Source organism: Auritidibacter sp. NML100628, from assembly GCF_003185985.1.
Taxonomy (GTDB): domain Bacteria; phylum Actinomycetota; class Actinomycetes; order Actinomycetales; family Micrococcaceae; genus Auritidibacter; species Auritidibacter ignavus.
In genome coordinates this window covers 288358-346028 of record NZ_QHLP01000001.1, presented here as the reverse complement: position 1 = coordinate 346028, position 57671 = coordinate 288358, and the positions used below count along the sequence as shown (strand labels likewise).

The following is a 57671-nucleotide window of genomic DNA, read 5'->3' as shown; positions in this document are numbered from 1 at the left end:
AACTCGATCACGCCAAATGGCAGGGTGCTGATCTAAAACATCGCCCCCCGGTAACGCTGGCCTGCTTCGGGGACGGCACCTCCTCGGAAGGTGACGTCCATGCCGGTATGGTCTATGCCGCATCGCAAAACACGCCCACCCTGTTCTTCTGCCAGAACAATCGGTGGGCTATTTCTGTGCCTTTTAACGTCCAATCACGGGTACCGATTTCCACCCGCGCAGCCGGCTACGGCTTCGAAGGCATCAACGTTGACGGTAATGACCCTATCGCGATGTTTGCCGTCACCCAGTGGGCTGCCGAACGCATTCGTTCCGGCAAGGGCCCGGTTTTGATTGAGGCGCACACCTACCGGCGTGGGGCCCACACCACTGCTGATGATCCCACCAAGTACCGGACCAAGGACGAGGAAGATGCCTACGCCCGGTTGGATCCGCTGAGACGCACAGAAGCTTATTTGCGACGGCAATATAAGGTCGACGACGATTTCTTCGAACAGATTGCCACGGATGCCGATGCACAAGCCAATCAATTGCGCGACATGGTCTTGGCGATGGCGCCAGAGAACACGTTGACCCTCGAAGAGTTCATGCAGAACACTTATGCGGAGCCACACCCGTTGATTGATGAAGAACTGGCTGAATACCGTCAGTACCACGCCGGCTTTGCTGACGAACCCGTCGCGAACGGCGGTGAACGATGAGCACTACCGCCGAGACCGCGACGAAGAAACTGACCATTGGTCAAGCCATCAACCAGGCCCTGGCCGAAGAACTCGCCAGCGACGACAAGGTGCTACTGCAAGGCGAAGATATCGGCTCACTCGGTGGGGTCTACCGTGTCACCGAGGGCTTGAAAGCCGAATTTGGTGGCGACCGGGTGGTGGATTCGCCGCTGACCGAATCCGGGATTATTGGCACCTCGATCGGGCTGGCGCTAGCTGGTTACCGTCCTGTGGCCGAAATCCAATTCGATGGGTTCGTCTACCCGGGCTTTGACCAGATCACCTCCCAGCTGGCCAAACTCCATGCCCGTATGGATGGGGCCCAACAGGTTCCGGTCACCATCCGACTACCCTACGGTGGCGGGATCGGGTCTGTGGAACACCACGGTGAATCACCGGAGGCCCTGTTCACTCATACCGCTGGGTTGCGGATCCTGACCTATTCCACGGCCCACGACGCCTACTGGCTGACTCGGGCTGGAATTCGTAGCCACGACCCGGTGATGCTCTTTGAGCCCAAGCGTCGCTACTTCGCCCGCAGTATCGTCGACTTCTCCGATCCCGGTCACGCAGCCGACCCATGGAAGGCCGTGGTGGCCAAAGAAGGCACAGATCTCACCTTGGTGGTTTGGGGCGCGATGACCGCGGTCGGACTGGCCGCTGCCGAAGCCGCCGAAGCTGAAGGAATCAGCATCGAGGTGGTGGATCTGCGCTCGCTATCACCGATCGACTTTGACACTCTGGAAGCCTCCCTGAAGCGCACAACCCGGATGGTGGTAGCCCACGAGGCCTCCGTGTTTGGTGGGCTCGGCGGTGAAATCGCGGCCCGGCTGACCCAACGGTGCTTCTACTACCTGCAAGCACCGATCGCCCGGGTAGGCGGATGGCACATCCCGTATCCGCCCTCGCAGATCGAGCACGACCACATCCCGGATCTCGACCGCATTCTGGATGCGGTCGACACCACACTGGCTTTCTAACCTGAGGGGGTATTCATGGAAATTTTTAAGCTCCCCGATGTGGGAGAAGGCCTGACCGAAGCCGATATTGTCGAATGGCGGGTTGCCGTCGGTGACACCGTTGCCGTCAACGATGTGCTGGTCGAAATTGAGACCGCTAAATCACTGGTTGAACTCCCCAGCCCCTTTGCCGGCACCATCCACAAGCTCTTCGCCGAGGTCGGCGATACCGTGCTGGTCGGTGAAGACCTGATTGGTATTGGCGACTCAGCAACCGCCGGCGACGAATCTGACTCCAGCGGAGACAGTGCAGTAACGGCCGATAAACCCTTGGTGGGTTCTGGGCCGAAAAATGAAGCTACCCGTCGCCGGGCACGGAAAAAAGCCGCCACCTCGGCCCAGCCGAGACCGGCCACCCAGAAGCTTGACCCAGCACCAGAGTCAGCACCGGAGCAAGCACCGAGTCCGACACCGGCTACAACTGTGGTGCTGGCCAAGCCACCGGTGCGATACTTCGCCAAGACCCAGGGCGTCGATCTCGCGCAGGTCACACCAACCGGTCCTCGCGGCGATGTCACCCGCGCGGATGTGGAAGGCTTTCTGAACCAGTCCACTCCCGCTGGTGCCACGGCAACATCGGGTCGAACCCAAGCTCAGGCACAGGCCACCGATCCCCGGGCTATCGTTGCGCGCACCCCGGTTAAAGGTGTGCGCAAAGCCACCGCGAACGCGGTCATGCAGTCGTACTCGCAGGCTCCGCACGTCTCGGTGTTTAAAGACGTCGACATCACTCGTAGCATGGAGTTCTTGGCCCAGCTCAAGGCCTCACCCTCCTGGGAAGGCATCAAAGTTAGCCCGATGATCCTGGCCATCCGAGCCATGGTCCGCGCCGCCACGATCTACCCTCAGTTCAACTCGCTGTGGGAATCGGGGACAGCAGATGGCCAACCCGACGAGATCGTGCAGTACCAGCACGTCAACGTCGCGGTCGCAGCCGCCACGCCTCGCGGGCTGATCGTACCGGTGATCCCGCAGGCGGACTTGTTGAGCCTGAAGGACACCGCGCGAGCGATGATGGAATTGACCTCCCGCGCCAGAGAAGGCAAGACCCAACCGGCCGAACTCGCCGGTGGCACCGTGTCGATCACCAATTTCGGGTCGCTGGGTCTCGATGCCGGAACCCCGATCCTCACCCCGGGCCACACCGCGATCGTGGGCTTGGGTAAAGGGTCGAAGAAGCCGTGGGTCGTGGATGACCAGATCGTGCCACGCACCGTGCTTACCCTCGGGGGTTCCTTCGATCACCGCGTGGTCGACGGAGCAGAGATTGCCGCCTACCTGGGCGAAATCGCTGCCGTGTTGGCTGAACCTGCGGTGCTATTGGACGAATAGTGCAGAGACCTGTCTGCCCATGGACCAGGACAAACCGGGCGAAACGGGGCAGACCAGCATTAAAGAAGCCGACCCGGTTGCTGTCGACAGCAACCAGGTCGGCTCTACTCATCACTCACACCTCGAAGAGGATGTTTAACATCGTAATGACCCCAGATGATTAGACGCTGGAGGAAATATGAACGTTTCCTGTGAATGTGTGTCGCGGAGGATCGGCCTGGTGGCCCTCTGATGTTAAGCCAGTCACGTTACACTGGTGGAACTGAAATGAACTGAAGTGTCGTGAGAGTTCAGGCCGAACCGTGCCTGACAATGTCGTCAGGCGGGGAAGCAACACGATCGGGGCCGACTCACTCAACGACAGACGTCTGCCGAGAATGGAGCCAATCAATGACCGACCAGCTGAAGCACGCGAGCGACGAGCAATCCACCCCGGTGGTCAATACCGTCTCGCTGACCGATTCATCTGCTGCCGACAAAGATGTCCTGGTGGTAGGAGCCGGCATGGGGACCGGGGTGCGTGGGCTGTGGCAGCACGCGGCCAACCACTTGGCAGAGCGCTTCAGGGTCATCGGCTGGGATCTGCCCGGCCACGACACCTCACAGCCCCACCAGGCCAAAGTAGGGATTGAGGACCTGGCGGATGCGGTGGCTGACATCATCACCACCCAGCGGGCTGAGGGAACCATTGGCCCGGAGGCCAAGGTCTACTACGCCGGTGTCTCGATCAGCGGGCAGGTGGGGCTCCAGCTCGGTCTCGACCATGGAGAACTCTTCGACGGAATCGCCATTGTGGCCTCCGCGGCCAAAATCGGCGAGCAGGCGGGTTGGCAAGAGCGCGCCCAACTGGTCGAATCGGCCGGCACCGCAACCCAAGTGATTGGCTCGGTGAGTCGGTGGTTCGCCGAAGGCTTTACCGACCAGCACCCCGACCGGGCTGAATCATTGCAGACGGTGTTAGAAAAAGCCGACCAGGTGTCCTTCGCTCGGCTATGCGAAGCTCTGGGCGCTTTCGATGTGCGCGAAGCGCTGCCGAAGATTTCCGTGCCGATCGTGGCGATCAACGGTGCCGACGATCAGGTGTGCTCCTCCTCGGACGCTCACCTGATTGCCGATCGGGTGCAGCACGGTGCCCAGGCCACCGTCGAGCAGGCCGCCCACCAGATTCCCGTGGAACAACCCGAACGGTTGGCTGAGATTCTGCTCGAGAACTTCTCTTAGATCTCGAGGCCTCCTCCGATTCTCACACAACCCTCGGATTGTTGAACAATTTGAGGGTTGTGTGGCATTCTGGAGATCTACACCACCCGAGATGAGACGGAGGACACGTCGTGAACGCTGAGCACAAACTCACGATCGATATCAACAGTGATGTGGGAGAGTCTTTCGGGAACTACACCATGGGTGATGACGCTGCGATTTTCTCCTCAGTGTCGTCGGCCAATGTGGCCTGTGGGTTTCACGCGGGCGACCCCTCCATTATGCTCAACACCTGCCAGTTGGCAGCTGCGCGCGGGCTCACGGTGGGCGCCCATGTTTCCTACAACGACTTCGCTGGATTCGGACGTCGTTTCTTGGATGAGGATCCTCACCAGCTACGCAACGACGTGCTCTATCAGATCGGGGCCCTCGATGCGATGGCCACAGCAGCTGGTACCCGGGTGGCCTATGTCAAACCCCATGGCGCGCTGTATAACACCATCGTCAACCACCGCGAACACGCCGAAGCTGTGGTCGATGCGCTGGTCACCCACGGTCACGGACTGACACTGTTGCTTCTGCCCGGCTCTATTGCCGCCTCCCTGGCCGAATCAGCGGGACTGCCCGTGGTCTATGAAGCGTTTGCCGATCGGGGTTACACCCCGGAGGGGACGCTGGTCTCCCGCCGACAACCCGGCGCGGTGCTCCACGACGAGCAGGAGGTCGTCCACCGGATGGTGCGTCTGGCCACTGAAGGCATCATTGAAGCCGTTGATGGCACAGAGATACAGGTCAACGCCGGTAGCATCTGCGTTCACAGCGACACACCCGGGGCAGTGTCGATGGCTGCCGCGGTGCGTCGTGGCCTGGAAGAAGCCGGTGTGACGATCGAGTCCTTCGCATGAGCGCCCCGACCATCCGCTGGGCCGGTCGTCGTTGCTTTCTGGTGGAATGCGCCGATATCGATCAGGTCATGGCGCTCCACCAGCGCCTGTCCACCCACCCGGTCGCAGGCCAACGCGAAGTCCTGGCCGCAGCTCGCACCGTGGGGATATTCTTTGACACCGACGCCGAAGCCCGCCACGCCGCCGAAGACATCAGCCAGTGGAACTTATCGGATGCCGCATCGCACGACGGCGCGTTGATCACCGTCGAGGTGGTGTATGACGGTGCAGATCTCTGCGAAGTCGCCACCCAGTTGTCCATGAGTGCCGATGAGCTGATCAACTGGCACACCGGCACCACATGGTTGGGTGCCTTCGGGGGTTTCGCCCCAGGATTCACCTACCTGGTTTCCACCGGCGACAGCTATTCCATTCCTCGTCGGCGAACGCCGCGGACACGGGTACCCGCACAGTCGGTGGCCGTGGCGGGAGAATTCTCCGCCGTCTATCCCCAAGCCTCACCGGGCGGGTGGCAACTTCTGGGTCACACCAACGCGGTGATGTGGGATCTTGACCGGTCCTCTCCAGCGCTGGTTGCCCCCGGTGACCGCGTTCAGTATCAAGCCGTCCGGGAACGGCTGACCACCACCCAGAACTCCACCGATCACCGGTCTGGTGAGCAACCACACGAGAAACTCAGTGCCACCGCAACACCGCAACACGGGCTGGAAATTATCACCACCGGACTCCAGACCTTGGTGCAGGACCTGGGGCGGCCCGGCTACGCCGATCTGGGAGTCAGCCACTCCGGGGTGGCCGATCGGGCCGCGGCTCGGCAAGCCAACCGGCTGGTCGGTAACGACTCCGAGGCCGCCGTCCTTGAAGTGCTCATGGGCGGGCTGACGATCCAAGCCCACGGGCACCACGTGCTGGCACTCACCGGAACCGACACCCCTGCACAGATCTGGGCCCCGGAGACCGCACCGACGGGTTCTCGGCAGGCTCCGGTCAACGCAGCTTTTGCGCTCTTCGACGGTGAACACCTGCACCTTCCCACCCCTGAGGCCGGGCTACGCACCTACCTGGCGGTCCGAGGCGGCCTGGAGGCGACCGACCAGCTTGGCAGTCGCGCTACCGACACGCTGTCGGGCATCGGACCAGAATCGGTGCGGGAAGGCGCCGTTCTTGCGGTCAATAAACCCCAACACCCCCTAGCCGCCACCGGAACTGCCGAACCAGCAGTGCACCCCACTCTGCCGAGAGTCGACGGGCCAGCTACCGTACTGCGGGTGCTCCCCGGGCCACGCGATGACTGGTTCGGTCCCGCCGGACTGGAACAGCTGACTGGCCAACCCTGGCGGGTCTCCGACGACTCCAACCGCATCGGCGTGCGGTTCGAACTTTCCGAGGGTGGCACCGCGCTACAACGGGTTCAGGACGCGGAACTGCCGTCTGAACCAGCCGTGACCGGAGCCCTGCAAGTCCCCCCATCGGGTCTGCCGGTGCTGTTTTTGGCCGACCATCCCGTCACCGGTGGGTATCCGGTGATCGGTGTGGTGACTGAGGACGACCTGGACCTAGCCGCGCAATTGCCACCCGGAGCCACCGTGAGGTTCCAGATTGATGACGAGACAACTGATGACAACCCAGGCAAGGACACCCACCATGACCAACACTGACTCCATCGCCACCACAGTCCAGCAACTCTCCGGGCGGATGTCCAAAGTCCTGATCGCCAACCGTGGCGAAATCGCGGTGCGCGTTGCCCGGGCAGCCCGCGACTGTCATCTGGCCTCGGTGGCGATCTTCTCTGACCCCGATGCTGAGTCCCTGCACGTCGCGGTGGCCGATGAAGCCTACGCGCTGGAGGGATCCGCTTCGGCCGACACCTACCTAAATATCGACAAAATCCTGGAGATCGCCCGCCGGTCCGGGGCCGACGCGGTGCATCCCGGGTACGGGTTCCTGTCAGAAAACGCCGATTTCGCCCGTGCCGTGATCGAGGCCGGACTGACCTGGATCGGTCCCAGCCCCGACGCCATTGCCACCCTGGGAGATAAGCTCTCCGCCCGGGCGCTGGCCGTTGAGGTGGGCGCCCCGCTGGTTCCCGGCTCGGACGGTCCGGTGGAATCTGCCGATGAGGCTCGAGCCTTCGGTGAAGAACACGGCCTACCGATCGCCATTAAAGCCGCCTTCGGCGGTGGCGGACGCGGCATGAAGATCGTCCACCGTGTCGATGACATCGAATCCGCTTACGATTCGGCGGTGCGTGAAGCTCGCACCGCTTTCGGTCGCGGCGAGTGCTTTGTTGAGCGCTTCTTACAGCGGCCCCGCCACGTCGAAGCCCAGGTCGTGGCCGATACTCACGGCAATGTGGTCGTGGTCGGTACCCGCGACTGCTCACTGCAGCGACGCAACCAGAAACTCATTGAGGAAGCTCCAGCCCCCTGGTTGAGCCCGGAACAACGCCAGCGGATTCACGACTCGGCCGAGGATATTTGTCGGGCGGCCGGTTATACCGGTGCCGGCACCGTGGAATACCTCGTGGCTCCCGACGGGCTGATCTCGTTTTTGGAGGTCAATACCCGGTTGCAGGTCGAACACCCCGTCACCGAACAAACCACCGGGGTCGATCTGGTCGCCGAGCAGTTCCGGATTGCTGCCGGACTGCCACTGAGCTTCACGGAAACTCCCGAACCCACCGGGCACAGTTTTGAATTCCGGCTCAACGCCGAAGACCCCGCGTTGGGCTTTGTGCCCAGTCCCGGGACCGTGGAGCGGTTCGAGTCTCCTACCGGTCCGGGCGTGCGCCTGGACAGCGGGGTGGTCTCCGGCTCAGTGGTTCCCGGGGAATATGATTCCATGCTGGCCAAGCTGATTATCACCGGTGCCAATCGCGAACAAGCGCTGATTCGGGCGCGCCAGGCCCTAAAAGAACTGGTGATTACCGGGGTGCCGACTGTGGTGGGCTTCCACCAAGCGGTGCTGGAGACCGAGGACTTCACCAGTACCGAAGCGTTCGGGGTCTATACCACCTGGATTGAAGACGAGTTTACCCCTGAACTGCAGGCTTCGCCTTATCTGACCCATCCAGGTTCGGCACGACGAGAAATCACCATCACTCTGGACGGTAAAGCACACGCCTTGGGTCTGCCCGAGGAGCTCTACCGTGCCCTGCGCCACGGTTCTGGCGGGGCTACCGATGACGACTCGACCGGCCAGGATGCTACGACTGAACGGTCAGCAACAGCGTTGACTGCCCCCATGAACGGTAGTATCGTCAAGTGGTTAGTCGCTGACGGCGATCAGGTTGAGACCGCAGACCCGGTTGTGGTCGTTGAAGCGATGAAGACCGAAACTACGTTGCGGGCTCCGACGGCGGGAATCTTCCGGCGTGAGTCCTTTAACGAGGGCGATCCCGTGAGACGGGGAGAGGAACTAGGACACTGTGAGTAAGCTCAGTGGGGCAGCCGAGCGAGCTGCCGCGAGGTTGCGCGCTGAGATCTCCCACGGCCAGTTAGTGCCCGGCACTAGATTAGGCGAGCACCGGCTGGCCGACCGCCTGAGCATTTCCCGCAACACTTTGCGTGAGGCCTTTCACTTGCTGGGCGAAGACGGGCTCGTCGAGAAAATCCCGCACCGTGGCGTGTTCGTTGCTCGACCCACCCACGAGGATGTGCGCGAAATCTATCAACTGCGTCGCATGATTGAACCGGCCGCTATCATGTGGGGTCATCTCACCGATGAGCAGCTACGCACCCTGGATGAGGCCACCACGGCGGCGCTGGACTACCGGGAGGCCGGGGCCGTGTCGAAAATGGCCGATGTCAATCAGCTGGTGCACGAAACCATTGCCTCGATGACCGGGTCCACCTCGTTGATTCAACTCATGGACCGCACCCTGGCCAGAGTGCGGTTGGTTTTTCACGGCATGGCCGAAATTCCCGATTTTCACTCGATGTTTGTCGACGACAACCGGCACGTGGTCACCTGCTTGCTACAGGACCAGCGCGAAGAAGCTGCGGCGTTGATTCCGCCCTATTTCGTTCGGGCTGAATCACTGTTGCTGACCTTTATGTCCCAGTCCCAAAACGATCCAGAACCGCTCAGCGACGAGGCGCCGGCACCACGTCGTGAGGACACCCGGTTAGGGAACCTGGTAGTCGGCATCCCGGGCATCGGTGATCATCATGTGTCCGGGCGCGTGCCCGATGGCCAGATCGGGTGCTGACTCCATCACCGCCGCCTGAGGAGTGACACCGCAGGCCCAGAATACCGGTAACCAGCCCTGCGGGATCTCGGCTGGCGGATCTCCGAAATCCGGGGAATACAGGTCGGTAATCCCGATCTGTTCGGGGGCGCCAATATGGACCGGGGCCCCGTGCACGGCCGGGTAGCGAGAGGTAATCCGTACCGCCTCGGCGATGTGCTCGGCAGGAATCGGGCGCATCGACACCACCAATGGCCCGCGGATTGCTCCGGCGGGCCGACACGGCACAGTGGTGGTATACATGGGCACATTCCGCCCGTGGAGCTGATGAGCGAGCGGAATGCCCGCCTGAGCCAAGGCACGTTCGAAGGTGAACGAACAGCCGATGAGGAAACTGACCAGATCGTCCCGCCACAGCCCGGTGATGTCCTGGGGCTCATCGACCAACTGGCCGTGGCGGTAAACCCGGTATTGGGGTGCATCGGTGCGGATATCTCCGTCGGGGATCAGCTCCGAGCTCGTCTGACCCGGCTCCAGGACTCCTAGCACCGGCATGGGCTTCGGATTGCGCTGAGCGAAGAGCAAGAGATCGAAAGCGTAGTGACGCGGCACGATCAGCAGGTTCGCCTGGGCATAACCATCGCACAGTCCCGCGGTGGGAGATAACCGTCCTGCACGGAATGCTTGGCGGGCGTGAGCGGGGGTTAGTGTCATGCTGCGTTACCGGTCATCAGCTCGATGGCGGGCAGGAACGAGGTAACGGCCAGCACGAGCGTGAGCACCCAGGCCAGGGTTCCGATCACCACCAGCCAGCGCGGGTAGTGATAACCCTGCAACAGGTCGCGACGACGCCAGGCCACCCACAGCAGCACCCCGAAACCAATCGGCAGAATCAGGCCGTTGAAGGCACCGGCAAAGATCAGTAACTGTTGTGGGGCCTGGCCGACGAATAAGAAGATCACCGTGCAGACACCGATCAACCCGATGGTGAGCCAGTTGCGGACCTTCACGCTACCGTCAGAACGGGTGATGAAGGTAACCGAGGTATAGGCGGCGCCAATGACCGAGGTCAACGCGGCAGCCCAGAGCACAATACCGAATAGCCGCAAGCCAATCTCGCCGGCGGCGTGGCGGAACGCATCGGCAGCCACGTTATCGGCCGCCAGCGTGACGCCGGAGGCAACCACACCGAGGATGGCCAGGAACAATAGCACGCGCATCACACCGGTGACGACAATACCGAGAATGGAGGTGTTGGTGATCTGACGGACGGACTCGGGTCCGCGAATGCCGGAATCGATCATGCGGTGGGCGCCGGCAAAGGTGATATAGCCACCCACCGTACCGCCGACCAGTGTGGTGATCACCAACATATCGACCTGCTCGGGCATCACGGTGTTCTTTAAGGCTTCGCCTACCGGTGGGGCAGCGACGATGGCGACGTAGAGCATGAGCAGAATCATCACGGCGCCTAAGATCACCACAATGCGGTCCAGGGCCATACCGGCGCGCTTGGAGAGGAAGATCAGGATAGCCAGCACGGCCGAGATGGCGCCACCGATACGGGCATCTGCTCCGAACATGGCGTTGGTGCCTAGTCCTGCGCCGGCGATGTTACCGATGTTGAACACCGCGCCGCCGATGAAGACCAAGCCGGCTAGCACCCAGCCGATGCCGGGGAGAACTTTATTGCCCAGTTCTTGGGCGCGCATCCCGGACAGACCGATAACGCGCCAGACGTTGAGTTGCACACAGATATCGATGAGGATCGACGCCAAGATCGCAAATGCGAAGGCGGCCCCGAGCTGAACGGTGAAGTTGGCGGTCTGGGTGATAAACCCCGGACCAATCGAGCTGGTGGCCATTAAGAACATCGCGCCCAACAGGGCGGTGCGACGAACATTCTTGGGCTTTTTGGATTTTTTGGTGGTTTCCGAGACGGTGGGTTCTTGTTCGGATACAGCGGTCGTGGTGGGACCTGCCTCTTCGTGGGTGTTGGACACAGCGGCCTCCGCGGGTGAATGGTATCTCCGTGACGTGAACTGAGTCACGCATATTGTGAGGGTAGCTTACAGGTTGTTGAACAATATCTGCAAGATCTTGTTCAACAATATGAGCCGGGGCGGAGGGGGCTCGCGTGCGAGTCCGGTGGTGTCGGTGTCCTACAGGCTCGACATAGTGGCTTAGGCAACCCGGTTCGAGATGCTGGCGAAGATGGCGTCCATGGTGGACACGAAGAGATTGGCCGCCTCGTCATCCAAGAACCGGCACAGGGCTCGGTGGCCGTTAGGGCCATCAACTTCCATCAGGGCAATGGCTTCCATCTGCCGATGGGGTAGGACCCACATCCGAGCCACCGGCTTGGTGGTGTCTGGAACCGGCTTATTTTCCTCGTTGGTGGTCAGCGTGAAACCAAGGTATTGCACCCCGGGAGCTTGGGAGGTCTCAGCGTCGCGCACGTGTGACCCACCGATCCGGGAGCTGGCCGGTGACGTGGTCAGACTATTGATCAGAGACACCGTAGCCACCGCGTCGTCCCGGTCGGAGAAGATCGCCAGTGGCTGGGTTTTTGCTGCCGAGAAGTACACGAGCGCATACGGGCCGGTGGTCGGGTTTCCACCAATAATCAGACCCTGGTTCTGCTCTCGCGTCTCGCCCGGAGCAAGCCAGTTCTGCAAGGGTTCGAAATCGGCGGAGTGCTTGCTGGAAGAGCGCTGATCGGTCATGTCTGACAGCCTAGTGTTGCCCCAGTCTTGAGGCTAGAACCCGGGTCAGGCTCATAATGGGTTAAGAATTCCGGTCAACCGGCCCCTGGGCGATAAGGTAGGAGTTATGTCTAAGGTTTTGTCTTCTCTGCCCACAGGTGAACGCGTCGGAATTGCCTTTTCTGGAGGTCTCGATACGTCCTGTGCTGTGGCTTGGATGCGGGAAAAGGGTGCTACGCCGTGCACCTACACCGCCGATATTGGCCAGTACGATGAACCGGACCTGGAAGGCGTCACCCAGCGTGCCAAGGACTACGGTGCCGAAATCGCTCGTTTCGTGGACGCCAAGAAGCCACTGGTGGAAGAAGGGTTTGTTGCCCTAGCCTGCGGTGCGTTCAACGTCCGCTCTGGGGGGAAGACGTACTTCAACACCACCCCGCTGGGTCGTGCCGTGACCGGCACCATGCTGGTGCGCGCTATGAAAGAAGACGGCGTTGACATCTGGGGTGATGGCTCCACCTATAAGGGCAATGACATTGAGCGGTTCTACCGCTATGGCCTGATGGCCAACCCCAAGTTGCAGATCTACAAGCCCTGGCTGGATGCTGCCTTTGTGGATGAGCTAGGTGGCCGTCAAGAAATGAGCGAGTGGCTGGTTGAGCACGGCTACCCCTACCGCGATTCAGCTGAGAAGGCCTACTCCACTGACGCCAATATTTGGGGCGCCACCCACGAGGCTAAGCAACTGGAGTTCCTCAACACCGGCCTGGATATTGTTGAACCGATCATGGGTATCCCCACCTGGCGCGAAGAGATCGAGGTTCCCTCGGAGGAAGTCTCGGTCGGTTTTGAAGCCGGACGCCCGGTGAGCATCAACGGTGAGCGCTTCGAAGACCCCGTGGCGCTGGTCTATAAGGCCAATGAAATCGGTGGCCGTCACGGTCTCGGCGTCTCCGACCAGATCGAAAACCGCATCATTGAGGCCAAGTCTCGCGGCATCTACGAGGCTCCGGGGATGGCTCTATTGCACGTGACTTACGAACGGTTGCTCAACGCCATTCACAACGAGGACACCCTCGATAACTACTTCACGCTGGGTCGTAAGCTCGGACGGATGATGTACGAGGGTCGTTGGTTCGACCCGCAGTCGCTGATGTTGCGCGAATCGCTACAACGCTGGGTGGGCTCGGCAGTGACCGGTGAGGTCACGTTGCGTCTGCGTCGCGGTGATGACTACACCATCCTGGATACCACCGGTGAGAACCTTTCCTACCACCCGGAGAAGCTGTCGATGGAACGCGTCGGCTCTGCCGCCTTCGGCCCCGAAGACCGCATCGGCCAGCTGACGATGCGCAACCTGGACATCGCTGACTCCCGGTCTCGACTGGAGCGGTATGCCACCACCGGTATGGTCACCGGCCCGACCGGTGAGCTGATGGGTGAACTCGAGGTCGGAGGCGCCGCCGATATTGCCTCCGCTACCGGCCAGCCCGATGAGACCTCCGACGAGTTGGGACTTTCGGCTGCCTTTGATACCGGCACCGACTAACGCACGGCGCAATGCGCGCAACCACCCAACGACCGCTGGGTGGTAACCATCGGTCAACGTGGTGCCGGCGAGGAGCAGACGTTTCGTAGCTTTCGATTCGCCAGCGACGGTAATCTGGTGGATATCGAGCACTTTTCGATCACCGCACCCGAATGGCCCGATGTGGCCCAGCGACTCAGAAATCGGTTATGACCACCTCACCACTGCCGGAATCCCGCACCCCTGCCACCACCTTGCGGAATGGCGTGCAACTGATTGTCTACGCCAACCGCTTCGGCGGTGATCTGCTCACTACCCGTCGCTGGATCGATACCTACTTCCCGGGCGCGTTCACGGGTGTCCACTTATTGCCGTACTTTCGCACCTATGACGGCGCTGATGCCGGCTTTGACCCCATCGACCACCGCGAAGTCGACCCGCGATTGGGCGACTGGCCGGATGTGGCTTCCGTGGCGGAGGCCTACGATCTGTGCTCCGACATGATCGTCAACCACGTCTCAGCCCGCTCCCCGCAATTCCAAGACTTTCTTGCCCATGGCGCCGACTCTGAGTATGCCGATATGTTCTTGTCCTACTCCGGGATCTTCCCCGAGGGAGCGACCGAGGACCAGCTGTTAGCCATCTACCGGCCACGGCCGGGACTGCCCTTCAGCCTCTACCGGGTCGCCGGCCAACCTCGCCTGCTGTGGACCACCTTCACCTCTGAACAGATCGACATTGATATCAACTCCGATCACGGTGCACAGTACCTCACCGAGATCTTGCACCAGCTGGCTGAAGCGGGCGTGAAATTGATCCGCATGGACGCGGTGGGATATGCCTTCAAACAGGCCGGGGCCAGCTCATTCATGATGCCCGAGACCTTCGAGTTCATCGGCAGACTCACGGAACAAGCCCACCAGCTGGGCATGGAAGTTCTTGTCGAGATCCACTCCTACTACCAGACTCAGCTCGAGATCGCCTCGCGCGTGGATTGGGTCTACGACTTTGCTTTGCCACCACTGTTGCTCCACACTCTCACCACGGGGTCCGTCGCTGCGCTGAGCGAATGGATCCGGGTGCGTCCGACCAACGCGATCACGGTCCTGGACACTCACGACGGAATCGGTGTGATCGATGTGGGGCCAGACCAGCTCAACCCCCATCGTCCGGGACTGCTGCAAGACGCCGACGTTGATGCACTGGTGGGAACAATCCACCGGCTCTCGGACGGCCAATCCCGGTTGGCCACCGGTGCAGCGGCCTCAAACCTGGACCTCTACCAGGTCAACTCGACCTACTACGACGCGCTCGGTCGGGATGACCAACGCTATCTCACCGCACGAGCCATCCAGTTCTTCCTGCCCGGTATCCCACAGGTGTACTACATGGGCGCGCTGGTTGCCGACAACGATATGGAATTGTTGACCTCCACCGGCGTGGGCCGCGACATCAACCGTAGTTATTTCACCGCCGAGCAGGTCGAACGATTGATGTCACGCGACGTCAATCAACGGTTGCTCCAGCTCATGCAGTGGCGCAACCAGCACCCAGCCTTCCAGGGCGTCTTCTCGGTGGTTGAAGCCACCGAAACGATGGTGCAGCTACGTTGGGAGCATAACGACCACTGGGCTCAACTCACCGTCGACGCGAGCGCGGGAGATTTCAGTTGTGAGTGTTCCTGACCGCCACCGGGACCGGCCACTGGTCGTAGGCCACCGGGGAGCCTCACTGCTGGCACCGGAGAATTCTCTGCTGGCTCTGCGGGCCGGCCTGGATGCTGGCGCGGATGCGGTTGAAATCGACGTGCAGCTATCGGCTGACGGGGTTCCGGTGGTTTTCCACGACCGTCTGTTACAGCGCACCACGAATATCGACGAGGTGTTTCCCGAACGACACCATCTCACCCTGAGTTCTTTCAGCTACGAGGAACTCTCCCAGTTGCAACTGCGCGGCCCACAGGGGCTGTCCGGCGAACGCATCCCCACCCTTGATCAGGTGCCCCAGCTACTCGGCGATCACGCGCAGCTGTTTGTGGAAGTCAAAGAACCAGCACATTCGCCGGGGATCATCCAGCTGCTCATCGGCCGGCTCACCCAGGACCCGGTTTTCTCCGCGCTGGTGGCGCAACACCGACTGCGTTGCATCAGTTTCGACCACGCCACCATCCGGGATGTGGTTGCCGGAGTTCCAGGGCTACACGGTCAATATTTGGTCGATCAGCCCCCCAGCCGGCACGTAGTGATCGATGCGGCACGCCATTGCCTGTCGATGGGGACGAACCACCGCACCCTGGATGCCACCACAGTACGGGCAGTGCACGAACACGGCATGGCGCTCAGTGTCTATACGGTCAACACCGTCGCGGACGTCCAACGGGTCACCGAGCTCGGAGTTGATGTGATCACCACCGACGACCCTCGCCTGGTTCCTTCAGGGTAGTGAGCTGGTTACGGTCGGTGGGCTAGGTCCCGCAGAAGGTCTGGAAACTGTGAGTGAAACTCTCCGGAGCCGGTTGCTCAAAGCGTTCGGTATCTGGTTTCCAGTCGTAGGGGTGGGTCACCAGGTCCCACAGCGTGGTGAAACTGTCGCTGACCCGATCTCGTCGGGCGACAACCTCGCTCACCGAGTCCGCTAGGGCTTCTTCCACCAGATGGTTGCGCGGAATATAGCGCGGGTTGAGGGCCTGTAGTCCGGAGGTTTCCGGTTCGAGCGCTCGCCACTGGGTGAGCCACGTCCGGGCCCGTTCGGTCTCACCGAGGACATCGGTGTCGGTCTCGTCTATGGTCCCTGCCAGCCTGCTGAGGCCGAGGAAGAACTGGGTGAGATCCACCCGGGTTTCTTGCCACAGCTCGGGAAGCTCGCGCACCAGTTCACGGACGCGGTGGTCGTCGTCGTAGCGTTCGGCCAGCCCGACTTTCGCGGCCAAACCTCGTTCATACGCGTCGACAAACGCCGGGGCAAATTCGCGCACCTGGTGCTCAGCGATCTCCAGGGCCCGGTTCGGGTCAGGATCAATCTTCGGCAACAGCGCCTCGGCCAAGCGGGAGAGATTCCACTCGGCCACCGCTGGTTGATTGCCGAAAGCATACCGGCCGTTGGTATCAATGGAGCTAAACACTGCGGTGGGGTCGAAGCGGTCCACGAAAGCACAGGGGCCATAATCAATCGTCTGACCGCTCAAGGTCATATTGTCCGTGTTCATCACCCCGTGCACGAATCCCAGTCGCATCCACGAGGCCACCAGCTCGGCTTGGGCGTGCACGGTGTGGGCCAAGAGCTCCTGAGCCGCGGGTCGATCAGATTCCAGACGGTCCGGGGCATGTCGGGTGAGCGCTAGTCGTATCAGACGGTCCAGGACCTCTTCGGACTGGTCTGAACGCGGTTTGACGTGGCGGGCCAGCTGCACGCTACCAACGCGAAGATGAGAGTCAGCGACACGCACGAGGATCGCTCCCGGTTGAGTCTCGCGCCCCCGCACAACTCGTTCACCGGTGAGGATGACGGCCAGGGCGCGGGCGGTAGCAATTCCGAGCGCATGCATGGCTTCACTGATCAGATACTCGCGCAGCACCGGGCCGAGCACCGCCTTGCCATCCCCGGCCCGGGCGGCCCCAAACGGGGTCAACCCTGACCCCTTCAGGTGGAGGTCAACACGACGTCCGGTGGCAGAGCAGGTGAGCTCGCCCAACAGCACAGCCCGGCCATCGCCTAAGACCGGAGAAAAAGCGCCGAACTGGTGACCGGCATAGTTCTGTGCCACCGGGACAGCATCCTCGTCCAGGTGTTGGCCCAGGAGGAACTGCAGGCCTGGGTCTGAGCTCAGCAAGTCCGGGTCGAGTCCGAGATCCTCTGCCAGTTGAGTATTGAGTAACAGCATCTGGGGAGCCGGGCCCGGCTGGGGGGAGAAAGGAACGCTGAGCTCTGGGAGCGTGTGGGCAAATTCCGCCCCCAGTCGTGGGACAGTGGGGGAATGAGACATGATCTAGGACTCCGTGGTGATTTCCTCGCCCAGCTCAATATCAGCGATGCCGAGCACCTCATTGAGGGGCTGGTCGTTGACGGTAATCTTTGATTGTGAGACATGCGCTGCCCGCTCGGCTGTCTGCTTCAATTGCGCCAGAATGCGTTGCGACTCGCAGTCGCTACGGGTGACCACCTCTCCAGACAGCTTTACGGTTACCGTATCACCGTCGATGGTGGTTTCCTCAACCTGCAGCGAATCCCGAGAGAACACCACGGAATTGGTAAATGGCGGATCGCCGTGACGGTAGTGCTGGTCATCCAGCAAAAACTGCACAGCCTGTTTGACCGTATCGGTCTCGTTCTCCACCAGGGTGGGAGCGGACTGGACCGAAACCAACAGGTCTTCGCAACCAAAGGTGTTCCCGGTGGTATTTGGCGGGTAATTACCTGACAGTGCAACCAAGCTGATCGGCAGGGAGGTGTAGCCATCGTCATCGGGCTTTTGAACGTTGACTGTCCCTCCGGGACCGAGGGATTCGGGGTTCGAATTTTCGTCGGAACAGCCGGTCAAAACCAGTGCGCCACAGACCGCCACAGCAGACAGGCGGGGCCACAGAGAACCGCCGCGAGGACGTTTAGCGAGCAACATGGTTTTGGGCACTCCCGAGCGCAGATTGGATTAACGGCAACACGATCTGCCAAGATCCTACCGCTAAAACCAGGGAAACCGGTCTGTTCTGCGACGGGTTACTCGGTGGCTGTGGGTGAACAGCCGGTGTCAGCTACACAGCGATCGACTAATGTTTAATGCATGCCTTTGAGGAACCGACGCGCTGCTGCTTTGCCCGCTAAATTGTCTCGTTCGTGGCTGTTGATGAGCGCAGCACAACAGGATCTGTTTGCGCCCGGAATGGCATCCGAAGCCGATTCCATCATCCTGGATTTAGAAGCTGCTGTTCCCGCAGAGCAGAAAGATCAGGCGCGGGAAAATGTGGTTGAGGCATTGACCTCGGGGATGACTGGCTGGGTGCGCATTAACGGCCCGAATACCGATGAATGGGCCGAAGATCTTCGTCAGCTCCAAGGACTCAGCGGACTACGTGGGGTGATGTTGGCCATGTCTGAACACCCCGAACAGGTCTCACACACCGCCATGCGTCTGGGTGCTGGCGTTCCGGTGTTGGCTCTGATCGAATCTGCGGTGGGAGTCGAAAATGCCGTGGAGATTGCCCGGGCACCGGGCACCTTCCGCTTAGCGTTGGGCACCAATGACTACCGCAAGGATGTCGGTGTGTCCGAAGATGCGCTGGCCATGGCTTATGCGCGCTCGCGGTTGGTCAATGCTTCCCGCGTCGGCAAGCTTCCTGGCGCCATTGACGGCCCGCCCGCGGTGGAGGCAGCCGTCGAGACCGTGGTGGAAAGCTCCCAGCTGACCGCGTCGATGGGGATGACCGGGCGTCTGTGTTTGAATCGAAGCCAGGTCGAAGACATCAATAAGGCGCTAAGCCCATCCGAGGACGAATTGGCCTGGGCTCACGAAATGCTCGACGCCCATGAAGCCGGCGCGCAAGCTGGGGAAGGGTCCTACCTGCCACGTCTGGCACGCGCCCAAAAAATTGCCGATTTGGCCGACTCCTACGGGTTGTGGAACGCCTAGTGCCGTGCGAGGTTCGGTGATCACGTAGAATAAACATTTCGCGAGACGACCAACGCCTGCGGACCGTACCGTTAGAATGCCCATGTCAGCTACGCACCAGTAATTGAGTTCATGCAACCAACACAGGATTACGCCCCACGTCGTGGTTCTCGGCACCACCACGCCGTCGTGACTGCTCCAGAAGGGCCCACAGCTCGCGAGAGCAAAGACCCCTCGACCGGTGTGCAGTCCGGGCTGGGCTCAGCACACGGCAAGGCGATTCTGATCGGCGAACACGCGGTGGTCTACGGTGCACCAGCGATCGCGCTACCTCTGCTGGACTTGCAAGCCACCGCTAGTGTGCGCGATTCTCGGCGCGGGTATCTCACCACCGATCTCTACACCGGTCCGCTCAACGACGCCCCCAAAGACATGGGGCCGATCGTGACCGCGTTACGTGCCTCAGCAGAAAAATTGGATGTGCGGGCCGACCGACTCGATGTCATCTTGCGCTCAACCATCCCGTTTGAACGTGGTCTGGGCTCTTCGGCGGCTACCGCCGCGGCAGTCGTGAGAGCCGTGGCCAACCACGCTGGGGTCCGGTTGTCTCCGGCAGAAGCCCATGAGCTGGTGCAGACCGCCGAAACCGTTGCCCACGGTACCTCCTCCGGACTGGATGCCCACGCGGTGCAGTCACTGGCCCCATTGCGGTTCCAACAGGGCAAGCCCACCACCGTTCAGGTCGGCGCGGGACTGACCTTTGTTATCGGGGATACCGGCACGGTCGGCTCCACCGCGGCCGCGGTGGGAGGAACCCGGATGCTACGTGATATCCAGCCGGCAGTCGTCGATCGTGTCATGGAGGATCTCGCCGATCTGACCGACGATGTGGCCGTGGCCTTAGGGGACGGTGACGCGGTGCGTGTGGGCCGCAATATGCACGAAGCTCACACGCTTTTGGCCTACCTGGGAGTCTCTGCCCCGGCCCTGGATGCCCTGGTCGCAGCGGCCCTTGAGGCCGGCGCTTACGGGGCCAAGCTCACCGGCTCGGGACTCGGTGGGTGCGTGCTTGCTCTGGTCCCCGACCAAGAACTCGCCGGAAAAGTCGCGGCGGCTATGACCGCGGTGGGCGCCACCCGCGTCTGGACCACCTCGTTGACCCCCAACACCACCGACAATCAGACGGCACCCACCGCCCGGATTGCTCCCTCCTCTGCCCCCACCCCCTCATCCGCCCAGGAGGATCGTTGAGTCACGCCATTGCTCAAGCTCACCCCAATATTGCCCTGGTGAAGTACTGGGGCAAGGCCGATGAGCAACTGATGATCCCTCTGGCCGGGTCCCTGTCGATGACCCTGGACGATTTTGCGACCACCACTCGGGTGGAACTGCTCGGCTGTGCCAACAGCTCCGCCGATAACCTCGACACAGACCTCTTTGAACTCAACGGTGCGCCACAAACCGGATCGAACGCGCAGAAAATCAGCGCCTTCCTGGATCTGGTGCGCACCTTGGCCGCCGAAGCCGGTCTGGACACCGCCACCGCCCGCGCCCGGGTCACCTCCTGCAACGAGGGGCCCACCGCGGCCGGAATGGCTTCTTCGGCCTCGGGCTTTGCCGCCCTGGCCACTGCCGCAGCCGCCGCCTATGGGTTATCGCTAGATACCGCCCAACTTTCCCGGCTGGCCCGGCGCGGGTCCGGTTCCGCCTGTCGGTCGGTGATCGACCGGTTTGCGGTCTGGCACGCTGGCACCGACGACGCCACCAGCTATGCCACCGCAATCCAGGCCCCCGACATGCGTATGACTGCGGTGACCATTTCCGGCACCCAGAAAAAAGTCTCTTCCCGTGAAGGAATGCGTCGTACGCTGTCGACCAGCCCCTTTGTTGCTGGCTGGGCCCCCACCACGGACGCGGTGCTGAAACAGATGATGGCCGCCTGTGCCGCCGAGGACTTCACAACCATCGGTGAGCTCACCGAGCTACACGCCCACCGGATGCACGCACTGATTAATTCCGCCAACCCGCCGATCCGCTACCTCGCCCCCGATAGCTGGCGGGTCATCGAAGCCGTAACAGGTCTGCGTGAAGCCGGCACCGAATGCTACGCCACTGCCGATGCCGGCCCCAATGTGGTGATTATTTCCCGCCCGGAAGATGCCGAGACCGTCGTGGCACGCATGCACGAGCTCCTCCCACAGGCCGGGGTGAAAACCTTCGCTCCGGGGCCCGGCGCCCGACTGGTGGAGGCCCCCTAGTGTCCAGCCGCCTTCCGCTGACCGCCCAAGCCCCCGGCAAGCTGTATGTCACCGGCGAATACGGTGTCGTCGAGCCTGGATGCTCGGCCGTGTTAATTGCCGTAAATAAGTACCTGAGCGTCACCCTGCGCGCACCCGGCTCACATCGGGGCCACGATGTGCTCACCGCTGCCCGAATCTCTCAGGCCATCGACACTGCTCGCACCGGCACCGACTATGCGCTGACCACCGCGGTGATCATGGAAAAATTCCGGGCCGAACGCGGACTGACCCGTATCCCGGTTGACCTGGATGTCCACAATGACCTCCGGGACGCCAATGGGGCCAAGTACGGGCTGGGCTCTTCCGGGGCGATCACCGTGGCGACCGTGACCGCCTTTGATGCGCTCTACCAGCTTGGATTGAGTGAGTACGACAAATACCGGCTGGGCCTGCTGGCCTCCATTCAGGTGGCCCCGCGAGCCTCCGGTGGCGACGTGGCCGCCTGTCTGAGCGGAGGGTGGAGTTGCTACACCTCCCCGGACCGCGCCAAGTTGCCCCGGGTCTTGCCCGTAGATGTCGCCGGGGACCCGCAGGGCCCCGTCAGCTCAGTCACCGACGCGTTGGCCTCGGAACACTTCGCCGAAACCCCATTTCGGCGGCTCACGGTGCCCGAGAATCTCACGGTGTTAGTGGGATGGACCGGCCGGCCGGCACTGACCGATCAGCTGGTCGGTGAAGTCCATAGCTCCAAACAGGCCTGTAGCGAGAGTGATGAGAGTTTCCAGTCGCTACTGGCCACGTATCAGCACATTGTCGCTGACGTGGTCACCGGCCTGGAATCCGGGGACTTTGCCACGGTCCGCGACGGGATGGTCGCCACCCGCACCGCGTTGCACCAGTTGCAACAGCTGACCGGGACCAGCATTGAAACTCCGGCCTTGAAAACACTGATCGACCTGGCTCAACAGGTCGGCGGCCAACTGTGCTGCGCCAAATCTTCCGGGGCCGGTGGGGGAGACTGCGGCATCGTGCTGGCCGACCAGTCGGTCGATACCGCGCTGATCACCGGAGCCTGGCAAGAAGCCGGCATCACCCCGCTACCGATCGGAGTCAGTCCCACCGGAGCCCGTATCATAGAAACTCCAGACCTGCCCGCATCGCACCAGGGTCAGCACGAGACACCGTACGAGGCAAAGGACTATCACCAGTGAACTCCACGGCAGCATCGCGCAAAGACGACCATATTCGCTTGGCCGACGCCCAACAGCACCAGCTGGCCGACCACCCTGTGGTCACCGACTACGACCGGGTCGAAATCCTCCACCATGCCCTGGCCGGCATCAGCCCCGAGACCACGACCACCCACGCTACCCTGGGACCCTGGCAACTGGTCGCCCCGCTGTACATTAACGGCATGACCGGAGGCACCGAACAGGCCCGGGAGATCAACCGGGCCCTGGCTCAAGCAGCAGCGGCTACCGGAATCCCGATGGCCTCCGGGTCGGTGGGTATCGGGCTGGATGAGCCCAGTACCGCTGACTCCTTTCGCGTGATTCGCGAAGAGAACCCGGACGGGCTGATCTGGGCCAATATCGGTGCCGGACGCAGCGTGGAAGATGCTCACCGGGCGGTGGACCTGCTCGATGCCGACGCGCTACAAGTCCACCTCAACGCCATCCAAGAAACCGTGATGGTCGAAGGCTCGCGAGACTTCAGCAACTGGCTGGGACTGTTAGAAGACATCGTGCGCGCCCTGGAACCCGATGGAGTACCGGTGATCATCAAAGAGGTCGGTTTCGGACTCAGCGCCCGCACCCTGGGCCAACTGCGCGATATTGGGGTGACCATTGCCGACGTGTCCGGTGCTGGAGGCACGAACTTCGCCCGCATTGAAAACGACCGTCGCGCGAGCGGAGAGGACCCGATTGCCCAGGTTGGCAACTGGGAGTGGATCACCCAGCTGGGCTCCTCGGCAGCCCGGTGCCTGCTCGATGCCCACGCCGCCGGTATCCTCTCCAGCCCGCACCAGCTCGCCGAGCACCATCACTGCGAACTCCAGGTGCTGGCCTCCGGCGGAGTGCGCCACCCGCTGGACGTGGTGCGAGCCCTGGCACTAGGTGCCCGTGCGGTGGGGGTAGCCGGAGCGTTTTTGACCATCGCCAGACACCATGGTGCGGAAACTCTCACCGAGGTGATCCGCATCTGGCTCACCCGCATCCGCCAGCTGATGGTGCTGTTGGGTGCGCACACCGTCGAGGAGTTGCAGTACACCGATGTGATCCTGCATGGGCCTGTGCGCGAATTTGCCCTGGCCCGCGGGGTCGACCTGGCTCAGTTGGCCAATCGTTCTGGGAAGGAGACCCGATGACCACCGACAGCCCACTACGCGATCCGGGTACCAGCACCTACTCTCAGGAATTTCCCACCGGAGTGCCGACCCGCTGGGTAGGCCCGATACGGATCGGTGGTGATGGCTTCACCACCACCGAAATGATCGACATTCCACTAGCGACCTACGAAACCCCGTTGTGGCCCTCTGTGGGGCGTGGGGCGAAGATCTCCCGGCTCCACGAGACCGGCTTGCAGGCGACAGTGCATGACCAGCGGATGACCCGCTCGATTCTGCTCACCGCCGATTCAGCGCGCACCGCTCAACGAGCGGCCGAGGTTATCGACGCCCGCCACCAGCGCCTCAACGAGCTGGTCACCGCCGGATCCCGCTACGCCAAACTCATCGAGATTCATCCCGAGATTGTCGGTAATTTGCTGTTTGTGCGACTGGCCTACACCACCGGGGACGCCTCCGGACACAATATGGTCACCGCCGCCTCTGATGCGGTGCTGTCGGAGATCCTCAGCTGGGACCTGGGGCTGGGATACGGGTCGGTGTCAGGAAATTTCTGCACCGATAAAAAAGCCACCGCGGTCAACGGTGTGCTTGGTCGCGGAATCTCGGTCACCGTGGAGATGGTCATCGACCGCGACGTGGTGGAGAAGAATCTGCGCACCACCGCCGAGCAGCTCACCCAGTTGGTCGTGCAGAAAAACTATGTGGGTTCCACCATCGCCGGAGCGATCCGATCGGCGAATGCTCACTTTGCCAACATGCTCTTGGCCTTCTACCTGGCCACCGGCCAGGACGCGGCCAATATTGTCGAAGGCTCCCAGGGCTTCGCCTATGCAGAAAACCGCGACGGCGACCTGTATTTCTCGGTGAGTCTGCCTCACCTGGTCGTCGGCACGGTGGGTAACGGCAAGCACCTGCCCCACGTGCAACAAGCCATGGCACGGATGGGGCTGAACGAACACCGCGAGACCGGCGAGAACTCCCGCCGGCTGGCCGGGTTGATCGCCGCCAGCGTGTGGTGCGGTGAATTGTCCTTACTGGCAGCTCAAACCAACCCCGGTGAGCTGATGAACACACACCGAGCATTCGAACGCAACCAGCAACAGCGCTAGACTAGACAGACTGGAGACAAACGGCGAAAACGCCCAGCGGGGGCGAAAAAGCGGGCAAGAAGGGGTAGAACTAGCGCATGACCCAGTACAGCATTGGCCTAACAGATCTTGATGTGGCCACCACCGGCTATGTGCTCTCGCTTGATGATCTGGCTGACTATCAGGGCACCGATCCGGCGAAATATCACCTGGGATTGGGACAAGACTGCTTCTCGGTGCCCGGCGCCGATGAAGATATCGTCACCCTGGCTGCCACCGCCGCCTCCCGGCTGGTGGCCCGGCACCCCGAGCACAAAATTACCCAGCTGTACTTCGCCACCGAAACCGGAGTGGACCAGTCCAAATCGGCCGGAGTCTTTGTCCACCAGTTACTCGGCCTGGCACCGAACGTGCGCACCGTGGAGCTGAAACAGGCCTGCTATTCTGCCACCGCGGCACTGCAGCTCGCGGTCGGGCACATTACCCGGTTTCCGCAAGAACAGGTGTTAGTGATCGCTTCCGATATTGCCCGCTACGCGCTGGACACCCCCGGAGAACCCACCCAGGGTGCCGGTGCAGTGGCTATGTTGGTTTCGGCCGAACCGCACCTGGTTGCACTGGAACCGGTCACCGGGTTTTACACCGCCGACGTTAACGACTTCTGGCGGCCCACCGACTCCTCGACCCCTTACGTTAACGGCCACCTGTCCTTGGACGCCTATCTGGATGCCACCGCCGGAGCCTACGATGACGCGATGCGTCGGGCACCGGGACTCGACCTGGAGGACATCGACCGGTTCTTGCATCACCAACCCTTCACCAAGATGGCCCGGAAAGCCCACCGTCACCTGGGCCAACACCTCGGCGTGGAGCTCGATGACGCGCTGATCGAGGAATCCATGAGCGTCAACCGCCAGCTGGGCAATAGTTACACCGCCAGCCTGTACTTCGCCCTGGCCGCCCAGCTGACGAATAACGCTGAGCTGGCTCGCAAACGGCTGGGCTTCTTCTCTTACGGGTCCGGCTCGGTCGCTGAATTCTTCACCGGTGTGGTCCAGCCCCGCTATACCGAGCACCTGGACTACCTGGAGCACCTCCAGGCAGATCTGAACGCGCGAAAGACGCTAAGCGTCGAGCAGTACCGCCAGTTGCACCACAGCCACCGGTTGGACTCGGATAATTACATCACCCCGACTGATACCGCCACCAGCTTCCGGTTCGCCGGGGTGACCGACCACGTCCGACAATACGAGACAGGATTGCTACCCTCGTGACCGCAACCGCGGGGTCTACACCGACTGCACCCTACATTGCCGTGGAGGAAATCTACGGTAGCTTTGGCGAGACCATGGCCGAGCGTGGCCAAGAGTACGCCAATGAGCACCGTGTGCTGACCTTCACCCAGCGCTGGCACGACGAACGAATCTTGGTGTGCTCGGCCAAGGTTGAAGGGACCCGCAAATATCACACCCGCCTGGCCTTGCAAGTTTCCGAAGACAGCGAGCAGTACCAGGTCATCGACGCGGTGTGCACCTGCCCGATCGGTAGCTTCTGCAAGCATGGGGCGGCGGTGGCGTTCACCTGCTCGATCAAAGCCGCCGAAGCGGTGTTGGGACGGGAAGCCAATACCGAAGAAGCCGAAATGCTCTTCGAAGAACACATGGACCCGGCCGATCTGGCCCCGTCGCCGGAATCTGATCTCTTTCAGGACGCCGATGCCGACGAACAGACCGAAACCACGGTGCACTCCGGACCCGATTGGCGCCACGCGCTGGGTGCCCTGCTGCCTCGAGAACAGCCCGAGGAAGACTACACGGAGGTCGGTCTTGGGGTAGAATTATTCGCCGCTCACACCGGGGGAGCCGGCTCGTGGGCACGACGCTATATGGTGCGCTGGGAGACCGCTCGGCCCCAGGATGTGACCGCCGGCCGGGCGTTATCCATCCGGTTGCGACCATTGCGCAAAGGCACCCGTGGACGGTGGATTAAAGGCGGGCTAAATTGGACCACCTTCGAACACCGGGTGCCGGTCTCGTCCAATAAGTACTGGCCCGAACAAGCCCTGGCCCTGCACCGGCTGGTGCAACTGTATAACTCCAGCGTCTCGGTGCTGGGCTCTCAGGATTTGATCAACCTGTCCTTGGTGTCCTCCCCGCAGATCTGGGACCTGTTGCGCTCGGTGTTAGAAGCACAGATCCCGCTGATCGCCTACGCTGGCTGCTCTGAGGTGGAATTATGCTCCGAGGGCGAGCCCTACGTCGACTTACAGGCCCTGGATGCGGACCTGGGAGAAGAGTCCGGGATGCGCATCGGCATCAAGGCGCTGGTGGACCAGCACAGTGAATCCCTTGACGGGGCGATTGGCTCCATCGGTTTCTACCAGGCCCGAGCCCATCAGGCCGCTGAGCCAAGCATCGGGCTTCGGATCATTCCCAGCTCCCAGCCGCTAGAATCTCAATTGTTAGAACTGCTGGATCAGAACGAGAACATCACCGTTCCAGCCGCCGATGTCCCCGAGTTTTTCGACAATTACTATCCGGGCCTGAACCGGGTGCTGTTGATCGGGTCAGCCGACCACTCGGTGGACCTGCCCGAAATCCCCCCGGCGGTCTTGGATCTGCGAGTTGCGATCAACGCCGAATCCGGCACCACGACGTCACGGCAGCGTGACACGGTGCGTGTCAGTGCCCGGTGGTCCTATCAGGGCACGCAGGACCAGACCGAGCACATGGCCCAGGTGCTCACCGCCGCCCGAGAGTATTGGCCCGATGCCGACCGGGGGAGCTTCGTCTACACCGGGGCCACCGCAGCGATCTTCATCGACCAAATTCTGCCCCAACTCCACGACATGGACTATATCCAGGTCACCGAGATGGGGGATAAGCCAGACTACGAACAGCTCGACGGGGAACCCTCGATTACCATTTCGGCCACCCCCTCAGCCCAACGCGACTGGTTCGACCTGGGATTTCAAATCACCGTTGGCGAGACCACGGTGCCCTTTACCGATGTCTTCTCGGCCCTGGTGCGTGGAGAAAATTCGGTGCTATTGCCAGACAAGACCTACTTCACCTTGGACCACTCGGCCTTCGACGAACTACGCCGGCTGATCGCTGAGGCCACCGAACTGCACGAATGGGACCCCGAGGCCCCCACGGTGTCCCGCTTCGAACCCGAAGTGCTCTCCTATGCGGAAGAAATCGCCACCCGGTGGGAAGTGGACCCGCGAGTCAGCGCCTGGATGAACCAACTAGACTCGCTACGTGGCGTTGCTGACCTACCCCCGGCCGAGGTTCCCGAGACCGTCAACGCCGAATTACGCGACTACCAGGTGCAAGGCTTCCGGTGGCTGGTGCAACTGTGGCATCTGAAACTCGGCGGCATCCTCGCCGATGATATGGGCCTGGGCAAAACCCTGCAGACCCTGGCCCTGGTCGACTATGCCCGCACCACTGCCCGCCAGGACACCACCGGCAACCCCGAGGGGCCATTCTTAGTCATCGCCCCCTCCTCGGTGGTGGGTGTGTGGAAATCCGAGGCGGAACGGTTCGTCCCCCACCTGAACGTCACCGTACTCGACACCAGCTCCGCACGCTTGAGAACCGATGTCTCCCGAGTCGTTGAAGACTCCGACCTGGTGGTGACCTCGTACGCCATTGCGCGTCTGGATGCCGACCGTTTCGCCGAACACACCTGGGGTGGAATCATCCTCGACGAAGCACAGTTCGTCAAAAATCACCGCACCAAGGCCCACAAAGCCATCCGCTCTTTCCAGGCCCCCTTCTGGCTGGCCATCACCGGCACCCCAATGGAGAATGCGCTCTCGGACTTGTGGTCGATCCTCAACCTCACCGTCCCAGGACTGTTCGGGTCCTACGCCACCTTCCGCGACACCTACCAAAAACCCATCGAAGCCGGCCAACGCATTTCTGCCGAACAGCGTGCCTCGGGAGAAGACGCCGAGATCCGTGGCAAAGCTGCCGAACGTATGAACCGGCTACGACAGCGCATCAAACCGATTATGTTGCGTCGTACCAAGGACGTGGTCGCCCAAGAGCTACCCGAAAAACAAGAACAAACCATCACCGTCCGACTCAATCCGGAGCATCGTCGCCTCTACGACCGGGTGCTACAACGGGAACGGCAAAAGGTCCTGCACCTCATTCAGGACTTCGACTCTAACCGGATGAACGTCTTCCGCTCGCTGACGCTATTGCGCATGCTCGCCCTCGACCCGCAGATCGTTGACGACGAGTACCGGGACGTGGAGTCCTCGAAACTCACCGACCTGATGCAACGACTGCAGCTACTGGTCGCTGACGGTCACCGCGTGATCGTCTTCAGCCAGTTCACCTCCTTTTTGCATCGGGTGGCTGAGACACTAACCAAACACGACATTGCCCACAGCTACCTCGACGGAGCCACCCGAAACCGGTCAGCGGTGATCGAGCAGTTCCGGGCCGGAGACATCCCGGTCTTTTTGATCTCACTCAAAGCCGGTGGATTCGGACTCACCCTGACCGAAGCCGACTACGTGTTCCTCCTCGACCCGTGGTGGAACCCCGCCGCCGAAGCCCAAGCCGTGGATCGCACCCACCGGATCGGTCAAGACCGACGGGTTATGGTCTACCGGATGGTCGCTGAAGGCACCATTGAAGAAAAAGTCGTCGAGCTCCAGCGGGCCAAAGCCGAACTCTTCTCCTCACTGACCGAAGACGATACCGCGTTCTCCTCCTCGCTCGGTGCCGAGGATATTCTGGCTCTCTTCGATGCCGGTGCCTCCACTGAGTCCGCTGAGCCCACGGATCCATAGCACCACTGAGGTGCCGGCACACACGGTGGGGAACCTGACCACCGTGGCGGTGATGTGGCGACTCACGCTCCGCGTTGGTCCGCAAGTACTGACCGGCCTGGCCCGGCGATCGCGCAACGTGGACCGCCCGCACCGACAGCTACCGGCCCGGACCACCTCATCCCCAGGGTTCGGCTTCGATAGAGCGAACTGACAAAGACGCCGTGAAAGACCTCGAAAAGGTCTACACTTGAACCGGTAGAATACTCGGGGCAGACTTCGTCCCGGTATGAGGAGGAATGACCGACATGACTTTCGTCAATATCACTGCGCTGACGGTTCCTGATGGTGCCCATAATGAGGTTGAGCGTCGCTTCGCGAACCGCAAGCGGGACGTTGATACCTTCGAGGGATTTCAAGGCTTTGAAGTGCTCCGCCCGGTGGTGGGTGAAACCCGGTACTTCGTCGTCACCCGGTGGGATTCGCAGAACAGCTACAAAAAGTGGGCAGAATCCCGCGACGAACACGCCCATGACGAGGATGAAGAACGCGGATTCTCCGTCGATATCCTGGGCTTCGATGTGGTCGAGGACGAAGAAAACCTCAACTAGTCGGCTTCCGTCACCCTCTGTTCGACACCACACAGGATGAGACCATGATCTTTTTTCGGCGTACAAAGAAATCCCGTGGGCCCCAGCGCCATAAGCGCTCGCTGACCATCCCCGAATTCAGTGACACTTGGCCGGCTATTGACGAATTGCTCAGTGAACAGAGCGAACGCGTCCACCGGGTCGAAGCTGATCCCGCCCGGGCACGTCAGGTGCTCAACGAGCTGGGTGTCTCCGAGGTTTCACACATGGGAGCACTGCTGACCCACACCGCCGGCTTGTTGATCGATGGCGGGTGGTTGCGCATCCTCGGGTCGGGAAACGATGAGCTCCCCGATCTGACCGTCTGGACTCCGCGACACAATGGCCGACCACTGTATATGACCATCGCGGTGGACGTCATCGGCGGTATTTATGCCATCGATGGTGGCGGACTGGGCATTAGCACCGGCTATATTTGCTATTTCGACCCGGTGCGGTTGAACTGGGGCCCGTTAGCCCCGGATTACGCCGGATTCTTGAACTGGGTCTTCAGCTCCGGTTACGAGGAACTGTATGAAGATCTGCGCTGGGAAGATCACCTCCAGCAGGTCCGGACTTTGGATATGACCGAAGGTATCCGCTTCGACCCGCCACTGCACCAGAGCGAGGGCGTTGACATCAACACGCTACAACGCGAAACCGTCGAGCTCGAAGACCTCTGGGCCACCGAATTTGTGGCAGCCCGCTCCCAGCTACCGGCACCGCACCGCGAACACTAAGCGCCTAACACTTCGGTGACCGTGCCCACGCGTTGCAGACGTCCCTGGTCGATCAACGCCACCTGATCGGCGACCATCCGGGCTTCTGCATGGTCGTGGGTGACATAGACTCCGGCAATCTCGGCCTCGGTGAGGATCTGCCGAATATCGTCGGCCAATCGTGAGCGTAGCTCGGTATCTAACGCCGAGAGTGGCTCGTCAAGTAGCATCACCGCCGGTTCTACCGCCAAGGAACGAGCCAAGGCCACGCGCTGGGCCTGACCACCCGAGAGTGTGGCGACGTTGCGACGACCAAAACCGGGCAGGTTCACCAGCTGCAGCAGACGCTCCACCCGGGCCCGGCGTTGCGACCGGGGGAGATGTTCCACTTCGAGGCCATAAGAAATATTGCCGGCCACAGAGCGGTGCGGGAATAGTTGGGCGGACTGGAATACCATGCCGATGCCGCGCCGGTGTGCCGGAACATGTTGGCCTGGCCCGGCCAAGATGCGGTCGCCAAAACGCAGGGTGCCGGAGCTGATCCGCTCCAGTCCGGCAATGCCACGTAACAGCGAAGACTTTCCCGACCCCGAGGGTCCTAACAGGACCAGGATGGTGCCGGCGTGAACCTGGAAGCTGGCCTCGGTGATGGCTTGGTACCCGTTGGGATAGTGCACCGAGATCTGCTCGGCGATGAGTTGCTGTGGTGTGGTGGAAGCTGTCACGATGTCCTTTCCTTCACGCCCGCCGGGCGAAGCCGTTCGCAGATCAACAATATGCCAGCACTCAGCACGGCTAACACCACCGAGCCAGCCATGGCCATCCCAAAATTATCGGAACCAGGACGCGACAGCAGCTGGACAATGACCACCGGCAACGTCTGATAGCTCGGGGACGCTAAAAAGCTGGTGGCCCCAAATTCTCCCAGCGAGACCGCAAAACCAAAGCCGGCAGCCAATCCGAGGCTACGGACCACGTAGGGGCCATCAATGGTGGCGATCACCCGGACCGGGGAAGCCCCTAACATCGTGGCAGCCTCACGTTGGGCCGGGGCGACCGCGGCCAACACCGGCACCAGAGTGCGTACCACCAGGGGCAAAGCCACCACCGCCTGAGCCAACGGGACGAGCAATCCTGACTGCGCTAGGTGTGGGAAGGCTGGTTGCAAGGAGATCAAGAATCCGAAACCGATGGTCACCGCCGAAACACCCAACGGGAGCATGAAGGCGCCATCGATGAGCCGTTGCAGGGACCGCACCGCCGGGGAATGGGTGGGACGGGTGAGCAACAACGCGAGCGGAATTGCCAACAGGACGGTGACTATTGTGGCATCCAGTGCGATACGTAGCGAATGGTCCAGTGCCTCCACCACCGTGGCGCCACCGGCAAAACCGGTTCCCGAATGCGTAGCCAACAGTTGGTAATGGCGCGTGCTGAATTCGCCATCAACCGTCAACGACCGGGCCACCAAGGTCAGCAAGGGAGTCAGTATCAGTCCGAGGACCACCGCGAGCGTGATCGTCAACGGGAACCAGTCGGTGCGGGTCAGCCTCACCCGGTGCGCTTGGTGCAACCGAGCCGCCTGCGAGGAACCGGTGCGCTGGGTAATGATCACCGATATCACGACAATCACGCACTGAATCATCGACAACACCGCGGCGGTGCGCAGATCGAGGAACGTCTTGGTCTGGCGAAAAACCTCGGTCTCTAACGTCCCGACTCCCGGGGCGCCCAGCGACCGCACTAGCCCGTAGGCGGTCGAACAAAACAGAAACACCAACCCGGCGCTTCCAGCAATGGCTGGACGTAGCGCTGGCAAGGTCACGGTGAAAAACGCCCGAGCCGGGGAAGCCCCGAGCATTCTGGCCGCTTCAGTGGAACGTGGATCCAAGACCTGCCACAACGACCCCACCTGACGGATCACCACCGAATAGTTGAAGAACATCATGGCGATGATCACTGCCGTCGTGGTCTGATCCAGAAACGCTAGGCTGGTGCCTGGCCCAAAGACCGCACGGAAGGCTACCCCCACCACCACGGTGGGCAACACAAACGGGACGGTGGCCACCGAACGGAGCATCTCTCGACCCGGAAACTGTGTGCGGTAGAGGATATAGGCGCCCGGGATCCCAAGCACCAGGGAGCCCAGAGTTCCGGCGGTGGCCATGAACAAGGTGTGACCAATAATCCGCCAGGTGCGTGCGGTGCCGAAGACTTCCCCAAAACCCGACAGGTCCAGCGAGCCCTGATCATCAACCAGGCCTCGGGCCAGCATCCCCAGCACCGGCCAGGCGAAAAAGACCGCAAGGAAGGCCAACGGTAGCAGGGCGACGAGCACCCACACGATCCAACGAAAACGCGACATCACACCGTTCTTTTCAGGTCAATTGGATTTATGACGGGTCATTAAGCCGGGGGTCCTGTAGAGTAGGCCCGTGATGAAAACTCCCTGCGACTTCCGTGGTTCTCGTTTGTTCGCCGTTCTGTTAGCTACCGGTTTAGCGCTGAGCGGTTGTAGCTCCTCAGATGGGGCAGATCAGGCCAGCGACGCGGGAAATAACACGACGTCTAGCCCCTCGGCAGAGCCCACGACTGCCTCGCCCTCGCCGACCCCGGAACCAGAAGAACTGCCCGGTGGCGGTGATACGCTGTTCCCCGACCGCCGGTTCGTCGCACTTTATGGTACCCCGTCCACAGAGGCACTGGGTGCCCTGGGAGAACAGGACCTGGAGGGGTCGATAACTCGTGTCGAAGAGCTGGCCGATGAGTACTCGGAAAACAGTGAGGATCCGATCCAACCGGCCTTTGAAATCATCACCTCCGTCGCGACCGCTCACCCCGGCGAGGACGGCAACTACTCCAACGCCCTGCCGGTCGAGGACCTGCAAGAGTGGGTCGATCGGGCCAAAGAAGAAAACATTTACGTGATCTTGGACCTGCAACCGGGTCATAACGATTTCCTCTCGCAGGCGAAACTCTATGAGGACCTGCTGAAAGAACCCCACGTGGGTTTGGCGCTGGACTCCGAATGGCGCTTGCAACCCGGTCAGGTGCACGGCCGTCAGATCGGCACCGTCGATGCCGCTGAAATCAACGAGGTCATCGACTGGTTGGCCGAGCTCACCGCAGAAAACGATCTGCCCGAGAAAATGCTGGTCCTGCACCAATTCCGCACCTCGATGATCACCAACCGCGACCAAGTGGATACCTCCCATGACGAGCTGGCCGTGGTGTTGCACGCCGATGGCCACGGAACCCAAGAGGTCAAACAGGAGACCTGGAGCGTGCTCACCGAGGACTTGCCCGAGGATATGTGGCCGGCATGGAAGAACTTCTACCGTCAAGACCAGCCCATGCTGACGCCGGCACAAACCTACGACCAGGTGAATCCCACCCCCTGGTTGGTCACCTACCAGTAAGGCAAGCAACCAACCAGACAACAAGGCGGGACGCCATAGGGGCGACTACTGGGCCTCATAGGTTTCGGTCCAGGAGTTCAGCCAGTCTTCACGCTGGTCCGCGACCTCTTGCAGATCCGGCTCAATGGGGTCCTCGGTCAGTGAGGCGTATTCGCTCCACTCGTCTGGCAGCTCGATGCTGTCATCGACCGGATACATAAACATCTGCTCAGGAATATCCGCCTGGAATTCTTCGGAGAGCATGAAGTCGATGAAAGCCTGAGCGCCCTCGGGGTTCTCGGCGTCCTCCAGCACGCCAGCATATTCGATTTGCTGGATGCAGGTGCCGTCAATGCTGGTGGTCCGACCTTCTTCAGCGGCCGGTGACGAGGAGTAAGACACCACCAACGGGTAGGGTCCTTCACCTTCAGAACCGGAGAAGTCGGCGTAATAAGCATCAGACCAGCCACCGGCGACTTTCACCCCGTTATCGAACAGGTCTTCCCAGTACTGTTCGGCATCGTCGCCGAATTCCGTCCGGGTGGCAACCAAGAACGCCAGGCCCGGGGAGGAATCATTCGGGTCACTGGTGACCAACAGGTCCTTGTAGTTCTCATCAGTGAGATCGTCCAAGGTCTCCGGAAGTTCCAGGTCGTTGTCGTCAAACCACTCGGTATCAGCGTTGATGCAAACCTGACCGTGGTCGATCGGCACCAGCGCGTCCGAGCCATCAACGGCGAGGTTTTGGGCAGATTCTGGAAGTTGACCGGAATAATCCTGCAGGAAGTTTTCGTCCAACAGCGTCTGAGCCGAATAATTCTCCACCCCGAAGAAGCCGTCCACGGTGGGGGAGTCCTGTTGCAGGATGAGCTGGTTGACGACAGCCCCGGCGTCACCGGGGGCTGTGGTGGTGACGGTGTAACCGGATTCCTCTTCAAACTGCGCGAGCAATTCCTCGGAGACACTGAAGGAATCGTGAGTCATCATGGTAACTGTCTGGTTCTCGTCACCGTTGTCTCCACCATTATTATCTGCCTGATCTGCGGCCGAACATCCTGACAGTACCAGCGCTACCACCGCCGAGAGCCCGAACACCGTGCTGATCTTTCGACGGTGAGACCGGGCGGGCCCAGGTGAGTGATGGGTGAGGTGCGTCATCAGTGCATATCCTCCTTCAAGGGATAGGAGGGCGAGCACCCTGGGCGAGGTGAGAATCACCCGCGATTAGCCCACGGTGCAAGGAGAGATACTCGACTCCCTTCGCCGGCATGGCCCGGAATCAGGTTCGAGGGTCTGCGAAATGCGTTCGCACTCTCAGCACCACGGTGGTGCTCCCCTGTCGATGAGAAAAACCCTACCGAAGACCTGTTCACCAACCCAACTCATGAACGCCGTGAGATGAGCTCGAGTGTAGAATCGGGAGGCTACCCCACTTAAAATGTGACATCCAACACGTCTTGTATAACAATTTGGTAACAGCTTTTGGCTCGGCTTCTCGAGCCCTGGCGCTCTCCGGGTCCCTAATGATTATCAACGGTTTAGGCGTTTTTTCCGGCCTAAAATTGGCCCACATCGGCGTGAGGGCCGGGTTGAAAGCATTTTTCAGTCGTCTATTGTGAAAAAAGATGGATGACACAAAGACCCTTCCAGACCACCCGACCGACAAACCCCGCGCTATCACGGTTCGACCGTTCGCTCCCGGAGACGGAGCAAAAATTTATCGGATCGCTCGTGACACGGGCGTCTTGGACTTGAACTCCTCGTATAGCTATCTGCTGTGGGTTCGAGATTTCTCCCAAACCTCCGTTGTTGCCGAACTCGATGGTGAAGTCGTCGGGTTCATTACCGGCTACATCCGCCCTGATGCCCCAGACACGTTGATGGTCTGGCAAGTTGGCGTCGACGAAGCCGCTCGGGGACTGCGCGTGGCCTCTCAGATGTTGGACGCGCTCAACGAATCGGTGCAACCGAAAGTGTTGGAGACGACCATTACCTCCACGAATAAAGCCTCCAACGCCCTGTTTGCTTCCTTTGCCAAGCGCAACAACGCTGGTGAAGAGATTACCCCCTTATTCACCCCTGAGATGTACCCCGACGATCAGCCCACCGAATACCTTCACCACATCGCACCGCTGAACAGCTAGAGCAGGATCGCACTGATCCCGCTCGCTGGCGGAGAGATGGGTCGAGACAAGTTTTCCACGGAAAGGAATTCCCCATGGATACCGAGATTTTTGAGACAACAGAGTCCGAGGTTCGTAGCTATTCCCGTTCCTGGCCGACCGTGTTCGTCAAAGCATCTGGCTCCCACCAGATCGCCGAAGACGGCACCGACTACTTGGACTTCTTCGCCGGGGCTGGTGCTCTGAACTACGGACACAACCACCCCAAGCTGATCGACGCCATCCGCGAGTACCTGGACAACGGTGGCCCGTTGCACTCGCTGGATATGATGACCCCGGCACGTGGCGACTTCTTGGAAACCTTCAAGAAAGTCATCCTCGAGCCCCGCGGTCTGGACTACAAGGTCATGTTCCCTGGCCCGACCGGTACCAACACTGTTGAGGCCGCACTGAAGTTGGCCCGTAAGGTCACCGGACGCCAGCACATTCTGTCGTTCACCAACGCCTTCCACGGCATGACCCTGGGTTCGCTGTCGGTGACCGGTAACTCGATGAAGCGTAAGGGTGCGGGTATTCCGCTGACCAACAGCTCGAAGATTCCCTACGACGACTACTTCAACGGCGAGACCGAAGACTTCATCTGGCTGGAGCGCGTCCTGGAAGACTCCGGATCCGGTGTCGATAAGCCAGCCGCCATTATCGTCGAAACCGTTCAGGGTGAAGGTGGTTTGCGTGCCGCACGCGCCGAATGGTTGCGTCAGCTGGCCAAGCTGTGCAAGAGCCACGAGATCTTGCTGATTGTTGACGATGTGCAGGCCGGTTGCGGTCGTACCGGTAGCTTCTTCTCCTTCGAAGAAGCCGGTATTACCCCGGACATTGTCTGCGTGTCTAAGTCCATTTCCGGTTCCGGTCAGCCGCTGGCGCTGACCCTGTTCAAGTCTGAACTGGATGTGTGGGGTCCGGGTGAGCACAACGGTACGTTCCGTGGCAACGCCCTGGCGCTGGTGACCGGTGCTGCCACCTTGCGTGAGTTCTGGGCCGATGACACTTTCGAGAAGGGTCACCTGGCTCAGGCTATCGAGCTGGTTCAGGACAAGCTGATCAAGATTACCGCTGCTGTTTCCGGATCTGCAGTGCGTGGCCGTGGTCTGCTGACCGGTATCTACTTCGAAGATCAAGACCTGGCAGGCAAAGTGGCTGCTGAAGCCTTCACGCGTGGCATGTTGCTGGAAACCTCGGGTCCGGAAGACGAAGTTCTCAAGATCATGCCACCGCTGACCACCGAGCTCGACGAGCTGGAGCGCGGTATGAATCTGATCGCCGAAATCCTCGGCGAGCTGACCGGGGCCGATGTCAGCAGTATTACCGGCGGACAGAACGAAGACAACCTGGCTAACGCCTAAATCGACGGCATAAACCACGACGTCAGTAACAACCGGCTGGCCGCGGCATCAACTCGGCGCCAGCCAGTGAAAGGAACTTGATATGTACGTTATTAACCGTGATGACACCAATGACACCGAGCGCGACGTAACCTCGGAGAACTGGCGCTCACGTCGCATGGTGCTCGCCCGCGAAGGTGTTGGTTTCTCCATGCACGATACCGTGATTTACGCCGGCACGACCTCGACCTTCCATTACCAGAATCATATCGAGGCCGTCTACTGCGTGCAGGGTAACGGTACCCTGACCAACGAAGAGACCGGTGAAGTCCACGAACTCAAGGACGGCACCCTGTACCTGCTGGATGGTCACGAGAAGCACACCGTGCGCGCTGAAACCGAATTGCGCATGGCCTGTGTGTTCAACCCGCCGGTCACCGGCCGTGAAACCCATGACGAGAACGGCGTCTACCCGGCAGTCTTCGAAGAGGGCTCTGACCGCAAGGTGCCGAAGCAGCCTAGCGCCTAAGCTCCACACCTGACGACCAACGGCGACCGGCCCCATTTCGGGGCTGGTCGCCGTTTTTGGTGGGTGATGTTAGAGAACTTTCCTGGTACTAGATGGCCCTGAGCCCGAAGTTGCCTTGCTTTTTAGCCAAGATGGATTGGACGACCAGAACGAGGATCCCGATTCCCAGGCCGCTGAGGGATAGGAGCATATTAGAATTCAGCAACAGGATGGCCGCGCCTGCGATCACGATGCACAAAAACCATGGCATATTCACCATAAAGTGCCGTTCCAATGCCACGCAAAGCATCAAGATACCAATGACAGCTGTGGTGACCACCAGAATTCCTTGACCAAACGAGACATCTCGAAGCAACAGTTCCGGGCTGTAGACAAAGATATACGGAATAATAAACCCTGCTGCGGCCAGCTTTAGCGCCGCGAAACCAGTTTGCATGGGAGAAGCCCCAGAGATACCGGCTGCGGCAAAGGCAGCGAGCGCGACAGGCGGAGTGATGTTGGCGAACAACCCGAAGTAGAACACGAACAGGTGTGCCACGATCGGTTCCACACCGAGTTCGGTCAATGCAGGAGCCGCCATGGTTGCTGTGATGAGGTAAGCGGGAATCGAAGGGAGGCCCATACCCAGCACCAGGCAGGCAAGCATGGTGAAGACCAAAGTCCAGAACAAAATACCGCCTGAGACCGACACAATGGCCGAGGCTAGCACCACACCGAAGCCGGAGATAGTCACCACGCCAACGATGATCCCCACGCTTGCACAAGCTACAGCCACGCCCAAGGTTTGTCGGACGCCATTTTCCAGGGCGTCGATAATGTCTTTGAAAGACAATCTTGAGGTCTTTCGCAACATAGCGACCACAATGGTGACAATGATCGTGAGAAGAGCGGAATAAAGGATGGTGCGCCCTGAGAAGAAAAGCATGTAGATCAGGAAGAACAATGGGATTAACAGGTGACCACGTTCTTTCAGGACATCGAGAACTGCCGGCAAATTATCTCTTGAGATACCTTTCAACCCTTCTCGAGTCGCTCGCAGATGGATCTGGACGATCAGCGAAAGGTAATAGAGCAGCGCTGGAACGATAGCCGCTACTGCCACTGTGGAGTAGGGGACGCCAAGCGTTTCCGCCATAATGAAGGCCGCAGCGCCCATGACCGGGGGCAAAATTTGCCCGCCCACCGATGCCGTCGATTCCACCGCGCCGGCAAAAGTCTTGGTGTAGCCGACTTTCTTCATCATTGGAATGGTGAATGCCCCTGTTGAGACAACATTTGCAATAGCTGACCCGTTGATGGATCCCATGAAACCAGATCCCAGGGTGGCAACTTTGGCAGGGCCTCCACGACTCTGACCAGCTATAGCAAGAGCCAAATCGTTGAATAAGGCTGACATTCCGGACTTTGCCAGAAACGCACCGAAGAGGATAAAGAGAATGATGTACGTGGCAGACACGCCGGTCGCTGTTCCAAAAATACCTTCGGTAGTGGAGAGGAACTGATAAGCCAGAGTGTCCCATTCATAACCGCGGTGGCGCAACACGCCCGGTAATTCACGGCCGAAAATGCCGAAGAGGATGAAAAGTATCGCCAGAATTGGAAGGGCCCAACCTGTGACCCGTCGAGCGGCTTCCAATACGAGGACGACCAAAATGGTGCCGACAATGACGTCTGTAGTTGTAAACCTCCCAGCTTGAAGGACCACTTGCTCATAGTTTGTTGCGATGTAGACCGATGGAACTAGCGAAGACAACGCTAAGACGCCGTCAACGAGTTGAAAGGTCAGTCCTTGAGCTCGTCTGAACGGAGGGTAGATCAAGAAGATCAGGAACAGAACGATGCTGACGTGGATGGAACGGTGAACCAGCGTAGGTGGTGATCCGAAGTAGGCGGTCCACATGTGGTATATCGCAAATGCGCATGCCACCGCGGTGATCAAAATTGCCAGAGGACGCCACCGAATACTGCGCGTCCGAGACTCAGCGTCATACTGGGCCGCAATTTCGGCTGCTTCTTGTTCCTGAGCGCGACGTTCTTCGTCGGTGTGAGGAAGATATTCAGCGTCCGTGATGGTGGCGGTAGCGAGTGAATCTGAAGATTGGTTTGTTGGTTGCTTTTGGGGCCGTTGGGGAGGTGTCATATCAGAACAATCTCGAGTCTTTGGTGATCAGGTAGTTGCGTTGCGTCTATACGTTGCGGATCATGATCGATGAGAACCCGGTACTGGGCGCGGTGAGAGTGAATCCAGCGAATCGCGTCGAAGGGGCGGTCGATGTTATCGATAACCACTTGGTTTCCTTCGTAACGCAGATCTCCTTGGTCTCCGGCGGGCATGCCGGCTCCGTAAGATGAGAAACGAGTTTGGGTAAGCACCAGGCCAGCTGGAGTGACCGTGAAGATGTCGGTCCAAGGTGTGAGCTCAATCGAATGAACCCAAGACAGGCTGATGGTGGTGCCGTCGACGGCGGGCAGTGTGGCGTACACGTCGTGATGTTGCTGATGGCGACATACGATCTGGCGTTGTTGGGTCGGAACTGAAGCGGTGACGCCACACCCGCCAGCAACCGCGAGAACGGTCCCCACTGTCAAAGTGAGGACCGATCTGCGACTGATATCTGGCGGTGTCATGAAAACACGAGGCTTTAGCCACTCAACGACTTACTCAGTCTTCTTCTCCGGCAACATGGCCGGAGACATCGACACCATTTTCCTCCAGGTACCGGGCAGCTCCCGGATGCAAAGGAACAGTTAGCCCCTCCGTAGCTTCTTCGAGGCTGATGTCCTCAGCAGCAGCATTGGAATTGTGTATCGCATCGAGGTTGTCGAAGAAAACACGGGTGACGTCGTAGGCGGCGTCTTCGCTCAGTTCTGAGCTAATCATCAAGTGGTTGACGACGCCGACGGTCTCAACATCTTCTTCCTGTTGGTAAGTTCCGCCCGGAATAGTGGTTTCAATGAAGTAGTCATTCTCCAGGAGTTTCTCTCGCGCGTCCCCATCAATGGTGAGAACGTTGAAGTCTGTATTGGTGGACAGTTCGGTCAAAGCGGGGTTCGGAACACCGGCTGTTACGAATGCCGCATCGATATGTCCGTTAGCCATCTGGTCGGTGGCCTCGGCATAATCAAGATAATCCTCGTTGATATCGTCGTAGCTCATATCATATGCATCAAGAATCGTTTGTGCGTTGAGTTCTACCCCGGAACCAACGTCGCCCACGGCAACGTTCTTCCCAGAGAGATCTTCGATGGTTTCGATACCTGAGGAAGCAGTAGCTACTACTTGCACCGTATTTGGGTACAAAGCTGCCACAGCCATAAGGCCGTCGCGCGGCTCTCCCTCGAAGGGTCCGGTACCTTCTAAAGCCTGGACGTTAGCGTCCCCCATGGTGATCGCTAGTTCAGCGCCACCGTCGGTGAGGAGGTTAATGTTTTCGGCCGAGGCACCGGTGGCCTGGACCGTGCTGTCTGAACCCAGTTCGTCGCTGAGTAGATCACTGAATGTGGCGCCGACCTGGTAATAGACTCCAGACGAACCGCCTGTTGCAATTGTGAGGAACTCGGTATCCAGATCTCCTGTTTCGGCAGATCCATTTGATGAGTCGTCTCCACAGGCGGTTAGTGCCAGGGTTGCCACTGCGACTGTTGCGCCAAGCTTGGTGAAACGTGAATTTCTTGTACTGCGGTTGTGCGTTTTGGGCGCGTGAGTCATGATCGACATAGCCTTGCTCCTCGTGATGTGTGACCTTGGTGAGTGTCGTGATTGGCAGTTAAGGCACATAGCATTAAATGTGTCGTAAATCACTACATTGAGAGTAGCAGAAGTCACAGTCTCAGACGTTAAATTTCATGAAGGGTAGAGGGGTGGGAAAACAGGCGTAGACTATACCCGCTATGGGGCTATAGCTCAGCTGGTAGAGCGCGTCGTTCGCATCGACGAGGTCAGGGGTTCGACTCCCCTTAGCTCCACTGAAGAAGAGAAGATCGAAACTGCCCCGCCTGATGGCGGGGCAGTTTTGTGTCTGCAGTGACGTGCGCCGGGACGTCGATGCTGATGGAGTGGACAGCCCTGCGCCGACAGGACGAGCCTCGTACATGTGGCGGTCCTCAGTGAGTCTTAGAGCGTGGCGGGGCACTCCGGGCGTGAACCTCGCTCGTGTGGCGTGGTGTTCCATGCGCGAGAGTGCCGGTGAGGTCAGCTCCAGGCACAACCGGTGGGGCCATTGGCCGGAATGCTGTGGCATCGAGCTTCTCCGCATAGGACGAGAGCTACAACTAGTTGTTCGAAGCTGCGTTTGCCTTCCCCACCTGAAGTCACAATTCGAGTACATCACAATGACTCCGACAAACCGGCGGGGATTCTTGCGGCATGCTGATCAGCAGTACAGTCAAAGCATGGACCAGCGCAGTAGCGGCAGCACCCCATGGTGGGTGCAATCCCACCACAATCCGCCGACTCCTGATGAGCGCAGGCTGCTTGAACGTGTCGAAGAGCTGTTCGCTGCAGAGTCTGCTGGCCTGAGCGAGTGGGACGACCCGCACTATGATCCCTCGGCACCGGGCGAACGCCGGGACGCGAAGGAGGAGGAGTACAGCCAGTGCCTGGATCCACAGAAGTACAGGATCGTGCTGGCCAGGGCCGACGCCTGGACCATGGTGCTCACCGAACTCGGCTGGGCAGAGGCACAGGACACCAGCGGTGCATTCGACACCCCGGATTCACCCATCGAATGGGCACTGTTCCCGTGGTCCTCCCCCGCGTCCGGACATATGGCAGTGCTGCGTCCCCACGCTGAGGGAGCTGTGCCGCTGACGTTCTGGACCGTGGACGCTGCCGAAGACACTGCTGCCAGTGTTTCCATAGGCGCCGGAGACCCCGCTGTCTTTCTCGAGCAGATGCCGGATTGCTGCTGCGATGCCTGCGACTCCGGATCAGAGGACATGTTCCGAGTCATCGATGAAACAGTACTCTCAGTGGTTGGCGGTTCACTCATCGTGGAGCTGAACAAGAAGTGGCTGAGCGTCCAAAGCGGGACGGGCTCCAGCGCTGGCGGCCCAGATTCCCGGTTCCGGCAGACGACATCCTTCCACGCATCCCCGTGGAGCGATTCTTGGGATCCACGTCCTGTGTTCGAGCCCCCTGTGCCCGAACCCATCGGTCCGCCGCGTCGGGGTCCCGGCGTGTCCCGCTTGGCGCGGGACTTCCGCTTTATGCCCCGTCGGTACGCCGCCTACGTGGACGATCAGCCCAGCGGAGCACTGCTGCGGAGGAAAAAGCGTGGCTGAGAGTTCACAGCGGCTGGGCATCCCAGAGCCGATTATGAACGTGCTGCGCTGCCCGCTCTGCGCTCAGTCCCTGGATCAAGGTCCTGCTCGACTGCACTGCCCATCCGGGCACAGCTTCGACCGCGCCAAACAAGGCTATGTCACCCTGCGGCGCGGTGGCCCGACGCCGAAGAATGCTGACACCCCCGCCATGGTCGCCGCCCGGGAGACTCTGCTGGGCAGCGGACTTTACGCGCCGATCCGTGACCGGCTGGCCACCCGCATCACCGCCCGACTGACCGAAGATCAGCCCAGCCCGGATCAGCCCAGCCCGGATCAGCACAGTACGGATCGACACAGCCCGGACCAGCACAACACGGCAGAGCACCATAACGACGCCGCGGCGCCCTTAGTTGCCGACCTCGGCGGCGGGACAGGTTACTACTTAGCCGGGATTCTGGAGTACCACCGACCGGCCTATGGGGTCTGTATTGACCTCTCGGCTGCCGCATTGAAGCGTGCCGCCCGGTGCCATGAGCGCGCAGCGGCTATCGGCAATAACCTGCTGGCAGATCCCCTGCCTTTGGCGAATAATTCTGTCACCGTAGCTACCAGTATCTTTGGACCCCGCAATCTCCCGGAGATCCGGCGCGTGCTGCGGAACAAGGGAGTTTTCGCCGTGGTCACCCCACCAGCGACCACCTGGCAGAACTGGTCGGACCCTTAAGTCTGGTCCAGGTCGATCAGCGCAAAGACGAACGCCTGGCTGCGAGTCTGAGCGACTTCACCATGATCGCTTCTGAGCAGATTTCCTACACCGCATCGGTCAGCCGCGATCAGGCCCGGGCACTGGTGGAGATGGGACACAGCGCCCACCACATCAGCACCGAGGATCTCGTCTCAGGTCTAGACCGTCTGCCCAAGGATCTCGTCGTGACCGTCTCAGTCAACCTCGGCCTCTACTGCCAGACCTGAGCTGCTGGACCGCTGGGGCGGGTGCGCCGAACATCTCGCGTCCTGTGTTGATCAGTCGGATGACCTCAGCTTCTTTCAGCCCTCCGACACCAGGTACATAGATATAGCGGTGATGCCTATTCCATACTGGGCCCATCGGCGGGGAAATACGTGGACGAAGCTCCGGTGCCAGCAGGTGGTTCACGTGATAGACACCAGAGGGCGTCAGCACCATCACGATCAGGATGTAGAACATCACCCGCAAGGCATTCGACCAAGCTGCCGGCTTTCCTCGCAGTCTCACGCTTCGAGCGGCGCGCAAGGTACTGAGTGCCTGGTCGAAGGTCATGGGCATAAAAGCCACGCTATCGCTTTCTGTCCCGGACGCTAAAGCCAGAGGCATGAGGTCATGTAAGGTCCGCACTCGGCGGAACCACCTGCACCACGGTCTGCACTGCGACCAGCGGGATGCTGCTCCCAGCCGGCCACCGCCGCCTCAACAATCGGTGACCCTCTCCGCCCGGCGGCGTCGTCGGTCACGCGCGGCTTTCACCACAGATCAGTCCGCAGGTCGAAAGCGCTCCCGCACCAGAGCAATAAGGGTCTCTTCACTCAAGCCCAGCTGATTCACCGTGTCCCGGAGCGTATCGATCTGGGTGGTCAGCTCCGCTGTGGACTGCGGTACGTCCGCAACGATCGCTCCGCGACCCCGCCGCATATCCAGCAGGCCCTCTTCGCGCAGATCCTGGTATGCCTTCAGCACGGTATGCAGGTTAACCGTCAGGGAGGAGGCAACCTCCCGGGCAGAGGGCAGACGATCCCCCGGGGCGAGCCTCCCCTGGGCGATATCTGCCCGGATGGAAGTGGCAATCTGCTCATACAGCGGCACTGGTGAGGAGGTGTCAACCCGCAGAAACATCGCGGCGCCTAGTGTGTCGAGGCTGGGGATTCGCGCTGGAGCAGGGATGCCAGGACATCGGCAGCCTCATCCGCGTCATCGACGGTGACCACCAGTGCGGGCTTGTCGCGACGCTCCACACGCAGGGAGTTACCATCCTGAAGAATGATGCCTCGCGCGCCCGGAGCCATGCGCAGGCCCCATCCGCCGAACTCTGAAAACCCGCTTGTCTCACCGGAGCTGACCGAGGTGATCTCGCTCAGGCCCACATGGACCGACGGCCAGCCCAACGGCACCGAACGGAGCCTGAGCCCTTGGGCGTCGATCTGCATACTGAAACGAGTTGCCGTGAGGACTGCGAAGAGAACGACAATAACGGCCACGCCCATCAGCAGAATGATCCACAGCGGCGATTCGGGAGCTATCACCGCCGTAGTGACTACAACCATGCCTGCACTGAGGTACAGCACCCATCGGATAGAACTGGCCATCTGGATCCGGCGAACCCACATCACACTTTCAGTCTCTCCGAGCCCCAGCGAAGCGGCTTTCTCGGTCAACGGCTGCCGCGGCGGGCTTGCGGGAATCAGGAAGACCAGAGCGGCCGAAAGCACGACGGCACCCAATAGGGCGATTGCGGTTATCCCACCCACCGCACCGGCCTCCCGAGCATCGTCCAAGCCACGTTGGATCGCTAGACCTCCGGTCAGCGCGGATGTGACCAGCAGCGATGTCCCGAGACTGACTCCAGCCATCAAGCGGGCCATGAACGTGGAGGCCCTGCCGGCCCGCACACTGGGAAGTACCAACACGCTGATGAGCACCGGAAGCAACAGGCCAAAGCCCAGGATGGAAGCTGCCATCACCCAGAGTTCGGCAAAGGAGTCCGCTCCCCCGGCACTCCAATGGATCGCCACCGGAGCTGGGAGCTCCGGTCGCCAGAGCGCCAGGAGCAGCAGGCCAACCCCTACTGCCACCGTGGGGAGAACCATGCTGATCACCACAAAGGTGACTGTCTGACGCTTCGCGTCGGCCCGTCCCTGCCTGTTCACCGCAGACCTCCTCTAAGAACTAGTTGTTATATCTCAAATATAACAGTTGATCAGCTCTGTTGTCTTTGACTGTTCTCACTCTCTTCGGGTAACTCAGTGATGGAGCAGGAATCCTCATCGTCTACTTGTCCAGGTCGGGTTCATCGCCTAATCTGGCGGGACCGACCAGCACTGGTGGCTAGGGCTCCGTCGGCGTGACAACGCGTCGAGTCTGGTTCAAGCGCCACGGTACACCGCAGAACAGTTGCGGCGTTGATCTTAAGGGATAGAAACCTTCAGGAGTGGTGTCGGCATCGTTCTGGTGCCCACCTACTTGGAGGCTTGTCCCATGTCTGTTTCATCAACAGGCTCTTCCCCTCATTTCATTCGCTTAGTGTATGCGCTGGCACTCAGCATCGGTGTCAGCTTCGGCGCGATCCTATTCGGCACCTCTGTGCTCATCACTTCTCATGCAGCTGGTGCCGAATTCTCCCTGGCACTTTTGTCTTCCGCGTTCTCCGGTTCCGTACTCACTGGAGCGTGTCTAGCAGTACCGGTAGGCCGACACGCAGACAAGAACGGCATCCGTGGCATCACGGCCTTAGGCGGGGCGCTCGTTGCTTGTGGTTTCCTCGGCTTCTCCCTCAGCACAGCCCCTTGGCAGCTGCTTGCTTCCTGGTGGCTGCTGATTGGACCCGGCAGCACAATGGTGCTCTTCGAACCTGGATTCATCGGTCTTCAACAATGGTTTAACCGCGAAACCCGCAATCGTGCAGCTGGAACCCTCACCTTGATCACCGGTCTCGCCGGACCGATACTCATCCCAACTACAACATTCCTCGTCAACGAGGACGGCTGGAGAGCAGTAGCGTCCTTTAATGTGGTGTACGGCTCCCCGGTGAGAGCGTCATTCATTACAGAGTGACGGTCACCGTGTGATCCTTCGAGTGAACCTACCAAAGCACTCTCGAAAGGACGTTTCACGATGACCGTCACCCCTTCTAGTATCGACCTTCGCGGCCTGTTGGAGGAACAGCTTTTGCAGGCAAGTCCTGACCTGATCCGGGACTTGTTGCAGATGTTCATCAACACCCTGCTCTCAGCCGAGGCTGACGCGGTCTGCGGCGCTGAATATGGGCAGAGCTCTGATGCCCGGCAGAACCGGCGCAACGGCTACCGGCACCGGGGCTTCGACACTCGGGCCGGCACTTTGGATGTGGCGGTACCCAAGCTGCGGCAGGGGACCTACTTCCCCGAGTGGCTGCTGGAACGACACAAACGTGCTGAGCGGGCACTGACCTCGGTGGTGGCCACCTGCTACTTGCTGGGGGTCTCTACCCGCCGGATGGATAAGCTCGTCGGGTCCCTGGGGATCGAGAGCCTGTCGAAGTCCCAGGTCTGGCAGATGGCCTCTGAACTCGATGAGCAGGTCGAGGCCTTCCGCACCCGACCCTTAGACTCTGGGCCCTACACCTTCGTTGCCGCTGACGCGCTGGTGCTCACAGTCCGTGAGTCCGGCCGTGTGGTCCCGGTGCACGCGATGGTGGCTACCGGCATCAACCGCGATGGCCACCGCGAGATCCTCGGCATCCAGGTCAGCACCGCCGAGGACGGGGCCGGCTGGCTGTCCTTCTTCCGCGACCTGACCGCCCGGGGCCTTAGTGGAGTGAAGCTGGTGACCTCTGATGCCCACGCTGGGTTGAAGGCCGCGATCGCTGCGACCTTACCCGGTGCAGCCTGGCAGCGGTGCCGGACACACTATGCGGCCAACCTGATGGCCACTACCCCCAAGGCCTCCTGGCCCTGGGTGAAGACTCTGCTGCACAGCATCTATGACCAGCCCGATGCCCAGGAAGTACACGCCCAGTTCGACCGTGTCGTCGAGGCCCTGGACCATAAACACCCCAAGGTCGCCGACCACCTGGCCGGGGCCCGCGACGACATCCTGACCTTCACTAGCTTCCCCAAAGAGGCCTGGCGCAAGATCTGGTCAAATAATCCCAACGAGCGGCTGAACAAGGAGATCCGCCGCCGCACCGATGTGGTCGGGATCTTCCCTAACCGCGAGGCCATCATCCGCCTAGTCGGCGCCGTGCTGGCCGAGCAGCACGATGAATGGGCCGAAGGCCGCCGATACATGAACCTCGAGGTCCTCCAACACGCCCAACAGCTCGGCACCGACACCACCGAGGAGGTGCCACCACAGACCATCGAAGCCCTCGCCGCATAACCCAGAATTACACGCTTGAAGGATCACCCCTCATACACCACACCACCGGACTTGACTCAACAGAAGCGTAATGATGATAGCTGTGCCAGGTGGGAACCGTCCGGGTGGGGCATTCATAGCATTCCTTTGCAAGATGTCTAGGTGTCTTAAAGGTAGCAAAACTGCTAAACACGTGTGTTTGTTTCCGGGCTCGAATTGGACGATGAGGCGCTACGTTTGCACCCACCCACGACATCGTATGAAAAGTTGCGTATGCACAACCGAATGCTTGCTGACAATGACGCGTTGATGTACCACCAGGCGCTTTTCGTCCGAGGGCGCCATGCTCAGCCCGCTCTGAAAAGCTCAGGGCTTTCCGGCAATGCCCGTCATGGTGCACGTCCCAACCGCCGAATTCTGCACCCTTAGGCCCTCGCCGGTTGGGTTCTGCGGACGTGTGTGGGACAACGTGCGCAGATCTAACGCAACGGCTAGATATTCGCGTAGCAACTCTATCTGTCATCCGTGCAGGTGAAGTCGCGTCTGGTCGAAGAGGGCGACTGTGGCGCCAGCAAGCTCGAAACGCAGGACGTCAGATACGGAGTTCCGATTGAAGGAGTCGTTACTTTGATAAACCCGCTTAGTAGCACCAGCGCCACCGTAGCTCGTCATGATGACGTTGGCCATCTGCAACTCGGTGTGAGTCGGGTACAACATCCAGTTGTATCCACCTGCTGTTGCGCCCCAAGGTAAAAGGCTCAGCTACGTAAGATGGGCAACAAGAAGCACCCCCGTTGATGGCGGGAGAAATTCTCATGGTTGGTGGCTCCGGGCGTGACATCGGGATGGTGCGGGCGGTCACGCGACGAGTGGTTCAGTCGTCTTTACGAATGTAGTAGACGACGATACTGATGATGACGACGAGGAGGATGGCCGCGAAGGGACCGGCGTCGAAGGACCAAGGACCGATCCCGACGCTGTTGTTTGCTGTGATCATGCGTTCTCCTTGGTTCGAGTGTCGGGTTCTTCTGGGACGTATCGTGATTTGAAGATCGTGGTGTAGACGGGGCCGGTGAGTAGCCAAGCGATGTTGATGAGGGTGAGACGAGCAACCCAGGCCCACAGCTCGTCTGACCAGAACTCCCCCATCGTCGAAGGAAACGACCATCCGGAGAATGCGTGCATGATCAACAGACACGTCACGGCGATGGCCCAGGCCGTCAGCACACGCAGCCAGTCTTGCCACTCGTGCCGGACCTTGGCGGGCCCTGTCCGTGGTGGACGTGATGGTCTGGGACCATCGGCGAATCGATAAGCGAACCATGCATCCGCTCTTTTGATGATGTAGTGCCCGAAACCGACGCTGAAGCCCAGGTAGGCCCCGGCAAGCCCGTGGACGAAGGTGGGCTCGGAACCACGGGAGAGATCCAGGCTCACCAGGATGATCAGCACCAGATCGGCCAGTGGCACGCTGAGCAGCAGGGCCGTGCTGGTCCGTTTCAGCTTGAGCGCGTAGCGAGCGAGCAGTCCGAGCACGAGCAGAACCCAGAACGCGATCTCGGCGCCGATGATGGCGACCACTATCCAGCTCCCAGAGAAATCCATGTCTCAACCTTGTCGCATCCGCGCTGTGTCATCATCGACCAGATGACGGCACTTCGCAGGCTGTGCGTCACCCGTTTGGGCTACGCAGGATGGTGCTTGCGTGAGACCCATCATCGGGTTGAAATAGAAGCAAGGGCGTGGACGATCGCGGGTCGCGAGGTGATGGTATGACTGGGACAGGGTCGATCCCGTCGCTACGTCATACGTGGATCACCATCGGGTATGTCGTGGTCGCGATTGGCTTCTGCTTCGTGCCGGGCGCGGGGATCGAGTGGTTCGCGACACCCCGCTCACAGGTCCTGATCGGTAGCATCGCTACCGCGATCGCCCTCGGCATTGTGCATCTGTTCCGGCAAAAGTGGCCCACCGTGGTCGTCGTAGCAGGGCTGGCAGTAATGACCGCTGAGGGCCTCACAACCGGGACCACTTCGGTTGGGGCGATCCTGATCGAGTGTGATGCCCTTTATAGCTTGGTCATTGCCCGACCAACGACGCGGTCCCGGAGACTACTGCCGATGATCGCCGCGGTCTGCTTGTCCAGTGCCGTCGGTGGACTGCTTCTAGCGAACCTCCTCGCGGAGCCATTGTTGCAGATGACTACCTTGCTACTGGCGGTCGGGGGTACTCTGTGGTGGGGTATCACCGTACGAGCACCGATGACCCGGGCCGAGGAAGAACGTGAACGCGCCACTCTCATCGCTGACGCCGTCGCGGCCAAACAACGAGAGGCGCTGGTCGCTGAGCGACTGCAGATCAGTCGCGAACTGCACGACACCATTTCCGGGCACCTGTCTGCCATCACAATCCAGGCAGCTGGGGCCCTGGCGACCACAACACCGCCCACAGCCGAGGAACTGACCGAGCGCCTCGAGCGAGTCCGGGCTCTCAGTCTGGACGCGATGGGCGACATGCGAACCCTGATCGACGTGCTCCGGACCGACACGCCCTCATCCCTCGCGCTCGCCCAGAACTGGTCATCGGTGGACTCGCTCATTGCAGGTGCGCGAGAATCCGGCACATCTATCACCCTGACCGGCGACGACCCCGCGACGATCAACCTGGACCCGCTCGTCTCGGTCACCGCCTATTACGTCCTCCGCGAGGCACTCGTTAACGCCGAAAAACACGCCCCGGGCAGCGATGTGACCATCGATATCCGACACGAGGACGAGGTCCTCGCTATGACCATCACGAACGGACAACACCAGCCTGGGCACGTCGGAGCGATGCCGTCCGGATACGGCTTGATCGGATTGGCCGAACGTGTCCGCCTCTGCAACGGAGAGCTCGACATCGACCGCTCCAACGACACCTGGACCTTGCGGGTCTGTCTGCCGCTGAGAACCGGACGGGAGTCACAGCATGCCTAGACTCGTGATCGTCGATGACCACGCCGCCGTGCGGGCGGGCGTTACAGCCATCCTCACGGCCGATTCGGAAATTGAGGTCCTTGGCGAAGCAGCGACCGGCCACGACACGATCGAGGCCATCCAAAGCCTGAAGCCGGACGTGGTCGTCCTCGACCTCCAGCTACCTGACCGCGACGGCGTTGACATCTGTCGCGAGATCACCGCAACGACCGCCACTCGCGTGTTGATCCTTACTGCCTATGAGATCACCGACAACATTACCGCAGCTCTGGATGCCGGAGCGACAGGGTTCCTCGCCAAGACGGCCGAGCCACAGCAGATGATCGACGCTGTGCACGCTGTCGCAGCAGGACAGGCGTATCTCACCCCGTCGGTCACCCGGCACGTCATCGCACAGGCGACAGGCAAACACCCGCCAGCACATCGAACCAGGGCTGCCGCGCCGGAGCTGACCGACCGCGAGCGGGAAGTCCTGCAACTGGTCGCCGAAGGTCTGACCAACAAGCAAATCGCTCAGCGACTTGTGATCTCCCCAGCCACTGCGAAAACGCACCTGGCGCGCATCATGCAGAAACTGGGAGTATCCACCCGCACACAAGCGGCCATGCTTGTTCGAGCAGGAAACTCACTGGATAACGGAGTGTGAGGCCAGGGCTGTTCCGTCATCAGACGGCCGTGGTCGGGGCGAACGAGAGGTCATCGATCAAAAGGAACTCTCAGAGCCCTCTTCGGCGTGATAAAGGAACAGGGTGTGAGCGTGACAGCGCCCGTTGACTTGCTCAGCTGGGCAGATCTGCAACTCTTGATAGCATAAAACCCGTTCTAGAGAGGGGGTCTCATGGAGGGTGCGCAGTTATTGGCTGACAACCTGCTGTCCATGTGGTGGATTGCGATCGTCGCTGTACTCGCTCCCATTCTCGCGTTGGTGACGAGACGCGTTGTACCGGATGTCGTGTGGTTACTCGTGTTCGGGATTATTATCGGCCCGAACATGCTCGGTTTGGCTGAAAGCACTGAAGCTGTCGAGTTTTTGCGCGAACTCGGTATGGGATTTCTGTTCCTGCTGGCCGGTTTTGAGGTCAATGCATCTGAGATGCGTGGCCGGCAGGGTCGGCATGCCGCCCTGACATGGTTCATTTGCGCGCTTCTTGGTGCTGGGGCTGGGTTCCTCTTGCTCCAAGATGGGTGGCAACTCGCTGTGGTGTTTGGCATTGCCTCCACATCGACTGCGCTGGGTACCCTGCTGCCGATCCTCAAAGACTCGGGAGCCCTGCAGTCACCGTTAGGGCGTGCCACCATGGTGCACGGGGCCTACGGAGAGCTGTTGCCCATCGTGGCCATGTCTTTACTGTTGTCCACCCGGGGTACCTGGCAAGCAACGGTCGTGCTCATCCTCTTCAGCCTCGTTGCCATGATCACCGTGGCGGTCCCGACGCGGATTTTCCGCAAGCTTCCACGCCTGGGGCGGGCCTTCGGGGACGCCTCTGATTCAACAATGCAAACCACTCTGCGCATCACCGTGTGGGTGCTGATCACGCTGATGCTCCTCACCGCACTGCTAGAACTCGACGTGGCACTCGGTGCGTTTTCCGCCGGTCTGCTACTCAACGCAGCGCTGAGCGCTACGTCTCCCGCTCATGCCGACGAGGTCATGCACAAGATCGAGGTCGTCGGGTTCAGCTTGTTGATTCCGGTGTTTTTTGTCACCAGCGGTATGTCGATCGACCTGGGGGCCGTTGTTAGCCAGTGGCCTCTGCTTTTAGGTTTCGTCGTGGTCATTGCTGTGGTCCGCGGGCTACCGGTCTTCTTACGCGAGCAGTTCACCACGATGCATTCAGGGCTGAAAACCGTGCAAGAACGCATCGGGCTGGGATTCTATTCAGCAACCGGCCTACCCATCATCGTTGCGGTCACCCAAATTGCGGTATCGTCAGGTCTCATCTCCACGACCTTGGCCTCGATCATGGTGACCGGTGGTGCGGTGACGGTGTTGATCTTCCCGTTCATTGCCTCTCGTCTGACCGCAGCCAGCCGCGGCTGACCACCCTCTCAAACGCGGTTCGCCTGTTTTCCCTGACCGTTCAGACCAGAAAAAACAGGCGAACCGCCGCGCCAGCCCGAATGTTCCTTAACCCTTGAGCTTGTCTGCCAATTGGTGGAACAACTTAGACGCGTTGCCGAACCGGTGCAAGGTCATCGAAATCGACTGTTCCTTGACCCAGTACCGCAGTTCCACTCGACCCGAGTGCGTCACAGGATCATCGAGCAGAGCCACCACTGGACGGTCGGCTACCTTCTCGCGGACCTTCGAGGCGATCTCACCGAGGTGCCGAACCCGAGTCCCAACACCGAAGTCGTACTCGCCGCAGGCCAGCTTCTTCGCGAACTCCGTGTCCTTTTCCTTCGCCGGCTTGACGTTGAACTGCTTGGCCAAAGTCTTCAGTGCTTTCACCGCACGCTGATCGGCGTCGGGGTGATATGACATCACAGGGGTGACTTCGGCAGTTGCTGCCGCCAACAGGACGCGGACTACGTCGTGGCTGGTTGCTCCAGGAGCCAGGCGAAGGACCACATCAGCACGGCGATAGCGGAAGATATTGGCTTCTGAGGACAAGCCGGTGGGATCCTGAGCGACACCGAATTCTCGGTCCCACCACACGGCGTCATCAGTGACCGCAACCTTGAGTGCTTCCAGCTCGGTATCAGACACCAACGACTTGGCCTCGGCCGTTTCCAACAGGTCCTGAACGACCTCGTTGGCCGTGTGGGGTGTAGACACCTTGGTGGTGTCTACGGCGTCGTTCCAGGTACCAAACAGCATCACGTAGTTTGGCCCACCGGCCTTAGAACCCAGCCCCACGGAGGAAGCCTTCCAACCGCCGAAGGGCTGGCGGCGCACGATCGCGCCGGTGATCCCGCGGTTGACGTAGGCGTTGCCGACGTGGACGTTGTCCAGCCATTCGGCGACCTCGTCGGTGTCCAAGGAATGGATGCCACCGGTGAGACCGAATTCGGTCTGGTTCTGGTACTCGATCGCGGTCTTTAGGTCCTTGGCCTCCATCAGGCCCAGAACGGGCCCGAACACCTCGGTGAGGTGGAAGAAGCTACCGGGTTTGACTCCGGTTTTGATCCCGGGGCTCCACAATCGGCCGGTGTCGTCGAGTTGTTGCGGCTTCAAGAGCCACTGTTCGCCGGGCTCCAGGGTGGTCAATGCGCGGGTGAGTTTCTCGGTCGGCAATTCGGTCAACGGGCCGACGGTTGCCGACAGATTCTGTGGCCAGTCCACCACCATCGATTTCGCGGCGTCCACCAACTGGCGACGGAACCGCTCGGACTCGTAAACGGTACCTACGAGAATACCCAGGGACGCAGCCGAGCATTTCTGACCGGCGTGACCGAAAGCCGAGGCCACCAGATCCGCCACCGCTAGGTCGCGGTCGGCCGAAGGAGTGATCACCAGCGCGTCCTTACCGGAGGTCTCAGCATTGATGTTGAGCTCGGGCTTCCAGGAGCGGAACAGTGCGGCCGTATCGGAGGCGCCGGTGAGAATAATCCGGTCCACACCCTGGTGAGAAATCAGCTTCTTGCCGGCATCGCCTTCATCAGGGTAGATTCCGTGCAACACCTCCCGCGGTACTCCGGCATCCCACAGGCATTCCAACAACGCCATCGAACAGTGCGGTGTGGGGGTCGATGGTTTGTGAATCACCGCGGCACCGGCGGCCAGCGCGGCAGCCGTACCACCGGTGGGGATGGCCAACGGGAAGTTCCACGGCGGGGTGATCATCACCAGTTTGTCCGGGGTAAATTCGGCGTGCTCGACCTGTTCGAGAGCCAACGCGCTGTGTGCGTAGTACCGCAAAAAGTCGATGGCTTCAGAGATTTCCGGGTCAGACTGTGCCACGGACTTACCCACCTCGGCGGCTGCCACTGCGGCGAGGTGTCCTCGGCGGGAGGCCATGATATCTGCGGCCCGGTAAAGAATCGTGGCCCGCTCGGTAGCGGGGCGGGCGGCCCACTGCTGGCCAGCAGCGCGCGCATTGGCCACCAAAGCGTCAACGTCTTCGGTGGCGACTTTCTCCGGTACCGACTGGTGCTCCAGCCACTCGGGAGTGGCCCGTTCGATGACCTGTTCGGCCCAACGCTGGTTGGGTTCCAACGACGGGTTGGTGTCGGGCTCATTGCGAAACTCGGGGACAACTTCGGAGTACTCGCCGGGCTGGTGAGACTCTTCGGCGAGCCGATCCTGTTGGTGGTTGGGTCCGGGAGCAACGGTACCCTCCGCGACGAGGATGGCTCCCAGCGATTCCACCGAGTTGCGGAACCGGGATTCTTCGCGACGGAAGATCTCGCTGCCCTCGCCTTTCTTGTCCACCGAAAGGTCAAAGATGCCCGACATGAAGTTCTCGCTGGAGGCGTTTTCCTCCAGACGACGCACCAGGTAGGAGACCGCGACGTCGAACTCTTCGGGACGGACCGCCGGGACGTAGAGCAAGAGCTGGCCGACATCGTCGCGAACGGTATGCTGTTGTTCGGCGGCCATACCCTGTAGCATCTCGAATTCCAGGCGGTCGGTTACCCCGCGCTCGCGACCCAGCAGGTGGGCGAAGGCGATGTCAAACAGGTTCTGACCGGCCACGCCCAGGCGGACACCGCGCATCCGCTCTTGGGTGAACAACCAGTACAGCACGCGCTTGTAGTTGGCGTCGGTGGCTTCTTTGGACTCACAGGTGGCCAGGGGCCAGTCCTGAATATCGGCGTGCACCGTTTCCATGGCCAGGTTCGCGCCCTTGACCAGGCGGATCTTAATGCCAGCGCCACCGTTCTCAACTCGTTCATTGGCGAACTCGGCCAGTTCCTGGACTGCGCCTAAGGCATCGGGCAAATAGGCCTGGATGACGATTCCGGCCTCGTAGTTCTTCAGCTCTGGCTTGGACAGCAAGCGCTTGAACACTGCGATGGTTAACCGCAGGTCCTGGTACTCCTCCATGTCCATGTTGATGAACTTGGTGCCAGCCGGTGCTTTGGCTGCCTCAAGGTAGAGGTCGGTGACCCGGTTGACCACGTAGTCAACGGTCTCTTCGTAGCCCCACATCGAAATCTGGCTGGCAATCGAAGAGGCCTTGATCGAGACGTAGTCCACGTCATCGCGACGCAACAACCGCACGGTGTCTTCGAGGTGCTTGGTGGCTTCGTCTTCACCTAGCACCGCTTCACCGAGCAGGTTGATGTTGAGTCGGTTGCCCTGCTTTTTAATTTCTTTAACGGCCTTGCCGAACTGTTTATCGCGCGCATCGACCACCATGTGGCCCACCATCGACCGCATCCGCCGACGCGCCACCGGCACCACGATGTCCGGCATCAAACGTCCCAGAGCAGAGCCAGCTTGGATCTGCGCACGATCGAGCGCATCCAGAGTATCGGGAGCGATGTCGCCTAGCTCGTTCAGTGCCTTCGCGGCTGCCTTGGTATCTTCGGTGCGGATGACGCGGTCTACGAAGCCGACGGTAAAGTCCAGGCCCGTGGGGTGGGCAAGGACCTGAGAGAGTAGTTTGGCCGAGCTATGAGGTTTGACCCCGGATTTTTGGGTCTTCTGCAACCAGGTTCTGACCTTTTGCACGGCCTCATCGGCCAGTCGGCGGAGCTCTTGCTGCACGCCCTGTTCGGTGGAAGTGATTTCGCTCATCAGCTTCGTCCTCTCCTGACGTTGAAGGACCCGGAATTCCATGATGTGTTGTGGGTCTCGTAGACATCGTAAGCAGTCACTTTTTATCCTTCGTTAAAATCGAATGAAATCCTCCGACTCCATCGGAAGACGCTGAATGACGGGGAGGGTACTGTGCTGAATCTGCATCGACTCCAGCTATTTCATGAGTTCCGCTTGCGTGGC

Annotated in this window: 53 protein-coding genes, 1 tRNA gene and 1 riboswitch (2 of these 55 only partly in view); of the genes, 36 read left to right on the top strand and 18 right to left on the bottom strand. The window is 60.5% G+C overall.

Features of this window, described 5'->3' with window-relative positions; genetic code table 11:
- The 8 genes from DCC24_RS01645 to DCC24_RS01610 all read left to right on the top strand — a co-directional run.
- A protein-coding gene (locus DCC24_RS01645) for a thiamine pyrophosphate-dependent enzyme (RefSeq protein WP_110098153.1) crosses the window boundary here: on the top strand, positions 1 to 701 show its 3' portion. 508 nt of this gene lie to the left of the window's left edge; only the last 701 of its 1209 coding nucleotides appear in the window; the start codon falls outside the window, past its left edge; the stop codon is at positions 699 to 701.
- A complete protein-coding gene (locus DCC24_RS01640; protein WP_110098152.1) occupies positions 698 to 1702 on the top strand; it encodes an alpha-ketoacid dehydrogenase subunit beta in 1005 nt (334 codons plus the stop codon). The genes DCC24_RS01645 and DCC24_RS01640 overlap by 4 nt, the downstream gene beginning before the upstream one ends.
- A gap of 15 nt (positions 1703 to 1717) precedes the next feature.
- A complete protein-coding gene (locus DCC24_RS01635) occupies positions 1718 to 3073 on the top strand; it encodes a dihydrolipoamide acetyltransferase family protein (RefSeq protein WP_110098151.1) in 1356 nt (451 codons plus the stop codon).
- A gap of 390 nt (positions 3074 to 3463) precedes the next feature.
- Positions 3464 to 4294 (top strand): alpha/beta fold hydrolase, encoded by an 831-nt coding sequence (locus DCC24_RS01630; RefSeq protein ID WP_158524568.1) that lies wholly within the window; start codon positions 3464 to 3466, stop codon positions 4292 to 4294.
- 110 nt (positions 4295 to 4404) lie between these two features.
- Positions 4405 to 5178 carry a LamB/YcsF family protein gene (locus DCC24_RS01625; RefSeq protein ID WP_255410774.1) on the top strand — a complete coding sequence of 258 codons (774 nt, stop codon included), beginning with the start codon at positions 4405 to 4407 and terminating at the stop codon, positions 5176 to 5178.
- On the top strand, positions 5175 to 6836 hold the full coding sequence (locus DCC24_RS01620; protein WP_110098149.1) for a 5-oxoprolinase/urea amidolyase family protein: 1662 nt from the start codon (positions 5175 to 5177) through the stop codon (positions 6834 to 6836). Before DCC24_RS01625 ends, DCC24_RS01620 begins: the two co-directional genes overlap by 4 nt.
- 37 nt (positions 6837 to 6873) lie before the next feature.
- Positions 6874 to 8613, top strand: a complete 1740-nt coding sequence (locus DCC24_RS01615; protein WP_110098206.1) for a biotin carboxylase N-terminal domain-containing protein — start codon at positions 6874 to 6876, stop codon at positions 8611 to 8613.
- On the top strand, positions 8606 to 9388 hold the full coding sequence (locus tag DCC24_RS01610; protein WP_110098148.1) for a GntR family transcriptional regulator: 783 nt from the start codon (positions 8606 to 8608) through the stop codon (positions 9386 to 9388). The genes DCC24_RS01615 and DCC24_RS01610 overlap by 8 nt, the downstream gene beginning before the upstream one ends.
- On the opposite strand, the gene DCC24_RS01605 is transcribed toward DCC24_RS01610, so the two are convergent.
- The 3 genes from DCC24_RS01605 to DCC24_RS01595 form a co-directional block, all read right to left on the bottom strand.
- Positions 9305 to 10081, bottom strand: a complete 777-nt coding sequence (locus DCC24_RS01605; protein ID WP_110098147.1) for a putative hydro-lyase — start codon at positions 10079 to 10081, stop codon at positions 9305 to 9307. The two genes, DCC24_RS01610 and DCC24_RS01605, sit on opposite strands and share 84 nt — an antisense overlap.
- On the bottom strand, positions 10078 to 11253 hold the full coding sequence (locus tag DCC24_RS01600) for an NRAMP family divalent metal transporter (protein WP_233242879.1): 1176 nt from the start codon (positions 11251 to 11253) through the stop codon (positions 10078 to 10080). Before DCC24_RS01600 ends, DCC24_RS01605 begins: the two co-directional genes overlap by 4 nt.
- Before the next feature lie 297 nt (positions 11254 to 11550).
- Positions 11551 to 12093: a hypothetical protein gene (locus tag DCC24_RS01595; RefSeq protein WP_110098146.1), complete on the bottom strand. Its 543-nt coding sequence runs from the start codon at positions 12091 to 12093 to the stop codon at positions 11551 to 11553.
- Positions 12094 to 12199: 106 nt separating this feature from the next.
- Here DCC24_RS01595 and argG point away from each other — a divergent pair, with 106 nt between their 5' ends.
- The 3 genes from argG (at position 12200) to DCC24_RS01580 (ending at position 16042) form a co-directional block, all read left to right on the top strand.
- The gene (gene argG, locus DCC24_RS01590; RefSeq protein WP_110098145.1) at positions 12200 to 13621 is read left to right on the top strand and encodes an argininosuccinate synthase; all 1422 of its coding nucleotides are present in this window, start codon (positions 12200 to 12202) and stop codon (positions 13619 to 13621) included.
- A 188-nt stretch (positions 13622 to 13809) separates the two neighbouring features.
- Positions 13810 to 15285 (top strand): sucrose phosphorylase, encoded by a 1476-nt coding sequence (gtfA, locus tag DCC24_RS01585; RefSeq protein ID WP_199446156.1) that lies wholly within the window; start codon positions 13810 to 13812, stop codon positions 15283 to 15285.
- The gene (locus DCC24_RS01580; RefSeq protein WP_158524567.1) at positions 15272 to 16042 is read left to right on the top strand and encodes a glycerophosphodiester phosphodiesterase; all 771 of its coding nucleotides are present in this window, start codon (positions 15272 to 15274) and stop codon (positions 16040 to 16042) included. The genes gtfA and DCC24_RS01580 overlap by 14 nt, the downstream gene beginning before the upstream one ends.
- Before the next feature lie 22 nt (positions 16043 to 16064).
- Here the strand turns inward: DCC24_RS01580 and DCC24_RS01575 are convergent, their stop codons facing one another.
- A complete protein-coding gene (locus tag DCC24_RS01575; protein WP_110098143.1) occupies positions 16065 to 17582 on the bottom strand; it encodes a YdiU family protein in 1518 nt (505 codons plus the stop codon).
- A gap of 3 nt (positions 17583 to 17585) precedes the next feature.
- Positions 17586 to 18215, bottom strand: coding sequence for a GerMN domain-containing protein (locus DCC24_RS01570; RefSeq protein WP_110098142.1), 630 nt, complete (start codon positions 18213 to 18215; stop codon positions 17586 to 17588).
- 162 nt (positions 18216 to 18377) lie between these two features.
- Between DCC24_RS01570 and DCC24_RS01565 the strand changes: the two genes are divergently transcribed.
- The 11 genes from DCC24_RS01565 to DCC24_RS01515 all read left to right on the top strand — a co-directional run bounded on the left by DCC24_RS01565 (position 18378) and on the right by DCC24_RS01515 (position 31041).
- Positions 18378 to 19223 (top strand): CoA ester lyase, encoded by an 846-nt coding sequence (locus DCC24_RS01565; protein ID WP_110098141.1) that lies wholly within the window; start codon positions 18378 to 18380, stop codon positions 19221 to 19223.
- A 111-nt stretch (positions 19224 to 19334) separates the two neighbouring features.
- Positions 19335 to 20453, top strand: coding sequence for a mevalonate kinase (mvk, locus tag DCC24_RS01560; protein ID WP_110098140.1), 1119 nt, complete (start codon positions 19335 to 19337; stop codon positions 20451 to 20453).
- The gene (gene mvaD, locus DCC24_RS01555) at positions 20450 to 21460 is read left to right on the top strand and encodes a diphosphomevalonate decarboxylase (RefSeq protein WP_110098139.1); all 1011 of its coding nucleotides are present in this window, start codon (positions 20450 to 20452) and stop codon (positions 21458 to 21460) included. Before mvk ends, mvaD begins: the two co-directional genes overlap by 4 nt.
- Positions 21460 to 22653, top strand: a complete 1194-nt coding sequence (locus DCC24_RS01550; protein WP_110098138.1) for a phosphomevalonate kinase — start codon at positions 21460 to 21462, stop codon at positions 22651 to 22653. Before mvaD ends, DCC24_RS01550 begins: the two co-directional genes overlap by 1 nt.
- On the top strand, positions 22650 to 23810 hold the full coding sequence (gene fni, locus DCC24_RS01545) for a type 2 isopentenyl-diphosphate Delta-isomerase (protein ID WP_110098137.1): 1161 nt from the start codon (positions 22650 to 22652) through the stop codon (positions 23808 to 23810). Before DCC24_RS01550 ends, fni begins: the two co-directional genes overlap by 4 nt.
- Positions 23807 to 24901 (top strand): hydroxymethylglutaryl-CoA reductase, encoded by a 1095-nt coding sequence (locus tag DCC24_RS01540; protein WP_110098136.1) that lies wholly within the window; start codon positions 23807 to 23809, stop codon positions 24899 to 24901. Before fni ends, DCC24_RS01540 begins: the two co-directional genes overlap by 4 nt.
- 77 nt (positions 24902 to 24978) lie before the next feature.
- Entirely contained in the window at positions 24979 to 26154 is a 1176-nt protein-coding gene (locus tag DCC24_RS01535; RefSeq protein WP_110098135.1) for a hydroxymethylglutaryl-CoA synthase, read from the top strand.
- Complete coding sequence (locus DCC24_RS01530; RefSeq protein ID WP_110098134.1) at positions 26151 to 29693, top strand: DEAD/DEAH box helicase; 3543 nt, start codon at positions 26151 to 26153, stop codon at positions 29691 to 29693. Before DCC24_RS01535 ends, DCC24_RS01530 begins: the two co-directional genes overlap by 4 nt.
- Before the next feature lie 10 nt (positions 29694 to 29703).
- Entirely contained in the window at positions 29704 to 29886 is a 183-nt protein-coding gene (locus DCC24_RS01525) for a hypothetical protein (RefSeq protein ID WP_110098133.1), read from the top strand.
- 85 nt (positions 29887 to 29971) lie between these two features.
- A complete protein-coding gene (locus tag DCC24_RS01520; RefSeq protein WP_233491935.1) occupies positions 29972 to 30283 on the top strand; it encodes an antibiotic biosynthesis monooxygenase in 312 nt (103 codons plus the stop codon).
- A gap of 44 nt (positions 30284 to 30327) precedes the next feature.
- Positions 30328 to 31041, top strand: coding sequence for a DUF2625 family protein (locus DCC24_RS01515; RefSeq protein ID WP_110098132.1), 714 nt, complete (start codon positions 30328 to 30330; stop codon positions 31039 to 31041).
- Here the strand turns inward: DCC24_RS01515 and DCC24_RS01510 are convergent.
- Complete coding sequence (locus DCC24_RS01510) at positions 31038 to 31745, bottom strand: ABC transporter ATP-binding protein (protein WP_110098131.1); 708 nt, start codon at positions 31743 to 31745, stop codon at positions 31038 to 31040. The genes DCC24_RS01515 and DCC24_RS01510 overlap by 4 nt on opposite strands.
- Entirely contained in the window at positions 31742 to 33385 is a 1644-nt protein-coding gene (locus tag DCC24_RS01505; protein WP_110098130.1) for an iron ABC transporter permease, read from the bottom strand. Before DCC24_RS01505 ends, DCC24_RS01510 begins: the two co-directional genes overlap by 4 nt.
- Positions 33386 to 33458: 73 nt before the next feature.
- On the opposite strand from DCC24_RS01505, the gene DCC24_RS01500 reads away from it, so the two are divergent.
- Positions 33459 to 34439, top strand: a complete 981-nt coding sequence (locus DCC24_RS01500) for a hypothetical protein (RefSeq protein ID WP_110098129.1) — start codon at positions 33459 to 33461, stop codon at positions 34437 to 34439.
- 45 nt (positions 34440 to 34484) lie between these two features.
- Here DCC24_RS01500 and DCC24_RS01495 read toward each other — a convergent pair whose 3' ends face one another.
- On the bottom strand, positions 34485 to 35576 hold the full coding sequence (locus tag DCC24_RS01495) for a thiamine ABC transporter substrate binding subunit (protein ID WP_110098128.1): 1092 nt from the start codon (positions 35574 to 35576) through the stop codon (positions 34485 to 34487).
- 80 nt (positions 35577 to 35656) lie between these two features.
- A riboswitch (TPP riboswitch) is annotated at positions 35657 to 35766 on the bottom strand.
- A 277-nt stretch (positions 35767 to 36043) separates the two neighbouring features.
- Here DCC24_RS01495 and ectA point away from each other — a divergent pair.
- The 3 genes from ectA to DCC24_RS01480 all read left to right on the top strand — a co-directional run bounded on the left by ectA (position 36044) and on the right by DCC24_RS01480 (position 38452).
- Complete coding sequence (gene ectA / locus DCC24_RS01490) at positions 36044 to 36562, top strand: diaminobutyrate acetyltransferase (protein WP_110098127.1); 519 nt, start codon at positions 36044 to 36046, stop codon at positions 36560 to 36562.
- Positions 36563 to 36636: 74 nt separating this feature from the next.
- Positions 36637 to 37944 (top strand): diaminobutyrate--2-oxoglutarate transaminase, encoded by a 1308-nt coding sequence (gene ectB / locus DCC24_RS01485; protein WP_110098126.1) that lies wholly within the window; start codon positions 36637 to 36639, stop codon positions 37942 to 37944.
- An 82-nt stretch (positions 37945 to 38026) separates the two neighbouring features.
- On the top strand, positions 38027 to 38452 hold the full coding sequence (locus DCC24_RS01480; RefSeq protein ID WP_110098125.1) for an ectoine synthase: 426 nt from the start codon (positions 38027 to 38029) through the stop codon (positions 38450 to 38452).
- 88 nt (positions 38453 to 38540) lie between these two features.
- Here the strand turns inward: DCC24_RS01480 and DCC24_RS01475 are convergent, their stop codons facing one another.
- The 3 genes from DCC24_RS01475 to DCC24_RS01465 form a co-directional block, all read right to left on the bottom strand.
- Positions 38541 to 40592, bottom strand: coding sequence for a TRAP transporter permease (locus DCC24_RS01475; RefSeq protein ID WP_110098124.1), 2052 nt, complete (start codon positions 40590 to 40592; stop codon positions 38541 to 38543).
- Positions 40589 to 40936, bottom strand: a complete 348-nt coding sequence (locus tag DCC24_RS01470) for a DUF1850 domain-containing protein (protein ID WP_158278517.1) — start codon at positions 40934 to 40936, stop codon at positions 40589 to 40591. The genes DCC24_RS01475 and DCC24_RS01470 overlap by 4 nt, the downstream gene beginning before the upstream one ends.
- 178 nt (positions 40937 to 41114) lie before the next feature.
- Positions 41115 to 42170: a TAXI family TRAP transporter solute-binding subunit gene (locus DCC24_RS01465; protein ID WP_199446153.1), complete on the bottom strand. Its 1056-nt coding sequence runs from the start codon at positions 42168 to 42170 to the stop codon at positions 41115 to 41117.
- Positions 42171 to 42345: 175 nt separating this feature from the next.
- On the opposite strand from DCC24_RS01465, the gene DCC24_RS01460 reads away from it, so the two are divergent.
- The 4 genes from DCC24_RS01460 to DCC24_RS01445 all read left to right on the top strand — a co-directional run bounded on the left by DCC24_RS01460 (position 42346) and on the right by DCC24_RS01445 (position 44689).
- Positions 42346 to 42418: transfer RNA gene (locus DCC24_RS01460), tRNA-Ala, on the top strand.
- A gap of 426 nt (positions 42419 to 42844) precedes the next feature.
- The gene (locus DCC24_RS01455; protein ID WP_110098122.1) at positions 42845 to 43735 is read left to right on the top strand and encodes a DUF6226 family protein; all 891 of its coding nucleotides are present in this window, start codon (positions 42845 to 42847) and stop codon (positions 43733 to 43735) included.
- On the top strand, positions 43728 to 44441 hold the full coding sequence (locus tag DCC24_RS01450) for a putative RNA methyltransferase (protein WP_110098121.1): 714 nt from the start codon (positions 43728 to 43730) through the stop codon (positions 44439 to 44441). The genes DCC24_RS01455 and DCC24_RS01450 overlap by 8 nt, the downstream gene beginning before the upstream one ends.
- Before the next feature lie 62 nt (positions 44442 to 44503).
- Positions 44504 to 44689, top strand: a complete 186-nt coding sequence (locus DCC24_RS01445) for a hypothetical protein (RefSeq protein WP_110098120.1) — start codon at positions 44504 to 44506, stop codon at positions 44687 to 44689.
- Here DCC24_RS01445 and DCC24_RS11925 read toward each other — a convergent pair.
- The 3 genes from DCC24_RS11925 to DCC24_RS01435 all read right to left on the bottom strand — a co-directional run bounded on the left by DCC24_RS11925 (position 44661) and on the right by DCC24_RS01435 (position 46618).
- Entirely contained in the window at positions 44661 to 45023 is a 363-nt protein-coding gene (locus tag DCC24_RS11925; RefSeq protein ID WP_110101444.1) for a hypothetical protein, read from the bottom strand. The genes DCC24_RS01445 and DCC24_RS11925 overlap by 29 nt on opposite strands.
- A 204-nt stretch (positions 45024 to 45227) precedes the next feature.
- A complete protein-coding gene (locus tag DCC24_RS01440) occupies positions 45228 to 45587 on the bottom strand; it encodes a GntR family transcriptional regulator (protein ID WP_110098119.1) in 360 nt (119 codons plus the stop codon).
- Between the two features lie 8 nt (positions 45588 to 45595).
- Positions 45596 to 46618 (bottom strand): hypothetical protein, encoded by a 1023-nt coding sequence (locus DCC24_RS01435; RefSeq protein ID WP_110098118.1) that lies wholly within the window; start codon positions 46616 to 46618, stop codon positions 45596 to 45598.
- Between the two features lie 328 nt (positions 46619 to 46946).
- On the opposite strand from DCC24_RS01435, the gene DCC24_RS01430 reads away from it, so the two are divergent.
- Both DCC24_RS01430 and DCC24_RS01425 read left to right on the top strand, forming a co-directional pair.
- Positions 46947 to 47522: a hypothetical protein gene (locus tag DCC24_RS01430; protein ID WP_110098117.1), complete on the top strand. Its 576-nt coding sequence runs from the start codon at positions 46947 to 46949 to the stop codon at positions 47520 to 47522.
- 60 nt (positions 47523 to 47582) lie between these two features.
- Positions 47583 to 48827 carry an IS256 family transposase gene (locus DCC24_RS01425; protein ID WP_110098116.1) on the top strand — a complete coding sequence of 415 codons (1245 nt, stop codon included), beginning with the start codon at positions 47583 to 47585 and terminating at the stop codon, positions 48825 to 48827.
- A 498-nt stretch (positions 48828 to 49325) separates the two neighbouring features.
- Here DCC24_RS01425 and DCC24_RS01420 read toward each other — a convergent pair whose 3' ends face one another.
- From DCC24_RS01420 to DCC24_RS01415, 3 genes are all read right to left on the bottom strand, one after another.
- Complete coding sequence (locus DCC24_RS01420) at positions 49326 to 49523, bottom strand: hypothetical protein (RefSeq protein WP_110098115.1); 198 nt, start codon at positions 49521 to 49523, stop codon at positions 49326 to 49328.
- Between the two features lie 157 nt (positions 49524 to 49680).
- A complete protein-coding gene (locus DCC24_RS12475; protein ID WP_255410749.1) occupies positions 49681 to 49803 on the bottom strand; it encodes a hypothetical protein in 123 nt (40 codons plus the stop codon).
- On the bottom strand, positions 49800 to 50411 hold the full coding sequence (locus DCC24_RS01415; protein ID WP_110098114.1) for a hypothetical protein: 612 nt from the start codon (positions 50409 to 50411) through the stop codon (positions 49800 to 49802). Before DCC24_RS01415 ends, DCC24_RS12475 begins: the two co-directional genes overlap by 4 nt.
- A gap of 167 nt (positions 50412 to 50578) precedes the next feature.
- Here DCC24_RS01415 and DCC24_RS01410 point away from each other — a divergent pair, with 167 nt between their 5' ends.
- From DCC24_RS01410 to DCC24_RS01400, 3 genes are all read left to right on the top strand, one after another.
- A complete protein-coding gene (locus tag DCC24_RS01410; RefSeq protein ID WP_110098113.1) occupies positions 50579 to 51781 on the top strand; it encodes a sensor histidine kinase in 1203 nt (400 codons plus the stop codon).
- Positions 51774 to 52427, top strand: coding sequence for a response regulator transcription factor (locus DCC24_RS01405; protein WP_110098112.1), 654 nt, complete (start codon positions 51774 to 51776; stop codon positions 52425 to 52427). The genes DCC24_RS01410 and DCC24_RS01405 overlap by 8 nt, the downstream gene beginning before the upstream one ends.
- Positions 52428 to 52619: 192 nt before the next feature.
- Positions 52620 to 53822 (top strand): cation:proton antiporter, encoded by a 1203-nt coding sequence (locus DCC24_RS01400; RefSeq protein WP_110098111.1) that lies wholly within the window; start codon positions 52620 to 52622, stop codon positions 53820 to 53822.
- 87 nt (positions 53823 to 53909) lie between these two features.
- Here DCC24_RS01400 and DCC24_RS01395 read toward each other — a convergent pair whose 3' ends face one another.
- Positions 53910 to 57467 carry a proline dehydrogenase family protein gene (locus tag DCC24_RS01395; protein WP_110098110.1) on the bottom strand — a complete coding sequence of 1186 codons (3558 nt, stop codon included), beginning with the start codon at positions 57465 to 57467 and terminating at the stop codon, positions 53910 to 53912.
- A gap of 153 nt (positions 57468 to 57620) precedes the next feature.
- Between DCC24_RS01395 and DCC24_RS01390 the strand changes: the two genes are divergently transcribed.
- A protein-coding gene (locus DCC24_RS01390; RefSeq protein WP_110098109.1) for a LysR family transcriptional regulator crosses the window boundary here: on the top strand, positions 57621 to 57671 show its start. Its footprint extends 867 nt past the window's final position; the window shows 51 of its 918 coding nt (coding positions 1-51); it begins with the start codon at positions 57621 to 57623; its stop codon lies off the right edge, out of view.

What these genes read in the sequence shown, in the direction of transcription:
- DCC24_RS01565 (WP_110098141.1), top strand. Translation starts at nt 18,378, where the DNA reads ATGCCTTTGAGGAACCGACGCGCTGCTGCTTTGCCCGCTAAATTGTCT.
- ectB (WP_110098126.1), top strand. Translation starts at nt 36,637, where the DNA reads ATGGATACCGAGATTTTTGAGACAACAGAGTCCGAGGTTCGTAGCTAT.
- DCC24_RS01410 (WP_110098113.1), top strand. Translation starts at nt 50,579, where the DNA reads ATGACTGGGACAGGGTCGATCCCGTCGCTACGTCATACGTGGATCACC.
- DCC24_RS01475 (WP_110098124.1), bottom strand. Translation starts at nt 40,592, where the DNA reads ATGACACCTCCCCAACGGCCCCAAAAGCAACCAACAAACCAATCTTCA.
- DCC24_RS01630 (WP_158524568.1), top strand. Translation starts at nt 3,464, where the DNA reads ATGACCGACCAGCTGAAGCACGCGAGCGACGAGCAATCCACCCCGGTG.
- DCC24_RS01430 (WP_110098117.1), top strand. Translation starts at nt 46,947, where the DNA reads ATGTCTGTTTCATCAACAGGCTCTTCCCCTCATTTCATTCGCTTAGTG.
- DCC24_RS01570 (WP_110098142.1), bottom strand. Translation starts at nt 18,215, where the DNA reads ATGTTGCTCGCTAAACGTCCTCGCGGCGGTTCTCTGTGGCCCCGCCTG.
- DCC24_RS01445 (WP_110098120.1), top strand. Translation starts at nt 44,504, where the DNA reads ATGATCGCTTCTGAGCAGATTTCCTACACCGCATCGGTCAGCCGCGAT.
- DCC24_RS01635 (WP_110098151.1), top strand. Translation starts at nt 1,718, where the DNA reads ATGGAAATTTTTAAGCTCCCCGATGTGGGAGAAGGCCTGACCGAAGCC.
- DCC24_RS12475 (WP_255410749.1), bottom strand. Translation starts at nt 49,803, where the DNA reads ATGATCACAGCAAACAACAGCGTCGGGATCGGTCCTTGGTCCTTCGAC.
- DCC24_RS01515 (WP_110098132.1), top strand. Translation starts at nt 30,328, where the DNA reads ATGATCTTTTTTCGGCGTACAAAGAAATCCCGTGGGCCCCAGCGCCAT.
- DCC24_RS01495 (WP_110098128.1), bottom strand. Translation starts at nt 35,576, where the DNA reads ATGACGCACCTCACCCATCACTCACCTGGGCCCGCCCGGTCTCACCGT.
- DCC24_RS01480 (WP_110098125.1), top strand. Translation starts at nt 38,027, where the DNA reads ATGTACGTTATTAACCGTGATGACACCAATGACACCGAGCGCGACGTA.
- DCC24_RS01540 (WP_110098136.1), top strand. Translation starts at nt 23,807, where the DNA reads ATGACCACCGACAGCCCACTACGCGATCCGGGTACCAGCACCTACTCT.
- DCC24_RS01620 (WP_110098149.1), top strand. Translation starts at nt 5,175, where the DNA reads ATGAGCGCCCCGACCATCCGCTGGGCCGGTCGTCGTTGCTTTCTGGTG.
- DCC24_RS01425 (WP_110098116.1), top strand. Translation starts at nt 47,583, where the DNA reads ATGACCGTCACCCCTTCTAGTATCGACCTTCGCGGCCTGTTGGAGGAA.
- ectA (WP_110098127.1), top strand. Translation starts at nt 36,044, where the DNA reads ATGGATGACACAAAGACCCTTCCAGACCACCCGACCGACAAACCCCGC.
- DCC24_RS01395 (WP_110098110.1), bottom strand. Translation starts at nt 57,467, where the DNA reads ATGAGCGAAATCACTTCCACCGAACAGGGCGTGCAGCAAGAGCTCCGC.
- DCC24_RS01465 (WP_199446153.1), bottom strand. Translation starts at nt 42,170, where the DNA reads ATGTCGATCATGACTCACGCGCCCAAAACGCACAACCGCAGTACAAGA.
- DCC24_RS01455 (WP_110098122.1), top strand. Translation starts at nt 42,845, where the DNA reads ATGGACCAGCGCAGTAGCGGCAGCACCCCATGGTGGGTGCAATCCCAC.
- DCC24_RS01420 (WP_110098115.1), bottom strand. Translation starts at nt 49,523, where the DNA reads ATGTTGTACCCGACTCACACCGAGTTGCAGATGGCCAACGTCATCATG.
- DCC24_RS01520 (WP_233491935.1), top strand. Translation starts at nt 29,972, where the DNA reads ATGACCGACATGACTTTCGTCAATATCACTGCGCTGACGGTTCCTGAT.
- DCC24_RS01640 (WP_110098152.1), top strand. Translation starts at nt 698, where the DNA reads ATGAGCACTACCGCCGAGACCGCGACGAAGAAACTGACCATTGGTCAA.
- DCC24_RS01505 (WP_110098130.1), bottom strand. Translation starts at nt 33,385, where the DNA reads ATGTCGCGTTTTCGTTGGATCGTGTGGGTGCTCGTCGCCCTGCTACCG.
- gtfA (WP_199446156.1), top strand. Translation starts at nt 13,810, where the DNA reads ATGACCACCTCACCACTGCCGGAATCCCGCACCCCTGCCACCACCTTG.
- DCC24_RS01440 (WP_110098119.1), bottom strand. Translation starts at nt 45,587, where the DNA reads ATGTTTCTGCGGGTTGACACCTCCTCACCAGTGCCGCTGTATGAGCAG.
- DCC24_RS01415 (WP_110098114.1), bottom strand. Translation starts at nt 50,411, where the DNA reads ATGGATTTCTCTGGGAGCTGGATAGTGGTCGCCATCATCGGCGCCGAG.
- DCC24_RS01500 (WP_110098129.1), top strand. Translation starts at nt 33,459, where the DNA reads ATGAAAACTCCCTGCGACTTCCGTGGTTCTCGTTTGTTCGCCGTTCTG.
- DCC24_RS01605 (WP_110098147.1), bottom strand. Translation starts at nt 10,081, where the DNA reads ATGACACTAACCCCCGCTCACGCCCGCCAAGCATTCCGTGCAGGACGG.
- DCC24_RS01405 (WP_110098112.1), top strand. Translation starts at nt 51,774, where the DNA reads ATGCCTAGACTCGTGATCGTCGATGACCACGCCGCCGTGCGGGCGGGC.
- DCC24_RS11925 (WP_110101444.1), bottom strand. Translation starts at nt 45,023, where the DNA reads ATGCCCATGACCTTCGACCAGGCACTCAGTACCTTGCGCGCCGCTCGA.
- mvk (WP_110098140.1), top strand. Translation starts at nt 19,335, where the DNA reads ATGCAACCAACACAGGATTACGCCCCACGTCGTGGTTCTCGGCACCAC.
- DCC24_RS01595 (WP_110098146.1), bottom strand. Translation starts at nt 12,093, where the DNA reads ATGACCGATCAGCGCTCTTCCAGCAAGCACTCCGCCGATTTCGAACCC.
- DCC24_RS01535 (WP_110098135.1), top strand. Translation starts at nt 24,979, where the DNA reads ATGACCCAGTACAGCATTGGCCTAACAGATCTTGATGTGGCCACCACC.
- DCC24_RS01615 (WP_110098206.1), top strand. Translation starts at nt 6,874, where the DNA reads ATGTCCAAAGTCCTGATCGCCAACCGTGGCGAAATCGCGGTGCGCGTT.
- DCC24_RS01400 (WP_110098111.1), top strand. Translation starts at nt 52,620, where the DNA reads ATGGAGGGTGCGCAGTTATTGGCTGACAACCTGCTGTCCATGTGGTGG.
- argG (WP_110098145.1), top strand. Translation starts at nt 12,200, where the DNA reads ATGTCTAAGGTTTTGTCTTCTCTGCCCACAGGTGAACGCGTCGGAATT.
- DCC24_RS01575 (WP_110098143.1), bottom strand. Translation starts at nt 17,582, where the DNA reads ATGTCTCATTCCCCCACTGTCCCACGACTGGGGGCGGAATTTGCCCAC.